Below are 42,987 nucleotides of genomic sequence, written 5' to 3' on the forward strand. Positions count from 1 at the left end.
GAGGCAAAGAAAGCCAGCGTCCGCCTGGATTAAAGGCCTCAACGACCGCCGGGAGACCATCTGTCCGGGAGGGTACGGACGCGACGGGATTTCACTCGCCCGGGCTCGGGAGAAGTGCGTCGACGCGAGGCGCGCCGTTGGCGAAGGACAATCACCAGCGATCGAGAAGCGTCGCCTGAAGGAAGCCAAGAGTTTTGGCGAATTCGTCTGCTAACGCCGTGTTCGGCCACCGGGTATCGTGTGGACTCAGTCGCGATGGCGGAACGCCGGAAATTGCCATTGCTGTCAGTTGCCCTATTGCGCTGGGCTACTCTTTGACCGCCCCTGTCATTGACGACACATAGTGCTCGACGAAGAAGGAATAAAGGATCACCACCGGCAGCGACCCGATCAGGGCGCCGGCCATTAGCGAACCCCATTCGTAGACGTCGGAGCGGACGAGTTCGGTCAGCACGCCCACCGGCACGGTCTTGTTTTCAGACGACTGAATGAAGGTCAGAGCGTAGATGAACTCGTTCCACGACAGCGTGAAGGCGAAGATACCGGCGGAGATCAGCCCCGGCACCGACAGCGGCAGCACAATCTTGGTCAGCACCTGCCAGCGGCTGGCGCCATCGATGAGCGCGCACTCCTCTAGTTCGAAGGGAATGGAACGAAAATAGCCCATCAGCAACCACGTGCAGAAAGGCACCAGGAAAGTCGGATAAGTCAGGATCAGGGCAAAAGGCGTGTCGTAGAGCCCGAGATTGAAGACCATGACCGACAGCGGAATGAACAGGATGGACGGCGGCACCAGGTAGGCGAGAAAGACGGCGAGCCCGACCTGGCGCGACCCGGAAAAGCGCAGCCGCTCGATCGCATAGGCAGCCAACACCGCGGCGATGAGCGAAAGCACGGTAGCGGCGACCGAGATGATCGTCGTGTTGAGCAGCCAGCCCGGATAGGAGGTCTCGAACAGCAGGTAACGGATGTTCTGCAACGTCGGGTGGACCACCCAGAACGGGCTCGATGTATCGTAGCTGGTCATCTCCGCGTTGGGTTTGATGGCGGTGATCGTCATCCAGTAGAAGGGAAAGAGCAGCACGATGACGAAAGTCGCCAACGGAAGGTAGACCGTCACCACGCGCCGCGGCATGCTTTGCAAATAGGTCATGCCACCGTCGTCGCCGCCGGCGGGGTTCGGTTTAGCGTTGATTAGAGCCATCTCAATCTCCGCCGCCTTGCTGCCATCTGCGCCGCTGCAGGCCGAAATAGCTGAACAGGATCGCGCCTAGCAGGAAGGGGATCATCGCTACCGCGATCGCCGCGCCTTCACCGAGTTGCCCGCCCGAAATGCCGCGTTGGAAAGAAAGCGTCGCCATGAGATGTGTGGCGTTCACCGGGCCGCCACGCGTCAGCACATAGATGAGCTGGAAATCGGTGAAGGTGAACAGAACCGAAAAGGTCATGGTGATGGCGATGATCGGCGTCAGCAGCGGCAGGGTGACATAGCGAAACAGCTGCCAGCGACCGGCGCCGTCCAGCGTGGCGGCTTCGTAAAGCGATTGCGGGATCGTCTGCAGGCCGGCGAGCAGGGTTATGGCGACGAAGGGAATGCCGCGCCAGACGTTGGCGGCGATCACCGAAGCGCGGGCGTTCTGCGGATCGCCAAGGAAATTGATGTTGTGATCGATGAGGCCCATCTGCTTGAGAGCCCAGGAGATGATCGAGAACTGCGAATCGTAGATCCACCAGAAAGCGATCGCCGACAACACCGTCGGTACCACCCAGGGAAGAAGCACCACCGCGCGGAAAAAGGATTTGAACGGCAGGTTCTCGTTGAGCAGCAACGCCAGCCACAGGCCGAGGGCGAACTTCAGGATCGACGCGCTCACCGTGTAGAGAAGCGTGTTGAACACGGACAGCCAGAACACGCTGTCGTCCCAGAGATATTCATAGTTTTCCAGGCCGATGAAGACGCCTGGCCTGCCGATGCGGGCGTCGGTGAAGCCGAGCCAGACGCCGAGCCCCAGCGGATAGGTCAGGAAGACCAGCAGCAGCACCACTGTCGGCAGCATAAAGCCAAAGCTAAGCAGCCCGCGGCTTTCCGCAATGCGCGACAAGAAGGAGGGGCGGGGCGGGGCGGCGGCGGTTGTCACGGCCATGAAAAGGCTCCTCTGGTGGATATCGAGTGGCTCCGGAGCCAGCAGTCCTTCCGCCTTCGTGGAGAAGACTGCTGGCGCGCGGATCTCACGGCCCCGCGCTCTCCTCATAGGGCGCCTGCATTTCGGCGGCACGTCTCGACCCACGCTGCGGCCGACCCGAAAAATACAAGCGTCTTCTTCCATGAACGGAAGAAGACGTGCGGACTACACCCGGTAATACCGGTTGGCGCGCTTCTCGGCCTCTTCCATTGCTTCCTGTGGCGTCGCCCGACCGGTCACCGCCTTGGCGAACATGTCGACCAGCACATAGTCGGCCATGGTGGCGGCCGAAGCGTAGCCGAGCGGCCCGGCGTAGCCGTTGTTGCGCAGGGTTGCGGACGCTTTGGCATAGGGCGCATAGTTCGGATCGGCCTTCCAGATCGGATTGTCGTCGTAGGCCTTCAAGGTTTGGCAGCAATAGCCGGAAGAGCCCTTGATCCATTCCGACATCTGCGGTTCCTCGAACATGAACTGCAGATAGGCCTTGGCCGCGTTCGGATAGGGCGTGTAGTTGAAGATCACCGCCGAGGTGACCTGGTAAAGCTCCACTGCCTTGCCGATCGGACCGATCGGCAAGCTAGCGGTGCGGATGTCCTTGGCCATTTCAGTCAGCTTAGGATCCTTGTCCTTGTTGATCCTGGCGGTTTCATAGGCCGAGATACCGTTGGCGATGACGGACAACTCGCCGGCCAGGAAGGCGCGGTTGTTGTTCACGTCGAGCCAGCTTTCCGTGCCGGGGATGAAGGTCTTGTAGAGCGCCTGAGCATATTCGATCGCCTTCATCGTCTCGGGACTGTTGATCACCACCTTGCTGTTCTCGTCGACCATCTTGCCACCATGGCTCCACAACAGCCAATGAGCGTAGTTGTTGCCGTCACCGACGCCATGCCCATGGGTGAAGCCGGCCGGATGGCCTTTAGCCTGCACGGCCTTGCACAATTCGAGGAAGCTGTCGGTGTCTTTCGGGAACTCGGAGAAACCGGCCTCCTTGACCCAGCTCTCGCGGTAGACGATGGCGTTGCCTATGGTGGCCAGCGGCAAGCCGATGAACTTGCCGCCCTTGGTGGCGTAGCTCTTCGGGCCCTCGTGCCAGCCGCCATATTTCTTGCCCAGATGATCTCCGAGATCGGTCACATCGAGGAGCTTGTCGGGATATTGGAAGGGATCGTCGAACCAGACGAACATCAGGTCGGGGCCCGAGCCGACATTGGCCGCGACCGCCGCCTTGGGACGAATGTCCTCCCAGCTCTCCTTGTCGACGCGCACCTCGACACCGGTGGCATCGGTGAATTTCTTCGTCAGCGCCAGCCAGGCGGTCTCATCGCCCTGAACAAACGGCGACCAGCGAAGGAGCCTGAGCTTGGCGCCTTTTTCGGGCGTGTATTTCGGCGCATCCTGGGCAAAGGCTGGCGTGCCAAGCAGGCGGTTGCCGATTGCTCCGGCAGCCGCCGCACCGGCGCTGGTTCGTATTACGTCGCGTCTGGTGAATCTCATTGCCATTTCCTCCTGTTTTGATTGGCTGAGACCTCGGCATGTTCAAAGCCGGCGGCCCGTATCCGCGTCAAAGAGATGGATCAGGCTCGGCTCGGCGGCAAGCTTGACGGTTTCGCCGGGCTGGAACGGGTGTCGCTCCCGGAAATTCGCGACGATCTCTTCACCGCCAGGCGCGCGGCCGATGATCTGCAACTCCGACCCGGTCGGTTCGACGACCGAAACGGTGATGGGGAAGCCGTGGTCGGAAAGGCGCAGATGCTCGGGCCGTATGCCAAGCACCACCGGACCGTTATTCAGGTTTTGCGGCGTACGCGGCAAATCTATGGCGACGCCGCCGCTGCCTTCGAAGCCGCCGGCGCCAATACGGCCTGTCAGCATGTTCATTGCCGGGGAGCCGATGAACATCGCCACGAAAAGATTGTCCGGCCGGTCATAAAGATCGAGCGGTCGCCCGATCTGCTCCACATTGCCGTCATGCATGACGACGATCTTGTCGGCCATCGTCATCGCCTCGATCTGATCGTGAGTGACATAGACGGTCGTGGTCTTCAGGCGCTGATGCAGTTCCTTGATCTCTGCGCGCATCTGCACGCGCAGTTTGGCATCGAGATTGGAGAGCGGCTCGTCAAACAAAAAGACCTGTGGGTCGCGCACGATCGCCCGGCCCATGGCCACGCGCTGCCGCTGCCCGCCCGAAAGCTGCCGGGGATAGCGCGACAGCAGCGGCGTGAGGTTGAGAATTTCCGCGGCACGCTCGACCTTGCCATCGCTCTCCTGCTTCGAGACACGCTTCAACATCAAGGAGAACGCCATGTTCTCGCGCACCGTCATATGTGGGTAAAGCGCGTAATTCTGGAACACCATGGCAATGTCGCGTTCCTTGGGGGCGACCGTGTTGACTATGCGCCCGCCAATGGCGATCTCGCCGCGCGTGATGCTTTCGAGGCCCGCGATCATGCGCAACAGTGTCGACTTCCCACAGCCCGACGGGCCGACCAGCGTTACGAACTCGCCGTCTTCTATATCGATCCCGACGCCATGGAGAATTTCGGCGGCGCCGAAGGATTTGTAGACATCGCGGATCGCAACGGATGCCATCGATTCCCTCCCGAGCGATGCGACGCCTGCGAGGGAGACGTCCACTCCATACATACGCAGCTTGCAGTCTTGCCACGTCCTCCATATGAATTGGTAGCGCTACCAGCAGCGCATGTAAAGCACGGCCGGAAGGCTGGCGGATTTCCGAATGGCACGCCTTGCCACCCCTTTCTGCGACCATTCGATATCATGGCTTCTCTCATCTCTCGCACGAGCACATCTTGCGAAACATGGACCAAGATTGTGATCTCGGAAGCCTTGAAGAAGACCATGCACCATCCGGACTGCTTTGTTCCGCGGCAGTACGGCACACCCCTATTCTTGACCCGCAGCAAGCGCCACCCCCAATGTGATGAAAATCCCACGAACCGGTCCTGCGCCAAGTGGCTGACAGAGCGATTCTGCGCCTTGCAAGCGCTCTCGCGCGCCAAGCTGCGCGCGAGACCACGCGCAGGCCAGGAAAATCCATCGTGAATCGAGCCGCGATCTACCCATGCCTCTCAACCGATCTGCAGAATGAACGACCGATAGACGATCAACTCGCGTTGTGTCGAACGTACGCCGAACGTGAGGGTTTGGACGTTGTCGCAACCTTTCAGACGGCGCGGCCGAAGCGATCGACCCTGAAATCATCGAGCGGCGTTTCGCATCGGTCGGTCAAGATGAGTTCGGCCATTGCGTCGCCGACGCCTGGGCCGAGCTGGAAGCCGTGTCCGCTGAAGCCGAAGGCGTGGAACAGGCCTGGCGTCGTCGCCGAGCGTCCCATGACCGGCAGCATGTCCCTGACATAGCCCTCGCAGCCTGACCAGGTGCGGATGACGGTGGCCCGCGCGATTGCCGGCAGCAGCCGCACGACGGCACGCAATTGCGTGGGCAGGCGCATGGGGTCGGCGGCCGCATGGCCTGGGTCGAGATCCACCGACACTCTTTCGGCGGCGCCGCCGAAGACGATGTTGCCCCGCTCGACCTGACGCAGATAGGCGCCATGGTTCTTGTCACGCGTCCAGATGCCGACCACCGGCAGGATCCGGTGCGGCAGTGGTTCGGTCACGCCCATTTGGGGGCCACGCGCGTCGAGCGGAACCTGTTCGCCGAACTGTGCGGCGATGCGTGCACCCCAAGCTCCGGCGGTGTTGAGCAGGCACTCGGCGGCGAATGTACCTTTTGAACTGGTGACAAGAAAGCTGGAGCCGGTGTGCCTGACAGTCTCGACCTCCGCTTCCTCGACGATTTCGGTGCCCAGCTGGCGGGCTGCCTCGGCAAACGCGGGTGCAATCAGCCGCGGATTGCCGCTGCCATCATGCGGCGAGAACGACGCCGCGATCGCATCGGGACCGAGGCCGGGAAAGCGGGTGTGTATCTCTCGCGGGCTGAGTTCCTCCAGCTCAAGTCCCCAGGGCCGCGCCGTCTGGGCGTAAGTTCGCATGTCGGCGAGACTGGCTTCATCGAAGATCAGCCGGATATGGCCGGTTGCGCGGAATTCGACGTCGCGGCCAAGCATTTTCTCGGCCTCGCCCCAGAGCCTGAGCGAGCGATCGGCCAATGGAAGCTGGGACAGATGACGCCCTGTGCGCCGGATGTTGCCGAAGGAGGCGACCGTTGCCCCGCTTCCGATCCGGTTCCGCTCGATCAGCATCACGCGCGCGCCGCGCCGGGCGAGGAAATAGGCCGAAGCCGTCCCCATCAGTCCGCCGCCCAGCACGACTACATCCATAGCGCCCTCTAACAATCAATCCCAGCCGATCTTGTCCGCGCCGCGCTATTGCGTCAAAGATGGGTTTGGACAGAAGCCATAAGTTTTACCTATGGAGTAGCCATGCGGGCCCGGCAGCTCGAAGTGTTCATCGCCGTGATGCGCGCGGGTACCGTGACCGCCGCGGCGCGGATGCTGAACATCTCCCAGCCTGCGCTCAGCCAGATCCTGCTCCACGCCGAGGACGAACTCGGCTTCACCCTGTTCGAGCGGGTGAAGGGCCGTCTGCGACCAACCCCGGAGGCGTTAGAGATCTTCCCCGATGCCGAGAGGTTGTCGGCGGGGCTTGAGGGCTTGCGCCGCAAGACAACCGACCTGCGCCTGGGTCGGGCAGGGCTGGTGAGGGTTGCGGCATCGCCGCCGCCGGCAATGGCGATATTGCCGCGTGCGTTCACCAGATTCCGGGCGCAGCATCCCAACGTAATGCTGCGCGCCCATAGCGCGCCGATCTCGGCAATCGTCGACATGCTGCGTGCGGGCGATGTCAGCCTCGGCGTTGCCATGGACGACCGGCTGCCTCCGGATATCGAGGCGGAGGTGGTCGGCAGCCTCGGCTTCGTATGCCTGCTGCCCGCCGGGCACGCGCTGCGAACGAAAACCGAGCTGACGCTCGCCGACCTTGTCGGAGAAGCGTTGATATCCTATCGCGGCAACACCCGCCCTGCCGATGAACTGGCCCGCGCGGCCCAGGCGCAAGGCGTGGCGCTTTCGCCGTCGCTGGAGATCGACGTCTCCATCTCCGCAGTCGGCTTCGTCCAGGCCGGCCTGGGCATCGGCTTGGTCGATGCGCTGCTGCCGTGGCATCATTTTGCTGGGCTCGCGGTCAGGCCACTCGCGGCCGGGCCGGAATTCCCGATCGCGCTTCTCATCTCGCGCACGCGAGCCCTTTCGCGGGCCGATGAGATGATGCGCGATGAAATCCGCGCGGCCTGTTCCATCGTCCTGGATGAACATCGCGCTAAGGCATAAGCAGGACTTATATCCTTGCCCGTCATACGTCTTGGACCCGCACCATCCGCTCGTGCCAGCTTTGGTCGTCAGACAGGAAGGAACGCATCATGGATGGCGCCATCGCGGCGAACTGGGCAGGGAACGAGGCCGACTGGAAGGTCGGCGTCGATATCGGCGGGACTTTCATCGATTTCTGTGCGCTTGAAGTAAACTCCGGACGCGTCGCCTCGCTGAAGGTGCTGACGACACCGGAAGATCCGGGCGCCGAGCTGATGACCGGCCTCGCCCTTCTGGCCGAGCGCGAGGGCTTTGATCCCACCCATATGACGCGCTTCGTGCACGGCACGACGGTCGGCATCAACACGATCATCCAGCGCAAGGGCGCGCCGCTCGCGCTGTTCACCAATGCCGGCTTCGAGGACGTGATCGAGCTCGCACGGCTTCGAATGCCGGACATGTATTCGCTGTTCTGCTCTCGGCCGGACCCGCTGATCTCGCGCGACATGGTGTTCGGCATTCCGGCCCGCATGCGCGCCGATGGCAGCGAGACCAAGGCACCTGATGTGGCAACCGTTGAAAGCGCGGTCGCGGCGGCGAAGGCGAACGGGGCGCAAGGTATCATCGTGGCCTTCCTTCATTCCTGGCGCAACGCCGCGCAGGAGGCCTCGGTTAAGTCTACTATTGCGCGCCTCGCACCCGACCTCTTCGTCTTCACCTCGGCCGAGGTCTGGCCGGTCATTCGCGAATACGAGCGCAGCTCCATCGCCATCCTCAACGGCTATGTCCATCCGCGTGTCTCGGGCTACCTGACGGCGCTGGAAGAGCGGTTGAAGAGCCGCGGCGTGCCGGCCCGTCCGATGCTGACGAAGTCGAACGGTGGGCTGATGAACGCTGCCGAAGGCAAGCAGGCCTGTGTCAACATGCTGCTTTCGGGTACGGCTTCAGGGGTCATCGGCGCCGCGTGGCTGGCGCGTCAGGCCGGCGAGGACAGGATACTTACCCTCGACATCGGCGGCACCTCGGCCGACTTCGCACTCATCATCGACGGTAGGCCACAGTTCGGCACCGGCGAACTGATCGGCGAGTTTCCGCTCCATATCCCTTCCGTGTCGGTGAATTCGATAGGCGTCGGCGGCGGCTCGATCGCCAGCGTCGACGCTCAAGGGGTGTTGCGGGTCGGGCCCGAGTCGGCCGGCTCGACGCCGGGACCGGCTTGCTACGGCCGCGGCGGCGAGCGGGTGACCGTGACGGATGCCATGGTGGTATGCGGATGGCTCGGCCACAGCGAGATGGCCTATGGACAACTCAGCATCGATACCGGGCTGGCGCATCGCGCGGTCGGCGAGCTTGCGAGGCGATTCGGCCGCCCGGTCGAGCAGACCGCGCAAGCGATCCTCGACATCGCGGTGTCGGAGATGTTCGTCGAGGTCGAGAAACTCGCATCGCGCGCCGGCGTCGACTTGCGCGATTTCACGCTGATGCCCTTTGGCGGCGGCGGCCCCATGCTTGGCGCCTTTCTCGCCCGCGAACTCGGCATGAAGCGCGTCATGGCGCCACGACGCCCCGGCGTGGTGTCGGCACTGGGCGGACTGGTGGCGGATCTGCGCGGAGATTTCATTCGCACCATTTTCTCGCCGCTGTCGGCCGCCTCGCTCCCAATTATCCGCGCGGCTTTCGAGGCGCTCGCAAGCGAGGGTCGCGACTGGCTCGCGGCGCAGGGGCATGACGCGGCCGCTGAGCCCAATTTCTCCTGCGATATGCGCTATCTCGGTCAGAGCTATGAGATCGAGGTCGTCCTTTCGCCGGAATGGCTCGAGGAGAGTGACGCAGAGGCCATCGAGCAGGCCTTTCACCGCACCCATGAGCGGCTCTACGATTTCCACGACCCGGACGGCGAGATCGAGCTTGTGAACATCAGGCTGTCCGCCGTCGGCGCGGGTCCGGCGCTCTCCTTTCCAGAGATCGACGAGATCGACGTCTCCGCCAGTCCGGCGCGCCAGCTTCCGGTCTATACAGGCCTGGGCGTCGAGACCGTCGACCTCCACGACCGGCAGACTCTTGTGCCTGGCAGTAGCTTCCAAGGGCCTGCCGTGGTCGTTCAGGAAGACACCACCCTTGCCATTCCCGCCGGAGTGCAGGCGCGGGTCGATCGCCACCTCAATCTTCTTCTGACCTTCGCGGAGTGACGCCTTTGTTTGACCGGACAAACCTTCAGGTTCTGGCGAACCATGCCCGCGCGGCCGCCGAGAACATGGCCCATACGCTACACCGCACCGCGCATTCCGCCTTCGTCAAGGAAACGCAGGACTTCACGGTGATGCTGATGGACCGCTCGGGCGCGACCTTCGCCGTCCCCATGGAACTCGGCGCCACCTGGTATCCCGGGCTTTCGTATCGCCGTGCGATCGCAATGGTGGACGACTACCGGCCTGGCGACGTTGCCTTCACCAACGATCCTTATTCAGGCTATGTCGCCACCCATGCACCCGACACCCATCTGTGGAAGCCGGTCTTTGTCGGTGGCGAGATCGTCGCCTGGACCGGAGGCCACATCCACAACACCGACATGGGTGGGGCGGTGCCGGCTTCGCTCAGCCGGGCGCTGACCGAAATCCATCAGGAAGGCATCCGCTTTCCGCCGATGAAGCTCGTGAATGAGGGCGTATTCGACGAAATGATCCTGCGCATCATGAGCACCAATGTGCGCAAGCCGGATCTCAACATCGGCGACATCAAGGCACTCGTCGGCGCGCTCAACACCGGCGAGCGCAAGATCCAGGCAATGGTGCGGAAGTTCGGCAAGATAGGCTTCATCGAAGGCGTTGCCGCTCTTCTTGACCACGCGGAGGCGCAGGCGCGCGACGTGCTGCGCTCCATGCCTGACGGCACATGGGAATTCGCGGATTATGCCGACGAGGATTCGGTCGAGGCCAATCCCTGCCGGCTGAAGCTGACGCTGACGATCAAAGGCGGGGAGGCGGTGCTCGACTTCACCGGCTCCGATCCGCAACTCGGCTCCTCGCTCAACGTGCCCTCGGGCGGCGACCCGCGCCACACCATGCTGCTGGTGGGCGTCTATTACGTTCTCTACACGCTCAACCCGAAAATCCTGCTCAACACCGGCCTCACCAGGCCTTTCACCTGCATCACCCCTGAAGGTTCGGTGCTGAACCCGGTCCACCCCGCCGCCGTCGGCATGCGCTCGCTCACGTGCGCCCGGCTGCGCTCGGTCATCTTCGGCGCCTTTTCGCAGGCAGTGCCGGAGCGCCTGCCTGCGGCTCCGGCCGGCAACAATTGCATCATCAACGTCATGACGACGGATGAGCGTACCAGCCGGAGCGTCATCGCGGCGGTGAACCCCGTGGTGGGCGGCGGCGGCGCCATGCCGCATCGCGATGGCACCAACGGATCGGGTGCCGATGCCGCCTATCTCAAGAACACGCCGATAGAGATCACCGAGACCGAGACCCCGGTCGAATTCGTGAAATACGGGCTCGCCAGGGACAGCGGCGGGGCGGGCCGCTGGCGCGGCGGGCTGGCGACCGAAATGGCTTTCCGCGTCTTTGCTCCGGACTCCAGGATCACGGCCCGCAACCGCGACCGCAGCTTCTTCCGACCCTGGGGCGTGCTGGGCGGCAAGGCGGCTGGCCTGTCCGATATGGTCGTCAATCCGGGGGGCGAGCACGAGCGGCGGCTGGGCAATATCGACACGGCGGTCCTGCAGCCCGGCGACAAGCTCGAGATCCGTTCCGCCGGCGGCGGCGGACGCGGTGATCCGTTTCAGCGCGAGCCCTGGCGGGTCGCGCAGGACGTGCGGCGCGGCTATGTCTCGCCGACAGCCGCCGAGCGTGACTATGGCGTCGTCATCCGCGGCGGCGAACTCGATGAGGAGGCGACGGAGCGACTGCGGGCAGGGCACAAGCCATCCGTCACTCCTTTCCATTTCGGTCCGGAGCGCGATGATTACGAAGCGCAGTGGACGCCGGCGGCCTATGACCAGCTTCATGTGGTTCTGGATGCTTTGCCGATCCATTGGCGCTTCTTCGCCAAGACGGAGATCTTCCGCCGTATGAAAGGACGCTCCGGGCCGGAGGGCGTTCAGGCAGCCTTCGATGCGGTCTGCGAACGCTTCCCCGAATTGCCGCATCCTCACCAGATACAAGAGGCCGCGGAATGAGCACGGCCGGCCGTATCGTCCGGCTGGCCGAACGCGATCGGGTACAGGTGCACTTCTTTCTCGACGGTGAGATGCGTCACGCGCTGGCCGGCGACACCGTGCTGACCGCCGTGCTGGCTTCTGAACACGCCTTGCGAAAATCCGAGTTCGGACCCGAGCCGCGCGCAGGGTTCTGCCTGATGGGAGCGTGCCAGGATTGCTGGATATGGCAGGAGGAGGAGGAGAAGCCGCGTCTGCGCGCGTGCACAACCCTTGTCGCTGAGGGTCTCCGTTTGCGCACGACGCCGCCGGAGAGCTGGCCTTGAACGGGGCCTCACCGCCACGGATTGTGATCGTGGGTGCCGGTCCCGCCGGCATCAGGGCCGCCGCCATGTTGGTCGAGGCCGGACTCCATCCGATGGTGATCGACGAAGGGCATCGCGCGGGCGGGCAGATTTATCGCCGTCCGCCTGCCGGGTTCCTCCGCACGCCAAAGCAGCTCTACGGGTCGGAAGCGGCGAAGGCGCGCGCGCTGCATGTGCTCTTCGACCGGCTGGCCAAAAATGGGCAACTCACCCATTGCGCGGGCAGCTCTGTCATTGCCGCGCATGGAGGCCAGTTGCATGTGCTGGGGGAGGGCGGCGTGCAGGTGGTCGGCTATGAGCGTCTGATCCTTGCCACCGGCGCGTCCGATCGCGTCGCTCCGATCCCCGGTTGGCAGAATGCCGGCGTCTACAGTCTTGGCGCGGCGCAAATCGCGCTCAAGGCGCAAGGTGTGGCGCTTGGGCGGCGGATCGTCCTGGCAGGATCGGGGCCTTTGCTGACGCTGGTCGGCGCCCAGCTCGTCGAGGCTGGAGCGGATGTGGCCGCGGTGCTTGATACGTCTCCCTGGCATCAACAGGTGCAGGGATTCTCAGGCTTTGCCGCCCGGCCGGTCGTTGCGTTGCGCGGCCTGGCCCTGCGGGCGCGGCTCGGCCGCCGCTATCATGCGGGTGTGACACTGGAGCGGATCGAGGCCGACCAGCAGGGCGTCGCAGCCTTGCGCTGGCGCGATGCCAGCGGACGGCAGCAGCTCACTTCCTGCGACATGATCGGCATGGGCTGGCACCTGCGGGCCGAAACCCATCTGGCCGATCTGGCGGGGTGCGCCTTCACCTATGACGAGCAGTGGCGGCAGTGGCTGCCAAAGACCGACGAAATGGGTCGGGCCGGCAACGGCGTCTACCTTGCGGGCGATGGGGTTCGCCTGCTCGGTGCCGATGGCGCCGAGATTGCGGGGCGCCTTGCAGCGGCGGCGTGCCTTGCCGACATCGGGTATCAGGCGCCCTCGGTCAGTGCCGATCTGCGCAAGCTCGTGCGCCTCGAGCGCTTTGCCCGCGGTCTGGCTCGCGCCTTTCCCTGGCCGGCGGCCATGGTACGGGCGCTGCCCGATGAGGCGATCGTCTGCCGTTGCGAGAACGTCACTGCCGCAGCCGTGCGCGAGGGGACGGATTTCGGAAGCGGCGAGGCCAACAGGGTGAAGTCACTTTCACGCGCCGGCATGGGGCGCTGCCAGGGGCGCTATTGCCAGTTGGCTGCCGTTGAACTCGTCGCCGCGCAAACCGGCTGTATGCCCGAAGCCGTCGGCAGGTTTCGCGCGCAAGCCCCTGTCCGGCCAGCACCCATCGGCGTCTTCCTCCGGGAAGACTGATACGGTTTCGTCGGACCTAGAAGTCGGCGACCTTGCCCCATACCGAAGCGTCGAAGCGGCGCGGGTCATAGGATGTCGGATCGACGATCGGTTCCGACCCGGTCACCAGATCGGCAACGAGGTACCCGGCGCCTGGTCCGATGCCGAAGCCGTGCCCCGAAAACCCGGCGGCCAGGAAGAAACCCGGAACGGTATGGATCTCGCCGATGGCGGGCACGCCGTCCGGCGTGCTGTCGATGTAGCCGGCCCAGGCCGCGCTGATCCTGGTCTGGCGAAGTGCAGGCAGGAGCTCGAGCGCCCGGGCGTGGGTCAGCCGGATGGTGCCCTGATCCGGAACCGGGTCGAGGATGCGCATCCGCTCCATCGGCGTCTGTTGGTCGAGCCCCCAGCGTTGCAGGGTTTCGTGGCCCGAACGCATGCCTTGCAGCCCGCCAGGCCCGATGCTGCGCCAGCGCTTCAGGAACATGGGAAAGAACTGCGACGAGAAACGCAGCTGCTGCGGGGTCACGTCCACGCGTCCGCGTCCGCTTATGGCGAGCGTATAGCCGCCGTCGCCACGGCGCGTGGCCGAAATCTTCGCGGTGTGCAGCGCATCCGGCAGGCCCTTCGCACCGGGCGAGACGGACAGGATGGACGAGCGTACCGACGCCTGCGGGAAGCGGAAACCGAACTGGTGGCAAAATGAGGAGGCCCAGGCGCCACCGGCTATGACCGCGGCTTTGGTCCGGATCGTTCCACTTTCCGTGACCACGCCGCTCAGTCGCCCGGCCTCGGTTTCGATACCGCGCGCCGCGCAATTCTGGTGGACGGTGCTGCCAAGCTTGAGGATGGCGCGGGCGACCGCGGGCGCCGCCCGCGACGGATCGGCAGTGCCGTCGGTCGGCGAGAAGACGCCGCCCCTCCAGCTCCCGCCGGTGGCGCGGCCCCGCTCGGTGGCCTCGGCGCTGTCGAGCATGTGCGTGGTAACACCGGCGGTTCTGGCGAAATCACGCCAACGCGCCCAGCCGGCAAGTTCCGCCTCGTCATTGCTGAGATAAAGCAGCCCGCAACGGCGAAAGCCGGTGTCTTCGCCGGTCTCCGCCGCAAAGCTGTCCCACAGGTCGAGGCTTCGGGTTGCCATCGGCAGCTCGCGGGCGTCGCGGTTCTGCTGGCGGCACCATCCCCAGTTTCTGCTGGACTGCTCGGCGCCAATGCGTCCCTTTTCGACAAGCGCGACCTTCAGGCCGCGCCGGGCGAGATAGTAGGCCGCGAAGACACCTACGATGCCCGCGCCGATCACCACCACATCAGCGGATTGCGGTACTTCGCCAGACGTTTCGATTTGCTGCAGCGGCGTGCGCATGATTCCCTCTGCCTTGAAGCTCCAATCTAGCGTGTTGCGCAGGCAGCCGCTGCTGCAGTTGTGGCCGGAGCAGAATTTTATTCCGGCAGTCATATTGAAATCGGGAGTCCCTGCGTTTCAAGTGGCATCCGCTCCGATGGACAGCCCAGCGGGCTGTGGTAGTCTCGACGGTCACCAGCAAGGCAGCATTTTGTGCTGCGGCACTCTTCCTCGGAGACAACCCGTGAAACTCGATCGGATCGATATCAAGATTCTTCACGAACTGCAGAAGAACGGCCGCATCACCAACGTGGAATTGGCGGAAGTGGTGCATCTGTCGCCGAGCCCATGCCTGATGCGGGTCAAGAGGCTGCAATCAGAGGGCTACATCGAGGGCTATTCCGCGCAGGTCAATATTGGCAAGCTCGGCCAGACATTGACCGTCTTCACCGAAATCACCTTGAAGAACCACCGCCAGGTGGACTTCGCTCGTTTTCTCGCCGTCGTGGACAAGATCGAGCAGGTCATTGAATGTCACCTTGTGTCGGGTGGCTACGACTACCTGATGAAATTTGTGACCTCCGGCATCGCTGAATACCAGACGATCATGGAGCGGCTGACCGACATGGATATCGGCATCGACAAGTATTTCAGCTTCGTCGTGCTGAAGTCTCCCATCGTCAAGGCGCACATGCCGCTGCCCAGTCTGTTCCCGAGGTAGTCAGTGGTCGCCGGCGCCGCGCGTTGCAGTTGTCCCCGCAGCCCGCTACAAAATGTCCAGCCGCAGTATCGCGTGCAATGCTTTCAATTCGGCTTGCATCTCGGCGATCATCCAGGCGCTGATGTCAGAGACGACAGGCCGTACCGGCTTTGAGCGCGGTGCAATCAGCTGATGAATCCGGCCCGTCTTGATCTGCCTGTCCGAGGCCGGAACAAGCGTTCCCTGAAGCAGCGCCCTTGAAACATTGCTGAGCCAGCCGAGCGCCACGCCTTCCCCGTTCATCGCTGCCTGAAGGACGACCGCGTAGTCCGAGAACTCGAGCCACTTCGCCCTGCTGGTCTTGCGGTCCGCTACACCGCCCCAGGCGTCCAGCCACTGCTCCTTGGCGTCTGTAAGATGAAGCAGGACGTGACCGTCCCCGGTTCCGGCATGTATCAACCGACCGTGGGCCGACAGATAGGATGGACTGCATACGGGAACGATGATTTCCGGCGAAAACGCCCAGCGGTGATACTGCGTATCGTCATCGGTCAAGATTCTCGTGGCAAGGTCTACATTCTCGGCAGGCCCTCGTAGAACGCCGGCGATCAATTCGAACCTCAGGTCCACATCAGGAAATCTGTTGTTGAACGCCCCTAATCTGGGAACAAACCAGTGTGTTGCCAGAGAACTCGAAAGGGAAAGGGTAACCAGCGGCTTTGCAGCGCGGTTCTGCCTGATCTCCCGGATCACCTGCGCGATGCCTTCAAATCCCTCCCGTACAGCCGAATAAAGGGCGCGCCCTTCCGGGGTCGCGGCCAATCCCGTTGGCTCCCGGGTGAACAGAGCGGCGCCAAAATCGGCTTCGAGCTGGGCGATGCTGCGGCTAACGGATGGTTGAGTGACGTTGAACTCCCGCGCGGCGGCCGTGAAGCTGCCCAGCCGGACAGCAGCCTCGAAAACGAGAAGTCCGCGCGCGGAAGGAACGAGTTTTGCAAAACCAGCCATACGTCCAGCGTATATCCACCCCAACAATTTTCAAGCTTTCTGAAGTCCCGTAAAGGGCAGACTATAACTCTCAGGAATGGCACGGAGCAGGACGTGAACGTAGCGGCATCTCAAGCAGACAGCACATCCGGCGATCCTCTGCTTCAGCCGTTCCGGCTCAAGGGTCTGACGCTGCGCAACCGCGTCGTCAGCACCAGCCATGCCTCGATGCTGGACGAGGGCGGCCTGCCGCTCGAGCGCTACCAGCTCTACCATGAAGAGAAAGCGCGCGGCGGCCTGGCGATGACCATGGCGGGCGGCTCGGCGATGACCTCGCCCGACTCGAGCTGGGGCGGCGGCCAGCTGGACCTTTCGAGCGATCGCATCGTCCCCCATCTTCAGTCTCTGTCGCAGCGAATCCATCGCCATGGCGCGGCCGTCATGTGCCAGGTCTCACATCTTGGCAGGCGCGCCACCGCCTATGCCGGGAACTGGCTCCCGCCGGTGGCGCCGTCACGCGTTCGCGAGACGCGAAACCGGAATTTTCCGAAGGCGATGGACGCAGCCGACATCGACAGGATCGTCAGGGATTACGCAAGCGCCGCCAAGCGTTGCCGTGACGGTGGGCTGGACGGCATCGAGACCGTCACCGGCGGCCATCTCATCGGCCAATTCCTGTCGCGCAGAACCAACAGACGCATGGATGGATTTGGCGGCTCGCTCGAAAATCGCGCGCGCTTCGGCCTGATGGTTCATGAGGCGATTCGCCAGGCGGTTGGCGACGATTTCGCGGTCGGCATTCGATTCGTCATCGACGAGGCGGTCGATGACGGATCGGATTTCGAGGAATGCCTCGCTTTCGCCCGGTTGTTCGAGCGGGAAGGCCATATCGATTTCTTCAATTGCATCTTTGGCCGCATGGACACCGACCTGTCCCTGGCCGAGCAGAACATGCCTGGCATGTTCACCCGCAGCGCGCCGTTTCTGCCGCTGGTTGGGCAGTTCAAGCGAGAGACCCGATTGCCTGTCATCCACGCCGCCGCCATCAGGGATGTAGCCACGGCCAGGCATGCCATCCGCGAGAACCTTGTCGACCTGGTTGGCATGACGCGGGCGCATATTGCCGACCCGCATATCGTCAACAAGGTGATGCGGGGAGAAGAAGACCGCATTCGCCCGTGCGTTGGCGCTTCCTACTGCCTCTACAAGAAGGTGCAGTGCGTTCACAATCCGGCCAGCGGCCATGAAACCATCATCAGCCATGCCATCGCCGGGGCCGAAACGCAGAAACGTGTAGTCGTGGTCGGCGGGGGTCCGGGTGGAATGGAAGCGGCAAGGGTCGCCGCCGAGCGCGGGCACAAAGTCTGCTTGCTTGAAGCCGGAGCGCGGCTCGGCGGGCAGGTGCTCGTTGCGGCCTCCGCCGTCGACCGCAAGAATCTCATAGGCATAGTCGATTGGCGCGTCGATGAACTCGCCCGCCTCGGCGTGGACGTCCGTCTCAACACCTATGCGGACGCGGAGATCGTCCTGGCCGAGAAGCCGGACGCGGTGATCGTTGCCACCGGCGGCGTTCCGGACATGGAATGGCTGGAGGGCGCCGAACATTGCGACAGCGTCTGGGATGTCTTGACCGGCGTCGTGCCGGCGAAGGACGATGTTCTCATCTACGACGAGACTGGACGCCAGGCCGCTATTTCCTGCGCCCTGCATCTTGCCCGCCTGGGGCGCGTGGTCAGCCTGGCCATCGCAGACGACACCGTGGCGATCGAGACACCCTATCCGGACAGGGTAAGTTTCCGCAAACTTGCCTCGGAACTCGGCATCCGGGTTGTCTGCGACATGCGACTGGTCAAGGCGGCGGGCCAAGACAACGGAATCGCCGCCAGATTCCGGCATGAGCTCACCGGTGCGGAAACGGAAATGACGGCAGCCCAACTCATTGTCGAGCGCGGCACGGCGCCCATGGAAGATACCTACCAGGAATTGCGTGCGCGCTCCGCCAACGACGGCGTCACCGACATCGCACTCATGACGGGAACAAAGACAAAGAGGGGTCCCCACGCTGCTGGATCGTTCGTCTTGCACCGCATTGGAGACGCAGTTGCCAGCCGGGATATCTACTCGTCGATCTATGAAGCCTACCGGCTCTGCTCGCAATTGTAGAGCGGATGAAAGCCGGCATGCTGGCTGGCTTCGATGCCGCTGCTCAGCCCGTTCCCGAAGTGGTCAGCGGTGGCCGTATTGGCTGACGAGGTCGGGATCACGGACAAGGCCATCGAGCCAGGTGGGATCGAGCTTCGGCACTGAGGAGAACAGCAGCTTGGAATAGGGATGGGTGGCTGCCTTCACCTTGTCGGGCGTGATCTGCTCCACGCGCTGCCCATTATACATGACCATGATCTCGTCGCAGATGGCCCCGACGACCGACAGGTCATGGCTGATGAAGATGTACGAGAGCCCCAGCTCGCGCTGCAGCTCCTTGAGAAGCTCAATCACCGCGGCCGCCACCACCGTGTCGAGTGCGGAGGTGATTTCATCGCAGATGATCAGCTTGGGGTCGGCCGCCAGCGCGCGCGCGAAATTCACCCGCTGCTTCTGGCCGCCGGAGAGTTCGGATGGATGGCGGTAGCGCAGTGTCTTGGGCAGGCGCACCATGTCGAGCAGTTCGTCGACGCGCTTCGACCGCGTCCGCCTGTCGAGCCCGTGATAGAACGCCAGCGGCCGGGCGATGATGTCTTCCACCGGCTTGGCCGGATTGAGCGCCGTATCGGCATACTGGAACACGATCTGCATCTCGCGCAGCTGGTCCTGGCTGCGTTTCCCCGCCGCGCGCTGCAGTTCCCTGCCGTCGAAGACGATCTCGCCGGCGGCCGCCGGATGGATGCCGGCGATCACCCGCGCCAGCGTCGACTTTCCGCAGCCGGATTCGCCGATGATGCCGAGATTGCGCCCCTTCTCCACGGCCAGGCTGACGGAGTTGACGGCGCGGATGAGAGGCAGTCCGTCATCCCGAACCGCGCCGTAGCCGGCCGTCAAATTGTCGATGCGCAGCAGCTGTTTGGTTACCACATCCGCGTCCGCATGCGCTTGCCGTCGCTTCGGTTCGAACGCGGCCAACAGTTCGCGCGTGTAGGGATGCTGGGCAGCCGAAAGAATTTGAGCCGTGGTGCCGGTCTCCTGCACTTCGCCCCCCTTGAGCACAACGATGTGGTCGGCGATCTGGGCGACGACCGCGAGGTCGTGCGAAACGTAGACACCCGCTATGCCGCCCGCCCGCATGACCGACTTGAACGCCTTCAGCACGTCGATTTGTGTCGTCACGTCGAGTGCCGTCGTCGGCTCGTCGAAGATGACCAGCTTGGGATCACCGATGAGCGCCATGGCCGCCGACAGCCGCTGCAATTGTCCGCCTGAAACCTGATGTGGATAGCGGGCGCCGATCCCATCGGGATCGGGCAGCGACAAGGCCTTGAACAACTTGACCGCGCGCTTTCGAGCTTGTTCGGGAGGCATCAGCTTGTGGATCCGCGTAACCTCGATCACCTGCTCCATGATCGTGGACGAGGGGTTGAAGGACGCGGCGGCACTTTGCGGAACATAGGTGATATCGGTGCCGCGTAGTTTGGCACGCTCCTTTTCGGAAAGTGCCGCCATGTTCTTGCCGTTGACGTTGATCTCGCCGCCGGTGATCCGGCAGCCTGGCCGTGCGTGCCCCATGAGCGAGAGCGCCACTGTCGTCTTGCCGGAGCCGCTCTCACCGATGAGGGCGACGATCTCGCCGTCGGCTATATCGAGGCTGACGCCCTTGATGATTTCGACAATCCGCCCGGCGTCGGTCGTCGCCTCGATCCTCAGGTTCCTGACCTCGACGAGATTGGTCATGCGTCCCGGTCCCTGATCTTCTTCGGCAAATTGTCGATCAGCAGGTTGACGCTGATGGTGAGGCTGGCGATCGCCAACGAGGGCACGATGACGGCGGGCGCCGCGAAAGGCAGGCCGCCGATATTCTCGCGCACCAGCGCGCCCCAGTCGGCGAGCGGCGGCTGCAGCCCAAGCCCAAGGAAGGACAGGCCGGAGAGCAACAGCACGATGAAGACGAAGCGCAGGCCGAAATCGGCCAGCACCGGGCGGATGATGTTGGGCAGGATCTCGGAGCCGATGAGATAGATGGTGCTTTCGCCACGGACACGGGCGACGGTCATGAAGTCCATGGTGTTGATGTTGACGGCGAGCGCCCGCGCGAAGCGGTATGCGCCCGGGGTGTAGATGACGGCGAGCGTCAGGATCAGCACTGGGATCGATGAGCCGACCGCTGCAACGACCACAAGGCCGAACAGCTTGCTGGGGATCGAGTTCATGGCGTCCAGGAAGCGGCTGAGGCAGGTGTCGAGCCAGCCGCCGGTGACGGCCGCGATCATGCCGAGCACGACACCGGAAAAGCAGGCGATGACGACGGCGGCGAGCGATATGCCGACGGTATAGCGTGCACCCATCAGAACCCGCGAGAGCATATCGCGCCCCAGATAGTCCGAGCCGAGCCACAGCCCCTGGCGCATCGGGCCGAAATAGTCGTCGTCGACGATGTCGCCAATCGAATGGGGGATGATGTAGGGCGCGAAGATGGCGATGAGTGTCCACGCCAGGATGACCAGCGCGGCGACGACGCCCACGAGATTGTAGCTGTGGCCGAAGAAGGACCGGCGGGAGGCTGCCGCGCGCGCCACCATCATCTGAGCCTCGGATTGGACATGATGGCGATGATGTCGGCGGCGGTGATGAGCAGGAGATAGCCGAGGCAGAAGATCATCGCGCAGCTCTGGATCAGCGGCAGGTCACGGGTCGCCACCGCATCCACCATCAGCTTGGCGATGCCGGGATAGTTGAAGATCGTCTCGACGATGATGACGCCGCCGACCAGATAGGACAGCGAGAGCGCGACCGCGTTGACGATAGGGCCGAGCGCATTGGGAAGCGCGTGCTTCAGCACCATGCGGCTACGCGAAGCGCCCTTGAGAAGCGCCATCTCGACATAAGGCGTGGAGAGCGTTTCGATCACCGCGGCGCGAGTCATGCGGATCATCTGGGCGGAGATGACGAAAGTGAGCGTGATCACGGGCATGGCGTAGATGCGCAAGAGGTCAGTCGCCGAATGCGCCTCGTTGACCGAGGACAGCGCCGGGAGCCATTTGAGATAGACGGCGAACAGCAGCACCGCGAGAGTCGCGACCATGAACTCCGGTACGGAGATGATGCCGATCGAAAGGATGGTGACGGTGCGATCGTAAATGGAGCCCCGCAACATCGCGGCGGTGATGCCGAGCGTCAGTGCCAGCGGCACCGAGAGCAGCGTGGTGATGCCGGCGAGCTCCATCGTGTTGACAAGACGGCCGCCGATCAGCGTCGCGACCGGCATGTCGTTGGCATAGGAGGTGCCGAGTTCGCCGTGGAGCAAGCCTACCAGCCAGCGCAAGAAGCGCAGGATCGCCGGATCGTTGAGATGCATGGCCTCGCGCAGGCCGGCGACCGCTTCGGGGGTCGCCGCCTGGCCGAGCAAGATAGACGCAGTGTCGCCAGGCAGCATGCTGGTGGCGAAAAACACGGCGAACAGGACGATCAGAAGGGTGACGACCGCGACCGCCAGCCGCTTCAGCACGAGGTTGAGAACCCCAGACGTCATGGAAGCGCTCCTGCGGTTGCGTTCGGCCAAGCCATGTTGCGCAATAGGTGCCAGGGACCGGCTGTCCGGTCCCTGGCAGGACCCTCTTAGGCTTCGAGCCAGAGGTGTTCCGCCATTGCGTAGCCCATCATGCCACCAAGCGGGTTCGCTTCCAAACCCTTCACCTTGCTGGAAAGGGCATCGACGTTGGAAATGTAGGCCGGGATGATGGTGCCGGCCTCCTCGGAGACCATGACCTGCATCTGGTTGTAGATTTCCTTGCGCTTGGCCTGGTCGAGCGAGCCACGCGCCTCAACAAGCAACTTGTCGAACTTCTCGGACTTGTACTGGCTTTCGTTCCAGGGCGCGTTCGAGGCGTAGAGGAGCGAGAACAGGATGTCCGGCGTCGGACGCGGATTGATGTTGCCGAAGTGAATCGGCGCTTTCAGCCAGTAATTGTCCCAGTAGCCGTCGGAGGGGACCCGCTGGACGTCGAGCTTCATGCCGATATCCGCGCCGGCGGCCTGGATAATGACAGCCATGTCGATCGACGAGGTCGCGGCGTCGGAGGCGATCACGGGGATGGACTGGCCAAGCAGGCCCGCCTTCTGGAAGTGGAACTTCGCCTTGTCCGGGTCGAAAGCTTTCGGCTTGACGTCGGCGTTGTGGAAGATATTCGCCGGCGAGACAGGCTGGTCGTTGCCGACTTCACCGAGGCCGCGCAATGCCGATTTAACGATCTGCTCGCGGTTGACGAGATATTTCATGCCGGCCACGAAGTCGGACTTGCTGCCCGGATCCGTGTCGAGGCGGATGTTGAGATCCGTGTAGTTGCCCGAAGTCGTTTTCGAGAGTTCAAAGCCCGGCTGGCCCCCGATGAGCTTCATGGCGCGCGGATTGATCGAGGCCGCGAAATTGATGTCCCCTGACAAGAGCGCATTGACGCGGGCACTGTCGTCGCTGATGGCAATGAATTCGAACGAGTCCAAATAGGGCTTGCCCGACTTCCAGTAGTTCTTGTTCTTGGTGACGACCGATCGCACGCCCGGTTCGAACGTCTGGAGGACGAAGGCGCCCGTGCCGTTGCCCTTGGAAAAGTCGGTGGTGCCGTCCGCGACGATCATGAAGTGATGCAGGGCCAGGATGGTCGGAAGATCTGCATTCGGATCGGCGAGCGTGATTTCGACGGTCGATTTGTCGACCGCCTTGAAGCCGGCCATCTGCGCGGCGATCTTGGCGACCTTGGAGCCGACCGCTTTGTCGAGATGGCGCTTCAGCGAGAAGATGACGTCTTCGGCGGTGAGGTCCTTGCCGTCGTGGAAGGTGACGCCCTTGCGCAGCTTCACGGTCCAGGTCTTGGCGTCCTTGCTGTCGAAACTCTCGGCCAACTCCATCTGCGTCTTGCCATCCTTGTCGAGGAAGGTCAGGCGGTTATAGAGCGAGCAGCAGCGGACATAGTCGGTGGAGAGCGACGCCTTTGCCGGGTCGAGCGTGTCGGCGGTCGAGGACGACCAGCCGGCCGCCTTCAAATTTCCGCCGGAAACGGGCGTGGCGGCGACGGCTTGGGTCGCTCGGCCGAGCACCACGCTGCCCGCGGCAACAGCGGCGCCGCCGGCCAGCAGCATCTTGAGGAGTTCGCGGCGGTTCGCGCCCCGCCGAATGGCGCTTTCGACCATGGCATCGTCTGCGCTGGTCCAGTTGGTGATCTTGTCGGTCATGTCATTCCCCTTTCTGTTGGTTTCTCGGTCCAGATGCCCGTCTTGCTGCGAGCTTTCCGGCTTGACTCAGGTTCGTTCCTTCAGGCTTTCCCGCACGGCCGCCGCCAAGGTGACCATCGAGGTGAAGTGGTAGTCCGGCTTGGTGAAGCGTTCGGGCTCGATCGTGCCGCCATAGCCCTTCTGGGCGTACCGGCGCTCGATCCAGCAATTGGTCATGCCAAGCGCCCGGGATATGCCGATGTCGTGGTGCTGGCTTTGCGCGACATGCAGGATGTCATCCTTGCTGTCGCTGCGGGACGCCACGAAATCGAAAACTTTCTGGAAGAAGGCCGGGTCCGGTTTCTCGGTGCCTGTATCGTCGGCGGTGAAGGTGGCGAAGAAGGGCGATCCGAGCTGCTTCTCGAAATGCTCCAGCGCCCAGCGCCGGGCATTGGTCATGGCAATCAGCTTGTGCGACTTCGCAAGGTCGGCCAATGCCGCCGCGCTGTCGGGGAAGCCTTTCCAGACACTGGCTGAATCCCGCAGGCGGACACCATATTTCTCTTCGGCCGGCAGGCCGAGCCGCGGCGCGATGATCATGTAGACGCGCACGAGATCGTCCGGGAACGACCCCACCCCAGGCATGTAACGGGCCTGCCGATAGAGGGCGAGAGCCTCTTCGCCGTCGATCGAAACACCGGCCTCGGCGGCAATGCCAGCCAGGCAGGTCGTTATGCCGCCTTCGAAGTCGATCAGCGTGCCGACCACATCGAAGGTCATGTATTTGAATTCGCTAAAGCCCCTGGCCAAGACTGGCTCTCCTTTGCGCGCTGCCGAATTGCATGTGCTGAACAGAACAAAATTCCGTGCTGTCCGGGGCGTCGGCCGTTTCCGAAGGCCCGGAAAACCGGGCTTTCTGGCCTTGTCTTAACTGCAGTCTGGCACTTCCCCCGCGCTGGATTCGCCGAAAAGGCGCAAGTGCGCGGCACAAAATTGCGAAATCGTCTGCCCCGGCGATATTTCGAGACCCGACATATTTCGCGCCTCTCATGCCAGAGCTTGGCGGATATCGGGATCGTTCAGCGTCTGGTCGAGTGTTCGGTGCGTGCGGTCGATGATCGCATCGATATCGCTGTCGGTACAGCAGAGCGGCGGCGCATAGCCGAGGACCCCTTGCGCGAAGGCACGGATGATGAGGCCATTGTCCCACGCCCTGTCGAAGACCCGCCGCGCCGGCATGGCCGACGCGGGAAGCGGTGTTTTCTTCTGCTTGTCGGTCACCAGTTCTACCGCTGCAAGCATGCCGCGGCCGCGCACCTCGCCGACGAGCGGATGGTCGCTCAGGCTGTTCAATCCCGCCATCAGGCGTGCGCCGGCCCTGATGCCGTTCTCCAAAAGCCCATTTTCATAGAGCCTCAATACTTCGAGCGCGACGGCGGCGCTGACGGGATGGGCGGAGTAGGTGTAGCCGTGGCCGACCGCCGAAGCGCCCGCGCCGTCGGCGATCACGTCGTAGACATGATCGGCCATGAACACCGCGCCCATCGGAACATAGCCCGAGGTCAGGCCCTTCGCCGTCGTCATGAAATCGGGAACGATGTCCTCCTCCGTGCAGGCGAACAGTGGTCCCGTGCGGCCAAATCCGGTGATCACCTCGTCGGCGATGAACAGGATGCCGTATACCCGGCAAAGCTCGCGGATCGCCTTCATCCATCCTTTCGGGGGGACGATGACACCGCCCGAGCCCTGGATCGGCTCGGCATAGAAGGCAGCGACGCGCTCCGGCCCAATTTCCTCGATCTTGATCTTCAGCGCGGCGAGCGAGGCTGCGATAATCGCGTTTCCGTCTTCGCCGACTGGATTTCGATAGGGATAGGGGGACGGGATCTTATGCTGCCATTCGAAGGGGATGCCGAAGCCGGCGTGAAAACCAGGCAGCGCGGTCAGGCCGGCGCCGACCACCGACGATCCGTGATAGCCCTGCTCGATCGAAATGAACTGGTCGCGCTGCGGCTCGCCCTTGGCGTTCCAGTAGTAGCGGACGAAACGGATCGTGCTGTCTACCGCGTCCGATCCGCCGAGCGTGAAATAGACGTGATTGAGGTCCCCGGGCGCGCGCTCCGCCAGTTCCGAAGCAAGCCGGATGGCCGGCTCCGAACCCAGATCGAAATATGCGGTGGCGTAGGGAAGCTCGCGCATCTGCCGAGCCGCGGCCTCGACGATGCTGTCATGGCCGTAGCCTGCGTTGACGCACCACAATCCTGCGAAACCATCGACGAGTTGCTTGCCGGACGCATCGGTCACGGTCGCACCCTTCGCAGATTTCAGCACGCGCACGCCGAGCGCCTCGTGGCCGCGATAAGACGAAACCGGATGAATAAGATGGGCGCGGTCGAGTTCGATCAGGGAATTGGCGAGCATTGATACCTCCGGCTAGAGCATGATGCCGAAAAGTGTGAAGCGGTTTTCGGACGGCATCATGCTCTATCCCTTTGATTTAGAGCCGGATTCAGACTTCGGATCGACTCGATCCGAAATCATCCGGCTCTAGCCGAGCGCCTGGTTGGCGAGTGCGTAAACTCTTGGCCGTGCCCGTGCCGCATCCGGCCTGGACGGACGGTCCATGGTCACGCCGCCGCCGACATGGGCGAGGCCGATTTCCGTGAGCCAGTCGGCGATGCCGGTCCTGCTGTCGGTATCCATGCGCAGGAAGGCACCGGGGCGCGACGCGGCGAAAAAGCTGATCAGGCCCTTGGCGTCCTCGACATTCCCGGCGATCACGGGGCCGATCACCTCGCCGCCTCCGAACGGGCGGATCGCCGCATAGGCCTCGATGGCGCCGTTGCGGCGGACGACGGCGAATTCCCCGCGCTCGGCAAGCGCATCGATCAGAGCTTCACGGTCCGCGCCATAGGCGTCGCGGTCCATCGCCTTGATTTCCGGCAGGTCGACAATGGCCGCGGCCTCCATCCCGGCAGGCGCATCGAGCTCCGCGACCTGGCCCTGATGCTGCAGGACCGTGCCGGAGGGCACAAAGCCCAGTTTCTCATAGAGCGGCATGCCGTCCCGCGTCGCCACAAGTCGCAGCGGACGGTCTTCAGCAAGGGCGAAGGCCTTTTCCATCAGCCGGCGTCCCAGCCCCTTGCCTCGCACATTCCTGTCGACAATCACCATGTTGATCATGGCGCAATCATCGCCATAGGGCGTGACCAGGATGGTCCCGGTGACCTGGCCGTGGTCGCCGAGCGCGACCGCGCCGCTGGAGAGTTGCAACGCCATCTGCCAGTCCTGCGGGCGATGCGGCCAGTTCTCCTGACGCGAAAGCGCGACGGCGCCCTCGATATGGTCCGGCCCGAACGCTCGGAGTTCGATCTCTTCCAGCTGCATGAGGCATCCTTCCGTCTGCCGTAAGTCTCGACCATCGGCGCGCCGCAGATCGTCTGAAGGCGCTGGCTTCGGCGGTATCATTCGCCGTAGCGCAAGCCGTGCGCCGCATCTTGTGCTGGCGCCGCCCGTGGCGGATGCGTTTCAGGTCAAGGAAGCCAGGCTCATTGACCGTCGGGATGCTACAGCGTGCCAAACCAGCAGGCGGATACGAAACTTTCTGCTTTCGGGAAGGCTATTTCGGTCAGGTGGCTCGCCGCCCGCCGGCCTATGATGAAATACATCCCAACGCGGAAGTGCTTCCACTGGAGATCGACGGACATGGCTTCTTTCAGGCCCAAATACATCACCTTCGACTGCTATGGCACGTTGACCTTCTTCCAGATGGCGGAAGCGGCGCGCGACCTCTATGGCAGCCGGCTCGACGAGCCGCGCATGCAGGAGTTCATAAAGAATTTCGCGGCATATCGGCTCGACGAGATCCTGGGCGACTGGAAGCCCTATGCCGACGTCGTCCACAATGCGCTCGAGCGCACCTGCAACCGCAATGGCGTTGCGTTCAGCCCCGATGACGCCAAGATGGTCTACGAGCGAGTGCCGACCTGGGGGCCTCACGCGGATGTCCCGGCGGGCCTGGCAAAGGTCGCCAAGGAAATTCCGCTGGTTATCCTCTCCAACGCCATGAACGCGCAGATCATGTCCAACGTCGAGAAGCTCGGCGCGCCCTTCCATGCTGTCTATACGGCCGAGCAGGCGCAGGCCTACAAGCCCCGCTTCAAGGCCTTCGAATACATGTTCGATAGGCTGGACTGCGGCCCGGAGGACATTCTTCACTGCTCGTCCTCGTTCCGCTACGACCTGATGTCGGCGCACGATCTCGGCATCAAGAACAAGGTCTGGGTCAACCGCGGTCACGAACCGGCCAACCCCTATTACGGCTATGTCGAGATATCGGACATTTCGGGCCTTCCAGGCGTGGTCGGTCTCTAAAACAGGCGGATTGCCGATGAAGCTGGTCTCCTACTGGCACGACACAGCCCCCGTATTTTCCGGCGCGGCGCAAGGCCCGGTCGAGGGGCACTACGATGCCGCCATCATCGGCGGCGGCTTCACCGGTCTCGCCGCCGCGCGCCAATTGGCTAAGGCCGGCGCCAAGGTGGCGGTGCTGGAAGCGGAGCGCGTGGGCTGGGGGGCATCCGGGCGCAATGGCGGGCATCTGAACAACGGGCTTGCCCATAGCTACCTCTCGGCCAAGGCGGAGCTCGGCAAGGAACGCGCGATCGCGCTCTACCGGGCGCTGGACGACTCCGTCGACACGATCGAGGCGCTGGTCGCGCAGGAGGGCATCGACTGCAACTTCCGCCGCGCCGGCAAGCTCAAGCTAGCCTCCAAGCCGCAGCATTTCGAATCGATCGCCCGCAACTTCGAAGCCATCCATGCCGAGGTGGATCCGGACACGGCGCTGCTGTCGGTAGACGATCTGAAATCCGAAATCGGTTCGCCTTTCCATGGCGCGATGCTGTCGAAGAAGAGCGCCATGATGCATATGGGCCGCTATGTGGCCGGGCTGGCCACGGCAGCTGCCCGTCACGGCGCAATTATCCATGAGAACGCGGCGGTGACGGATCACAAGCAGGCCGGCAAGCGGCATGAGCTGACCACGTCGCGCGGCCGCATCAGTGCCGACAATGTGCTGGTGGCGACTGGCGCCTATACCACGCCTGACTTCGGCTACTTCCGCCGCAGGATCATCTCGGTCGGCAGCTTCATCATCGCCACGCGGCCGTTGAGCGACGCCGAGATCGCCGCGATCATGCCGGGCAACCGGACTTGCGTGACCTCGATGAACATCGGCAACTACTTCCGGCTTTCGCCCGACAATCGCCTGATCTTCGGCGGCCGCGCACGCTTCTCGGCCACATCGGACCAGCGCTCCGACGCCAGGAGCGGCCAGATATTGCAGGCAAGCCTGGCCACGATCTTCCCGCAACTCGCCAGGGTCGAGATCGACTATTGCTGGGGCGGGCTGGTCGACATGACCAAGGACCGCTTTCCGCGGGCCGGCTACCATGACGGGGTCTGGTATGCGATGGGCTATTCAGGCCACGGCGCGCAGCTCTCCACGCATCTCGGCATGGTCCTGGCCGATGCCATGCTCGGCCGCGACGACCGCAATCCGCTGAAAGGGCTCGAGTGGCCTGCCATTCCGGGCTATTCGGGCAAGCCCTGGTTCCTGCCTATTGTCGGCCTCTACTATAAGGCGCTCGACCGGATCCAGTGACCTCCGATCCAACCGGGTCGGCTTCAGCCCAGCCCGCCCATATGAAAGCTCTTCATCTCGAGATATTCCTCTATCCCGGCCTGCGCGCCCTCGCGCCCGAGGCCGGACTGCTTGACGCCGCCGAAGGGCGCGACCTCCATCGAGACCGAGCCGGTGTTGAGCCCAACCATGCCGAACTCCAGCGCTTCGCCGACGCGCCAGGCGCGTTTCAAATTTTCGGTGTAGAAGTAAGAGGCAAGCCCGTAAGGCGTGCCGTTGGCGAGAGCGATCGCTTCTTCTTCCGTTTCGAAGCGGAAAAGTGGTGCGACCGGGCCGAAGGTCTCCTCGTCGGCAAGCTGCATCTCGTTCGTTGCGCCGGTCAGCACCAGCGGCGCGACATATTGCAGGCCCTCCGGCAAAGCCGGCTTTTGCGTGATGATCTCGGCACCCTTGGCGAGCGCGTCCTCGACGTGGCGGTTGATCTTCTCGACCGCCGCCATGTTGATCATCGGCCCGATCGCGACGTCGGGCTGCGTGCCGGGCCCGACGGTCATGGCGTTGACGCGGGCTGTGAGCTTCGCGGCGAAGGTTTCGTAGACGCCGGCCTGGACAAGGATGCGGTTGGCGCAGACGCAGGTCTGGCCACCATTGCGGAACTTCGAGACGAGCGCGCCCTCGACGGCGAGATCGAGGTCGGCGTCGTCGAAGACGATGAAGGGTGCGTTGCCGCCGAGTTCTAGACTCAAGCGCTTCACGCTGTCGGCCGCGCCGCGCATCAGCAGTGAACCGACCCGCGTCGAGCCGGTGAAGGATATCTTGCGCACCGTCTCGTTGGCCATGATCTCGTTGCCGATCTCGGCCGGCATGCCGGTGACGATGTTGATGACGCCGGCGGGGATGCCGGCCCGCTCGGCAAGCACGCCGAGCGCCAGTGCCGAATAGGGCGTGAACTCGGACGGCTTGATGACTACCGTGCAGCCGGCGGCCAGCGCCGGCGCGACCTTGCGGGTGATCATCGCGTTGGGAAAGTTCCATGGCGTGATGATGCCGCAAACACCGACCGGCTCCTTCAGCACGATGATGCGGCGGTCGGATGTGGGCGAGGGGATGGTGTGGCCGTTGATACGGCGCGCTTCCTCGGCAAACCATTTGACGAAGGATGCGCCGTAGCGGATCTCGCCCTTGGCCTCGTCCAGGGGCTTGCCTTGTTCCGTCGTCAGGATCAGCGCCAGATCGTCAAGATGCGCCAGCATCAGGCCATGCCATGCTTCCAGGAGCGCCGCGCGTTCGGCATTGGTCTTCTTCCTCCAATCTCCATAGGCGGAAGCCGCGGCCTCTATCGCCGCACGGGTCTCCGTACCGGCCATGTCGGGTACTGTGCCGATCGCCAATTGAGTGGCTGGATTGAGCACATCGACCGTTTTGCCGGAGCCGGCGGCGACCCATCTGCCGCCGATCAGGCCGGCTTCGCGGAAGAGATCTTCGTCTTTCAGGTTTTTCATCGAAATTGCCTTGCAATCAGGTGAGTGCCGCGACGACGGCCGCTGTGATGGCTTCCGTCCTGTCCTTCCCGGGAGCGGTTCCAATGCCGCGCGCGGTTGTCGCTTCGACCGCCTTCATGACGCGGCCGGCCGCGGCCGTTTCGCCGAGATGTTCGAGCATCATCGCGCCGGACCATATGGTGGCGATCGGGTTGGCGATGCCCAAATGCGCGATGTCGGGCGCGGAGCCGTGCACCGGCTCGAACATGGACGGCCCCGAGCGGTCGGGGTTGATGTTGGCGGAGGCGGCGTAGCCGAGCCCACCCTGGATCGCCGCGCCGATGTCGGTGAGGATGTCGCCGAACAGGTTGGAGGCGACGACCACGTCGAGGCTCTCCGGCGCCATGATCATGCGCGCGGCCAGCGCGTCGACATGATAGCTGGTCACAACGACGTCAGAGTACTCCGCAGCCAGCTTTCGCGTGATCTCGTCCCAGAACACCATCGAGTACTTCTGCGCGTTGGACTTGGTGACGGAGACAAGCCTGCCGCGCCGTGTCCGCGCCTGCTCGAAGCCGAAGCGCAGGATGCGCTCGACGCCGGCGCGGGTGAAGATCGAGGTCTCCACGGCGACCTCGTCCAGAGTGCCTTGATGCACACGCCCGCCGGCGCCCGAATATTCGCCTTCAGTGTTCTCGCGGATGCACAATATGTCGAAGCTCTCGGCCCGCAGCGGGCCTGTCACGCCCGGCAGCAGGCGGTGCGGCCGGATGTTGGCATATTGCACGAACGCCTTGCGGATCGGCAGCAGCAGGCCGTGGAGCGAGACGGAATCCGGCACCTCCACCGGCCAGCCGACCGCGCCGAGAAGGATGGCGTCGAAGCCGCGCAAGGTTTCGATGCCGTCCTCCGGCATCATCCGGCCGGTTTCCTTGTAGAATTTGCAGGACCAGGGGAATTCGGTTCCGGTCAAGGTAAAGCCGCCGTACTTGGCCGCCGTATCCAGCACGGACCAGGCGGCGGCGGTCACATCGCGGCCGATGCCGTCACCGGGGATCAGGGCGATCGAATAGGACTTCATAGGCATCTCTCTAGAGGCTGATCAGGACGCTCTTGGTCCTGCGATTGGCGAGATAGGCCTCGCGGCCGAGGTCCTTGCCGATGCCGGAACGCTTGTAGCCGCCGGTCGGCAGGATATGGTCGCGCGAGCGGCTGTATCGGTTGACCCAGACGGTGCCCGCCTCAAGCTTGCGCGCGAAGCGGATGGTGCGGGACAGGTCGGAGGTGAACAGGCCGGAAGCCAGCCCGTAGGTCGAATGGCTGGACAGTGCCAGCGCCTCCTCCTCGGTCTCGAAGGTCTGCACCGTCAGGACCGGGCCGAAGATTTCCTCGACAATTGCAGGATTGGACTGGTCGACACCTGTAATCAGCGTCGGCTCGTAGAAATAGCCGGCGTGATCCATGGCATGGCCGCCGGTCAGGCATTCGCCGCCTGCCTCAACCGCGGCCCGCACTATGCCATCGATACGCGCCCGCTGCCCTTCGGAGATGATGGGGGAGTACTGTGTCGTCGCGTCCCAGGTCGGGCCGGGCCGCACCGCCTTCATCTTTCCCAGGATAGCGGCCGTCAGTCTTTCGGCCACGCTTTTCTCGACGATAAGGCGCGTGCCGGCCACGCAGGCCTGGCCGGCGTTGAAGGTGACGCTCCCGGCGATGGCCGTCGCCGCCTTGTCCAGATCGGCATCGGCAAAGACGATCTGCGGGCTCTTGCCACCGAGTTCAAGCGTCATCGGCTTGACGCCGGTGCGGGCGACATTCTCCATGATGGCCGATCCGGCGCGGGTCGAGCCGGTGAAGCTGACCTTGGCGATCTCGGGATGGCCGGTCAGCGCCGTGCCGGTCGTCGGACCATCGCCCAGAACCACGTTGACGAGCCCAGCCGGCAGGCCAGCCCTGACAGCGAGCTGCGCGATGTAGACGGTCGAGAACGGCGTCATCTCGGAGGGCTTCAGCACTACCGCGTTGCCCGCCGCCAATGCCGGGCCGAGCTTCCACCCGGCCATCGACAGGGGAAAATTCCAGGGCGTGATCGCACCGACCACGCCATAGGGCTCGCTCATGATCATGCCGAGAGTGGCGTCGTCGGTGGGCGCGAGCTCGCTACCTTCCTTGTCGGCGAATTCGGCAAAGAAACGGATCTGCTCGGCGGTAATGGCGATGTCGCCCGCGACAAGCTGGCCGACGGGCCGCGTCGAGGACAGCGCCTCGATCCTGGCCAGCGTTGCCGCTTCCGCTTCGATCAGATCGGCCCAGGCCTGGAGTGCCTTGGTGCGCTCGCGTGGCCGAACGCCGCCCCAGTTGCTGGCCTTCAGCGCGGTCTTGGCGCTCTCCACCGCACGGTCGACCATATCTATGCCGGCCACGGGACAGGCTACATATGACTTGCCGTCCGACGGGCGGCGCATCTCGATCCCGTCCTCAGCCGAGATCAACTCTCCGCCGATGAAATGGCCGAGGGGAAGGGGGATCGTATCGGGATCGAAGCTCAGGCTCATCGACAACCACTCTGCGGCATCGCCAGGAGCCTAGCGCGTGCCGGCACGCAGCATGCGCTGTTCGGCGTTCCGCCACCGACGAATGTTGTGTGCTGGGTGCGGGGGACGGCAAAATCTTCCGCGCGGGCCAGCACCTCGCGAGGATCGTGTCATCCCACGGCCACGTAGATCTTGCGCACCGTTTCGATCGTTTTCCAAATACCGGTGAAGCCAGGCTTCATCACGAAGCTGTCGCCGGCGCGGTAGGTCATCGTCGCGCCGGCATCGGGCGTGATTTCGATCACGCCGGAGAGGATGTGGCAGAACTCGAATGTCTCCCCCTTGATCGAGCGCGTCTCCCCTGGGGTCGCTTCCCAGACGCCTGTATGGACGAGGTCGTCCTTGGCGACGTCCTGCGCCCAGGTCTTGAAGGCAGGATCGCCGGCGATCAGCCGCTCAGGCAGCGCCTTGGATTCGCGGGGCGAAAAGTTTGGGTTGGTATCGACGGTCTTGAGCAGCGACATGAGGACGGCCTTTCTGGTTGGATTTCAATAGCCACGAGTTCGGTCGACGAGCCCGATCGGATCAAGCCCGATGCGATGGCGCCTGATGTTGTCGATGACGACGCGCGCGGCCGTGGCAGGCTCGGCGATGCTGGCGACATGCGGTGTCAGGATGATCTTCGGATGCGACCAGAACGGATGGCCCCCGGGCAGGGGTTCGGGATCGGTCACATCAATCATCGCCGCGGAGAGGTGATTGCTGTCGAGCGCGGCGACAAGCGCCTCGTGATCGAGCTGCGGTCCCCGGCCCGTGTGAACGAGCGCGGCATTCTTCGGCAGTTTCGCAAACAGGTCGGCATTGAGGAGACCGCGGGTGTGCTTGGTCAGCGGCAGCAGGCAGACCAATATGTCGCTAGCCGCGAGCATCTGCTCCAGTCCGGTCTCGCCATGATGGCAAGTCACACCTTCGATCCCTCTTGGGGATCGGCTCCAGCCAGCGAGGGGAAACCCGAAGGGTTTCAGCCGGTCGACGACGGCTTGGCCGAGCTGCCCAAGTCCGAGCACGCCGACCCGGCGCGACGCGGCCTGAAGCTGCGGGACATCGCGCCACTCGCCAGCGCGCTGCTGCGCCAAATAGATCGGCAGGTTGCGGTGCAAGGCGAGCACGGCCAGCGTCACGTATTCCTGTATCATCCGCACGATGCTTTCCTCGACCATGCGCACGATCTTCACCCTCGCGGGCACCGCCTCGAGGCGAAACTGGTCGACGCCGGCGCCGATTGAAAACAGGACTTCCAGGTTCCTGTAACGGGTGAGGTTCTCCGGCACCGTCCAGGTGATCAGGTAACGCACGGTGTCGGGATCGACTGTCCCAGCATCAATCGCGAAGGGGATGTCCGGCAATTCTTTGGCGAAAGCATCGGCGAAGACCGCGCCGCGCCGCGCATCGGAATTGAAAAGGAATGTCATTTCCGCTTCCCCTTCAAGCCGCGCAGCGGGCGCCCAGCGCTTCGATCATCCGCTGGCAGGCGGCGAGTTCACTGGCGAGAATGAATTCGTCCGGCTTATGGGCGCGGGCAATGTCGCCCGGTCCGCAGATGATCGCATCGAAGCCGGCAGCCTGGTAGAGCCCGGCCTCGGTGCCGTAGCTGACGGCGGCGAGCGCCGCTTCGCCGGTCAACTCGCCCAGCAGTGCCGCCAGGCTCGCGTCTTGCGGCAGCGATAGCGCCGGATAGGCGCTCATTGGCGCCCACTCTATCCGAAAGCCTCCGGCTGCAAGGGCCTCAGCCCGCGCCTTGACCGACGCGAGCAGGCTGGCAGGGTCGACACCGGGTATGGCACGCGCCTCGAGGTCCAGCGTGCAGCTGTCGGGGATGATGTTGACCGACTGTCCGCCCGCGATCACGCCGGCCTGCAGCGAGGAATAGGCTGGCTCGAAGGCAGGGTCGAAAGGACCATGCGTCAGCCGCTCGGCCTCACTCACGGCAGCGGCGAGCACTTCGGACATGGCATGGATGGCGTTGAGCCCTAGGTCAGGCCGTGAGGAATGGCCTGCACGTCCCTTGATGGTCACGCGGGCGGCCGCCTTGCCCTTGTGGCCGAGCACGGCGCGCATGCCGCTCGGCTCGCCGACGATGACGCCGAGCGGCTTTGCGCAAAGGTCGGGAAGCCGGGCGATGAGATGCGGCACGCCGCGGCACCCAATCTCCTCGTCGTAGGAGAAGGCGAGGTGGATCGGCCTGGCAAGGCGCAGCCGCGCCAACGCAGGCACCACCGCCAGCGAAGCGGCAAGAAAGCCCTTCATATCCGTGGTGCCGCGTCCGTAGAGGCGTTCGCCGTCCGGACGCAGCACGAAAGGGGATGAACTCCACTGCGGCTCGCCAGCGGGAACGACGTCCATGTGGCCAGACAGGATGTAGCCCGGCACATCGGCGGGGCCGATCGTTGCAAAAAGATTGGAGCGGTTACCCTCCGGCCCTGGAAGTAGGGTTACCTTCGCTCCCCTTTCCGCGAGATAGGCCTCGATCCAACCGGCGATGTCCCCGTTCGGCTTGCCGGCCACCGACGGAAAGGCGACGAGACGGTCAAGGATGTCAAAGACGTCCATTCCAGCCCTCAAGGCATTTGGGGTTCAGCATTCCGGGTTCGCCGGGCAGTACCCTCAAGGATGTGCGCCTTCTTTCGCGATTGCGTGCCGAAAGCGGAAGTGTTTCAGTTGAATCTTGCGTTGGTGCGCGGCTTTCTAGCAAATCGTATCGATGGTTTGTTTTAGCGTTGGCAGGAGCATGGGTGGCCTGTGTGTCACTCGTTACGCGGTCTTTCAGAGGCATGGAATTGAAGCCGTCCGGAAGCTTGAAAATCGATGCCTTCTCGATGCGGATCGGCGACATCGAAGGCGTCGAACTCGACCGGTTGCACGCGCACTCTCTATCCGTGGGATGGCCGCATCGCGCCGAGGATTGGCAATTCCTGCGCGAATCGGGACGGGGGTTCGTTGCGCTCGACGAGATCGGCCGGGTGCTCGGCTCGGCCATGTGGTTCCCGCATGGCGACGATTTCGCGACCGTAGGGATGGTCATCACCTCGCCGCGGCTGCAGACGCTGGGAGCCGGCCAGTGGCTGATGAAGCGGGTCTTCGACAACGTGGTCGGGCGCGACTTGCGCCTCAATGCGACCCGGGCGGCAAAGCGGCTCTACCTTTCGCTCGACTTCAAGCCGGAGAAGACCGTCTATCACTGCCATGGGATTGCCCGCGCCGCCACGGCGGCTGAAATAGACAGGGAGTGTGGCGAGGTGCGTCGGCTGGTGGCCGAGCACTTGCCGGCCATCATCGCGCTCGATGCGGTCGGTTTCGGAGTGCATAGAGCGGCACTTGTCGAAAAGCTGTTCGAACAATCTGTTGGCTACGGGCTCTTCGGCGAGGGCGCGCTCAAGGCCTTCGCTCTCTGCCGGCCCTTCGGCCGCGGCCATGTCATCGGTCCGGTCCTAGCGGAGCGAGATACCGATGCCATCGCAGTGGTCCGGCCGCACATCGCCGATCATTCGGGCAGTTTCCTCCGGGTGGACACGCATATCGGAAGCGGCGAATTCGCCGCCTTTCTGGCGCACAGCGGAATGCCGGTCTTCGACACGGTACTGACCATGTCGATGGGCAAACGCCTCGCCGATTTTGCGGCCGACGGTGCAGCTACACCGGTAACTTATGCTCTGGCCAGTCAAACTCTCGGATAGGCCAGCCGAGGATACGGGCCGTCGCGGCTGCCTAAGTTGACGGTACTTTGCAGGCGGCATCGGGGCGTAGCCAAACGTCCCGAGGTCTGGAAATCAACCGACCGTCTCCAAGCGGGGCGGCAATACTGCCGAGATTAACCATCGATTGCGACCCCTAAGCTTCGCATCGCCTGGGAATGCTACCGTGACAGGCATATGAAGAACAAAGGCCGAAGCGATGGGACAATCAAGAACTATCGTGGCCACGCCGGGCTTGGCCGACTGGCTTGACGAGCCGCTTTCCATCCGAAAGCTCACCAAACACTTCTGTAGAGAACTCGCCTGCAACAGTCACATACCTGTCCGGCCAGCCACCATCTATACCCTGGGGATAGGGTAACCTCTGCTTGATGTTCATAGACCGCGATCAGCGGATTGACGTATCATGGCGACAATCTCTGAGTGTCCGCATCGATGCCTAGGGCTGCAAGAAGATTTTGATGGCATCGATGGACGCTGGGTTGGACAAGAGCGTGAAATGCCTCGTTGGCCAAGAATCGACTGCGGATGGTCATCCTACAATCCCTAGTGAAGTACCAGGCCAACGGGAATCCTTCATGCAGATTTGCGCGTACCTGGCCAAACGATCCTTCAAACGTGGCGTCGTTGTGTGCGTGCTGGGACTCGTTCTCGGTTTGCTGGCTTCGATGGCGCCGGTTTGCGCTCAGGAGGTACTTCATGTCCCTTACGTCACCGATATTGGGACTTTCGATCCAGACAATGGGTTTGAGATCGGGGCGATGAGCGCTATCGACAACGTCTACGAAGGCTTGGTCGAATATCAGCCAGGATCCACGAAGATCGTCGGTCTGCTGGCCAGAAGTTGGGAGGTTTCGAAAGACGGGCTGACCTACACGTTCCACCTGGTCGACGGCGTCAAGTTCCACGACGGCACGCCTTTCAATGCCGCGGCTGTCGTGAGTTCCTTCCAGCGCCGCCGCAACCGTGGAATGAGCCTGAGCTATTCACTGAGCAACGTGACTGATGTGAGGGCGCGGGACGATCTCACGGTGGTGCTCACTCTCGGCCATCCTCAACCCTCCTTGTTGGACGGACTCTCCAGTCCGTGGGGACCCAAAGTCATCAGCCCGACCGCACTCGCCCAGCATGACAATGGCGATTTCGCAAAAACCTGGCTCAACGAGCATGCCGTGGGCACCGGGCCGTTCAAGCTCACGGAGTTCAATCGCGGGCAGCGTTACGTGCTCGAGCGCAACGACGACTATTGGGGTGATAAGCCCTTCTTTCGGGCTATCCAAATTTCGGTGGTGCCCGACATCAGCCAGCAAATTCTTCAACTTCAGGCCGGTCTGATCGATGCCGTGCCGATCAACTATCCGTTCGCGCAGCTCACGAACCTCCCAGCAGGTCTCGAGATAACCGCCGCTCCCAGCATGAACCAGTTCGATCTCTTCGTTAGGCCGGGTTCGCAACTAGATGACTTGGAAGTCCGTAAGGCCGTGATGACGGCAATCAACCCGGCCTTGTGGGTTAAGGATGCCTTTGGACAATTCGCGTCTCCTTCGAAATCGCTGTACTCAAAGGTTATGCTCGACGTCTCGCATCCGGTGGAGTTCCCTACCGACTTTGACGCGGCCAAGTCTGCGATCGCCAACCATGGCGAGGTCAATCTTGTTATCGGTCTCCACAGTGCAGCGCCGAGCTACGGCCGCATTGCTGATCTGATGATCGCGCAACTGGCTCTGATCGGGGTGAAGGCAAGCGCCTATGTGCTGCCGTCCGGCGCTGCCTATGCACTGAAGGACGATCCGAGTCCTCCCGACTTGCTGCTCACCATCTCAGGTCCTGATGCCGCACATCCAGAAAACCAGGCGAAGGTGTTCTTCACCAAGGACGCACCCCTCAACTTTTTCGGCCGTGTGCTGCCGGAGGCCGATACCATCGTCGATCGGGCTGGGCAGATGACGGAAATCGAAGAACGTGACGCGCTTTACGAGCAGGCGGGCCAATTGTATTTCGACGCTGGCTACGTCATTCCGCTGGTTGACGTCGATGATGTGGTAGTCCACGTCCACGGTTTGGAGGACCTGGGACTACGTCCTGTGTACCCGCCGGGCAACATAGATTTCGCCACCGTTCGACGGGGACAGTAAAACTGGCTAAGTCGCTGTTTCCGGTGGATCAGGTCGCAGTCGATGACTAGGCTCCCGCACCGAACGTTCGAACCGGCGACAAACAAGCCGGTTCTTGCCGTCAAAGACCTTTCGGTCATGCTCAGCCGCGAAGGTCGTCGCTCCCGTGTCCTCGATGGCATCAGCTTTGACTTGTTTCCCGGTGAGATCATTGCGCTGGTCGGAGAAAGTGGCTCAGGCAAATCAAGCATAGGGTTGACGATTCAGGGGCTTCTGCCGCGTGAGAGCCAACCGCATGTTACAGGCTCGATCCTGCTGACAGGCACCGAGTTAGTCGGAGCTGGAGCGCATACATTGCGGCACGCCCGCCGTCACCTCGTTCGTGCCATTTCGCAAGATCCGATGGGTGCGCTCAACCCCACCATGACCATCCGCCGCCAGATGAGGGAGTCCAATGGCGGGTCAAACGCATCAATCGTCGACTGGCTCAGCCGAACCGGCTTGCCCGATCCCGATCGCATCGCGGACGCCCTTCCGCATCGTCTCTCGGGGGGGCAGCGTCAACGCGTTTTGATTGCCATGGCGGTGATGGCAAAACCTAAATTGCTGATAGCCGACGAACCGAACACCGCGCTTGACGTCACCACCCAAAAGCAAATCCTCGATCTGTTGCGAGACCACGTCCGCGAGCACACCGCGATTGTGTTCGTAACGCACGATCTTGCCGTGGCGGCATCACTGGCGGATCGCGTACTGGTTCTCTACGCCGGACGCGTCGCCGAGATCGGCCATATCCGCGATGTCGTCCGCAATCCTGCACACCCCTATTCCGCTGGCCTCCTTGCCGCCCGCTTCGACTTCAACTCCGATCGGTTGCGGCCGCTCCCCACTCTCCCGCCGGAGCGCAGACACTCCGTCAATGTCGAAAGCGCCTGCGCTTATGCAACGCGTTGCCCACTCGTCCAGTCAGATTGCACGGCGATCCGGCCAGCACTGCGGCCTGTTTCTTCCCACCGCGGAACAGCGGCCTGCCTCCACGCCGAACAGACACCATTCCTCGCGAAACATAGCGCAGCCTCGAAGCCATGGCCGGCCCAGACGACCCAGGAAGGTATCGTTTTGAAGCTGTCGAATGTCGGAAAGAGCTATCGGACGGGCGCCCGATCGTTTTGGCGCGCCCGTCGACCGAAGCCCGTACTGAAATCGATCAGCCTCTCGATCAAGGTTGGGGAGTGCGTGGCTCTGGTAGGTGAGAGTGGCGCCGGCAAGTCCACCCTTCTGAGAATTGCCGCCGGGCTCCTGGCTTGCGACAGCGGGAAAGTTTCACGCTTCGACAACTTACTTCCGCAAGTGGTGTTTCAGGACCCGATATCGGCGCTCACGCCGTGGCTCTCGATCGGCGAACAAATCGGCGAGCGCCTGCGCGCGCTGTCGCGGGACAGTGATTACCGTCGGCGGCGCGTTGGAGAGGCGCTCAAGCTGGTTGGCCTCGACCCGGTACTGATGGACGCTTTGCCGGCCGAGCTTTCCGTCGGGCAATGCCAGCGTGCCGTTGTGGCGCGGGGTGTTATCGTCCGCCCAAAACTTCTCCTCTGCGACGAACCGATCAGCGCTATGGACGTCTCGCTCGCGGCCACGACATTGAACCTTCTCGGCGACCTCCGCCGGAGGCTCGGCATGGCGATGCTATTCGTTACCCACGATCTTGCGGCCGCGAGGATTATCGCTGATCGCATTGCAGTGCTGAAGGACGGCGAATTGGTGGAGGTTGCCGACCCAGATACGCTCCTTGCCGCGCCCCAGACCGCTTACACACGCTCGCTCATCGCGGCCGTGCCGGGTCTCGAGTCGGAACAAGGTCGATGACCGGCATGTCGGACCTGGATACACGGCCTGCCAGGCCCCGGTTCAACTGGCGCGATTTCTTCCGGCGTGCCGGATGGCTCGAAAGCATCGGCATTGTGGGCGTACCCGTTGTCACTGCAGTCGCCCTGCTAGCCCCCTGGATAACGCCGTTTGACCCACAACTGCGCGTCGCCGCGGCCTATCTGCCGCCATCGGGTGAGCATTGGTTCGGCACCGACGAGATCGGTCGCGATCTGTTCTCGCGTGTCATTCTCGGCGTTCAATACACGTGGCTGCCAGGGCTGATCTTGATCGGTTTCAGCCTCATCGTCGGTTCACTGCTCGGGCTGATCTCCGGCCTGATGGGCGATAGGGTCGATCTGGTTATCCAGCGCATCACCGACCTGTTCCTAGTACTCCCAGCGACGCTCATCGCACTCGCTGTTGTTGCCTCGCTCGGTCCTGGGCTGGTCGACACGATGATCGCGATTGCCATTTTCTGGTGGCCTTGGTACGCACGCATTTCCCGCGATGAAATTCGTCGCCTCAAAGCCCGCCCCCATGTCGAGGCGGCCCGCATCGCCGGAGTCCGTGGTCGGCGATTGCTTCTGCGCTATTTACTGCCGGGAGCCGCCCCCGCCTTGCTCATCGCTGCGTCGCTGGATCTCGCGAATGTCATCATGACCCTATCGTTGATGTCGTTCCTTGGCCTTGGGTTACCTGCACCGGCGCCTGAACTCGGAGCGATGACGGCGCGCGCGCTCGACAGCCTCACCGTCCACTGGTGGCTGCCAATCCTGCCGGCCGCGATCATCTTCTTTCTCTGCCTGCTCACCAATCTGGCCGGCGACGGCCTGCGTGCCGCACTGAGAGGCGCGTGACTATGCTGACTTACCTGATCAAGCGCATCGCCGGTGCTGCCGTCGTCCTCCTGGTTATGAGCTTCATCGTTTTCTGTCTTCAGAGCATTATTCCCGCCGATCCAGTGCGTGCTGTAGCTGGGCCGAGCGCTCCGCCCGAAACTATCAAAGCGATACGCGAGCAACTCGGCATCGACCAGCCGGTCGTTGTCCAGTACGGGCGCTTTCTCCTGCGCCTCGTTCAGGGGGATCTTGGCATCTCAGTGAGGACCCGGCGGCCAGTGGCTGTCGATATACGGCAATACTTGCCCGCCACGCTCGAGCTTGCGCTGGTATCGCTAACCTTGGGGGCGGCGCTTTCGGGCGCCATGGCGCTACTTCAGTTTATATTTACGGGATCGACCGGCATACGGCTCGCTATAATCGGTGCGGGCTCGACACCGGTCTTTCTGTCGGCTTTGCTTCTGGCTTACTTTTTCTGGTTCCGGCTCGGATGGCTTCCAGGAGCGGGTCGCCTTGATTTTAGCCGTTTTAGCGGGTTCACCGGCCCCACAGGGCTCAATCTCATCGATGGAATACTGACCGGCCGTCCCGAGGTCAGCGTAGATGCGCTGAAGCACATTTTCCTCCCCGCACTCGCACTGGCATTGCCCATCGGCGTTGCGGTTGGCCGAAGCCTGAACGGTGCGCTTCACGATGTCGTGAGCCAGGCATATGTCCGGACGGCCCGCGGCAAGGGCCTTAGCGAGACAAGTGTGTTGTTGCGCCATGGTTTGCGCAACGCCGCCTCGGCCCCGCTGTCTATGTTCAGCCTTCAAGTCCGCCTCCTCTTCGGCGGCCTTCTTGTTGTCGAGCGCGTATTCGGGTGGCCTGGGCTAGGCCTATATGCAGTTCAAGCTTTTGCCAGCGCCGACCTGCCAGCGGTGCTAGGCGTCGCCATGGTCTTTGGCATCCTATACATTTTGGTCAACACGTTCGTGGAAATCAGCCAGTCGCTAGCTGACCCTCGGATTGATCTGTGACCTGTAGAGCCTGCCCTCGATTCCGATGACAAATCGCATTGATTTTTGT

The 42,987-nt window shown here is 63.0% G+C and carries 35 protein-coding genes and 1 pseudogene; 15 read left to right on the forward strand and 21 right to left on the reverse strand.

All coding sequences use genetic code 11. The annotated features are described in order from the left end of the window. Nucleotides 1-205, forward strand: a pseudogene (locus O7B34_RS30995) (hypothetical protein); the annotation flags it as partial. Nucleotides 206-307: 102 nt separating this feature from the next. Here O7B34_RS30995 and O7B34_RS31000 read toward each other — a convergent pair. The 5 genes from O7B34_RS31000 to O7B34_RS31020 all read right to left on the reverse strand — a co-directional run bounded on the left by O7B34_RS31000 (nucleotide 308) and on the right by O7B34_RS31020 (nucleotide 6,489). After that, nucleotides 308-1,204, reverse strand: coding sequence for a carbohydrate ABC transporter permease (locus O7B34_RS31000; protein ID WP_337149516.1), 897 nt, complete (start codon nucleotides 1,202-1,204; stop codon nucleotides 308-310). A gap of 1 nt (nucleotide 1,205) precedes the next feature. Continuing rightward, a complete protein-coding gene (locus tag O7B34_RS31005) occupies nucleotides 1,206-2,057 on the reverse strand; it encodes a carbohydrate ABC transporter permease (protein ID WP_411908769.1) in 852 nt (283 codons plus the stop codon). Nucleotides 2,058-2,348: 291 nt separating this feature from the next. Next, complete coding sequence (locus tag O7B34_RS31010) at nucleotides 2,349-3,677, reverse strand: ABC transporter substrate-binding protein (protein ID WP_337149517.1); 1,329 nt, start codon at nucleotides 3,675-3,677, stop codon at nucleotides 2,349-2,351. 42 nt (nucleotides 3,678-3,719) lie between these two features. Next, nucleotides 3,720-4,775, reverse strand: a complete 1,056-nt coding sequence (locus tag O7B34_RS31015) for an ABC transporter ATP-binding protein (protein ID WP_337149518.1) — start codon at nucleotides 4,773-4,775, stop codon at nucleotides 3,720-3,722. 595 nt (nucleotides 4,776-5,370) lie between these two features. Beyond that, complete coding sequence (locus tag O7B34_RS31020; protein WP_337149519.1) at nucleotides 5,371-6,489, reverse strand: NAD(P)/FAD-dependent oxidoreductase; 1,119 nt, start codon at nucleotides 6,487-6,489, stop codon at nucleotides 5,371-5,373. A 102-nt stretch (nucleotides 6,490-6,591) separates the two neighbouring features. Here O7B34_RS31020 and O7B34_RS31025 point away from each other — a divergent pair, with 102 nt between their 5' ends. From O7B34_RS31025 to O7B34_RS31045, 5 genes are all read left to right on the forward strand, one after another. Then, nucleotides 6,592-7,497 carry a LysR family transcriptional regulator gene (locus tag O7B34_RS31025; protein ID WP_337149520.1) on the forward strand — a complete coding sequence of 302 codons (906 nt, stop codon included), beginning with the start codon at nucleotides 6,592-6,594 and terminating at the stop codon, nucleotides 7,495-7,497. Between the two features lie 89 nt (nucleotides 7,498-7,586). Next, nucleotides 7,587-9,665, forward strand: a complete 2,079-nt coding sequence (locus tag O7B34_RS31030) for a hydantoinase/oxoprolinase family protein (RefSeq protein WP_337149522.1) — start codon at nucleotides 7,587-7,589, stop codon at nucleotides 9,663-9,665. Nucleotides 9,666-9,670: 5 nt separating this feature from the next. Next, nucleotides 9,671-11,656 carry a hydantoinase B/oxoprolinase family protein gene (locus O7B34_RS31035; RefSeq protein WP_337149523.1) on the forward strand — a complete coding sequence of 662 codons (1,986 nt, stop codon included), beginning with the start codon at nucleotides 9,671-9,673 and terminating at the stop codon, nucleotides 11,654-11,656. Then, complete coding sequence (locus O7B34_RS31040; protein ID WP_337149524.1) at nucleotides 11,653-11,961, forward strand: (2Fe-2S)-binding protein; 309 nt, start codon at nucleotides 11,653-11,655, stop codon at nucleotides 11,959-11,961. The genes O7B34_RS31035 and O7B34_RS31040 overlap by 4 nt, the downstream gene beginning before the upstream one ends. Next, the gene (locus O7B34_RS31045; RefSeq protein ID WP_337149525.1) at nucleotides 11,958-13,325 is read left to right on the forward strand and encodes an FAD/NAD(P)-dependent oxidoreductase; all 1,368 of its coding nucleotides are present in this window, start codon (nucleotides 11,958-11,960) and stop codon (nucleotides 13,323-13,325) included. Before O7B34_RS31040 ends, O7B34_RS31045 begins: the two co-directional genes overlap by 4 nt. Nucleotides 13,326-13,341: 16 nt before the next feature. On the opposite strand, the gene O7B34_RS31050 is transcribed toward O7B34_RS31045, so the two are convergent. Beyond that, on the reverse strand, nucleotides 13,342-14,667 hold the full coding sequence (locus tag O7B34_RS31050) for an NAD(P)/FAD-dependent oxidoreductase (protein ID WP_337149526.1): 1,326 nt from the start codon (nucleotides 14,665-14,667) through the stop codon (nucleotides 13,342-13,344). 223 nt (nucleotides 14,668-14,890) lie between these two features. Here O7B34_RS31050 and O7B34_RS31055 point away from each other — a divergent pair, with 223 nt between their 5' ends. After that, on the forward strand, nucleotides 14,891-15,367 hold the full coding sequence (locus tag O7B34_RS31055) for an Lrp/AsnC family transcriptional regulator (RefSeq protein WP_320212843.1): 477 nt from the start codon (nucleotides 14,891-14,893) through the stop codon (nucleotides 15,365-15,367). 45 nt (nucleotides 15,368-15,412) lie between these two features. Here O7B34_RS31055 and O7B34_RS31060 read toward each other — a convergent pair whose 3' ends face one another. Beyond that, nucleotides 15,413-16,354 (reverse strand): LysR substrate-binding domain-containing protein, encoded by a 942-nt coding sequence (locus tag O7B34_RS31060; protein WP_337149527.1) that lies wholly within the window; start codon nucleotides 16,352-16,354, stop codon nucleotides 15,413-15,415. A gap of 93 nt (nucleotides 16,355-16,447) precedes the next feature. Here O7B34_RS31060 and O7B34_RS31065 point away from each other — a divergent pair, with 93 nt between their 5' ends. Next, nucleotides 16,448-18,496, forward strand: coding sequence for an NADH:flavin oxidoreductase (locus tag O7B34_RS31065; protein ID WP_337149528.1), 2,049 nt, complete (start codon nucleotides 16,448-16,450; stop codon nucleotides 18,494-18,496). A 63-nt stretch (nucleotides 18,497-18,559) separates the two neighbouring features. Here the strand turns inward: O7B34_RS31065 and O7B34_RS31070 are convergent, their stop codons facing one another. The 8 genes from O7B34_RS31070 to O7B34_RS31105 all read right to left on the reverse strand — a co-directional run bounded on the left by O7B34_RS31070 (nucleotide 18,560) and on the right by O7B34_RS31105 (nucleotide 27,393). Further along, nucleotides 18,560-20,215: an ABC transporter ATP-binding protein gene (locus tag O7B34_RS31070; protein WP_337149530.1), complete on the reverse strand. Its 1,656-nt coding sequence runs from the start codon at nucleotides 20,213-20,215 to the stop codon at nucleotides 18,560-18,562. Next, on the reverse strand, nucleotides 20,212-21,063 hold the full coding sequence (locus O7B34_RS31075) for an ABC transporter permease (RefSeq protein WP_337149531.1): 852 nt from the start codon (nucleotides 21,061-21,063) through the stop codon (nucleotides 20,212-20,214). Before O7B34_RS31075 ends, O7B34_RS31070 begins: the two co-directional genes overlap by 4 nt. After that, nucleotides 21,060-22,010, reverse strand: coding sequence for an ABC transporter permease (locus O7B34_RS31080; protein WP_337149533.1), 951 nt, complete (start codon nucleotides 22,008-22,010; stop codon nucleotides 21,060-21,062). Before O7B34_RS31080 ends, O7B34_RS31075 begins: the two co-directional genes overlap by 4 nt. An 86-nt stretch (nucleotides 22,011-22,096) precedes the next feature. Further along, nucleotides 22,097-23,707 (reverse strand): ABC transporter substrate-binding protein, encoded by a 1,611-nt coding sequence (locus O7B34_RS31085; RefSeq protein ID WP_337149535.1) that lies wholly within the window; start codon nucleotides 23,705-23,707, stop codon nucleotides 22,097-22,099. A gap of 66 nt (nucleotides 23,708-23,773) precedes the next feature. Continuing rightward, nucleotides 23,774-24,466: an HAD-IA family hydrolase gene (locus O7B34_RS31090; protein WP_442921025.1), complete on the reverse strand. Its 693-nt coding sequence runs from the start codon at nucleotides 24,464-24,466 to the stop codon at nucleotides 23,774-23,776. A gap of 267 nt (nucleotides 24,467-24,733) precedes the next feature. Then, nucleotides 24,734-26,107, reverse strand: coding sequence for an aspartate aminotransferase family protein (locus tag O7B34_RS31095; RefSeq protein ID WP_337149537.1), 1,374 nt, complete (start codon nucleotides 26,105-26,107; stop codon nucleotides 24,734-24,736). Between the two features lie 126 nt (nucleotides 26,108-26,233). After that, nucleotides 26,234-27,073, reverse strand: a complete 840-nt coding sequence (locus O7B34_RS31100) for a GNAT family N-acetyltransferase (protein WP_337149538.1) — start codon at nucleotides 27,071-27,073, stop codon at nucleotides 26,234-26,236. Nucleotides 27,074-27,252: 179 nt separating this feature from the next. Beyond that, nucleotides 27,253-27,393, reverse strand: coding sequence for a hypothetical protein (locus O7B34_RS31105; protein ID WP_198028847.1), 141 nt, complete (start codon nucleotides 27,391-27,393; stop codon nucleotides 27,253-27,255). Between O7B34_RS31105 and O7B34_RS31110 the strand changes: the two genes are divergently transcribed. After that, nucleotides 27,392-28,060 carry a haloacid dehalogenase type II gene (locus O7B34_RS31110; protein WP_337149539.1) on the forward strand — a complete coding sequence of 223 codons (669 nt, stop codon included), beginning with the start codon at nucleotides 27,392-27,394 and terminating at the stop codon, nucleotides 28,058-28,060. The genes O7B34_RS31105 and O7B34_RS31110 overlap by 2 nt on opposite strands. A 16-nt stretch (nucleotides 28,061-28,076) precedes the next feature. After that, entirely contained in the window at nucleotides 28,077-29,351 is a 1,275-nt protein-coding gene (locus O7B34_RS31115) for an NAD(P)/FAD-dependent oxidoreductase (RefSeq protein WP_337149540.1), read from the forward strand. Nucleotides 29,352-29,374: 23 nt separating this feature from the next. On the opposite strand, the gene O7B34_RS31120 is transcribed toward O7B34_RS31115, so the two are convergent. The 6 genes from O7B34_RS31120 to argE form a co-directional block, all read right to left on the reverse strand. Further along, on the reverse strand, nucleotides 29,375-30,832 hold the full coding sequence (locus O7B34_RS31120) for an NAD-dependent succinate-semialdehyde dehydrogenase (RefSeq protein ID WP_337149542.1): 1,458 nt from the start codon (nucleotides 30,830-30,832) through the stop codon (nucleotides 29,375-29,377). A 16-nt stretch (nucleotides 30,833-30,848) separates the two neighbouring features. Then, complete coding sequence (locus tag O7B34_RS31125) at nucleotides 30,849-31,892, reverse strand: tartrate dehydrogenase (protein WP_337143174.1); 1,044 nt, start codon at nucleotides 31,890-31,892, stop codon at nucleotides 30,849-30,851. Between the two features lie 10 nt (nucleotides 31,893-31,902). After that, nucleotides 31,903-33,366, reverse strand: a complete 1,464-nt coding sequence (locus O7B34_RS31130; protein WP_337149544.1) for an aldehyde dehydrogenase family protein — start codon at nucleotides 33,364-33,366, stop codon at nucleotides 31,903-31,905. A 149-nt stretch (nucleotides 33,367-33,515) separates the two neighbouring features. Next, nucleotides 33,516-33,869 carry a cupin domain-containing protein gene (locus tag O7B34_RS31135; RefSeq protein ID WP_337149545.1) on the reverse strand — a complete coding sequence of 118 codons (354 nt, stop codon included), beginning with the start codon at nucleotides 33,867-33,869 and terminating at the stop codon, nucleotides 33,516-33,518. A gap of 24 nt (nucleotides 33,870-33,893) precedes the next feature. Further along, complete coding sequence (locus O7B34_RS31140; RefSeq protein WP_337149546.1) at nucleotides 33,894-34,817, reverse strand: 2-hydroxyacid dehydrogenase; 924 nt, start codon at nucleotides 34,815-34,817, stop codon at nucleotides 33,894-33,896. Nucleotides 34,818-34,830: 13 nt separating this feature from the next. Next, nucleotides 34,831-35,955: an acetylornithine deacetylase gene (gene argE, locus O7B34_RS31145; protein ID WP_337149547.1), complete on the reverse strand. Its 1,125-nt coding sequence runs from the start codon at nucleotides 35,953-35,955 to the stop codon at nucleotides 34,831-34,833. Between the two features lie 221 nt (nucleotides 35,956-36,176). Between argE and O7B34_RS31150 the strand changes: the two genes are divergently transcribed. The 5 genes from O7B34_RS31150 to O7B34_RS31170 all read left to right on the forward strand — a co-directional run bounded on the left by O7B34_RS31150 (nucleotide 36,177) and on the right by O7B34_RS31170 (nucleotide 42,938). Next, nucleotides 36,177-37,079, forward strand: coding sequence for a GNAT family N-acetyltransferase (locus tag O7B34_RS31150; protein ID WP_337143230.1), 903 nt, complete (start codon nucleotides 36,177-36,179; stop codon nucleotides 37,077-37,079). Nucleotides 37,080-37,558: 479 nt separating this feature from the next. Then, entirely contained in the window at nucleotides 37,559-39,232 is a 1,674-nt protein-coding gene (locus O7B34_RS31155; protein WP_337149548.1) for an ABC transporter substrate-binding protein, read from the forward strand. A gap of 42 nt (nucleotides 39,233-39,274) precedes the next feature. Next, nucleotides 39,275-41,077 (forward strand): ABC transporter ATP-binding protein, encoded by a 1,803-nt coding sequence (locus O7B34_RS31160; RefSeq protein WP_337149550.1) that lies wholly within the window; start codon nucleotides 39,275-39,277, stop codon nucleotides 41,075-41,077. Beyond that, nucleotides 41,074-41,937 carry an ABC transporter permease gene (locus O7B34_RS31165; RefSeq protein WP_337143181.1) on the forward strand — a complete coding sequence of 288 codons (864 nt, stop codon included), beginning with the start codon at nucleotides 41,074-41,076 and terminating at the stop codon, nucleotides 41,935-41,937. The genes O7B34_RS31160 and O7B34_RS31165 overlap by 4 nt, the downstream gene beginning before the upstream one ends. Before the next feature lie 2 nt (nucleotides 41,938-41,939). Continuing rightward, complete coding sequence (locus O7B34_RS31170) at nucleotides 41,940-42,938, forward strand: ABC transporter permease (protein ID WP_337149552.1); 999 nt, start codon at nucleotides 41,940-41,942, stop codon at nucleotides 42,936-42,938. Nucleotides 42,939-42,987 lie beyond the last annotated feature (49 nt).

Source organism: Mesorhizobium sp. Cs1299R1N3 (assembly GCF_037179625.1).
Classification (GTDB): Bacteria; Pseudomonadota; Alphaproteobacteria; order Rhizobiales; family Rhizobiaceae; genus Mesorhizobium; species Mesorhizobium salmacidum.

Excerpts from the sequence above, each read along its gene's own strand:
- O7B34_RS31000 (WP_337149516.1), bottom strand. The coding sequence starts at position 1,204 with ATGGCTCTAATCAACGCTAAACCGAACCCCGCCGGCGGCGACGACGGT.
- O7B34_RS31005 (WP_411908769.1), bottom strand. The coding sequence starts at position 2,057 with ATGCTGCCGACAGTGGTGCTGCTGCTGGTCTTCCTGACCTATCCGCTG.
- O7B34_RS31010 (WP_337149517.1), bottom strand. The coding sequence starts at position 3,677 with ATGAGATTCACCAGACGCGACGTAATACGAACCAGCGCCGGTGCGGCG.
- O7B34_RS31015 (WP_337149518.1), bottom strand. The coding sequence starts at position 4,775 with ATGGCATCCGTTGCGATCCGCGATGTCTACAAATCCTTCGGCGCCGCC.
- O7B34_RS31020 (WP_337149519.1), bottom strand. The coding sequence starts at position 6,489 with ATGGATGTAGTCGTGCTGGGCGGCGGACTGATGGGGACGGCTTCGGCC.
- O7B34_RS31025 (WP_337149520.1), top strand. The coding sequence starts at position 6,592 with ATGCGGGCCCGGCAGCTCGAAGTGTTCATCGCCGTGATGCGCGCGGGT.
- O7B34_RS31030 (WP_337149522.1), top strand. The coding sequence starts at position 7,587 with ATGGATGGCGCCATCGCGGCGAACTGGGCAGGGAACGAGGCCGACTGG.
- O7B34_RS31040 (WP_337149524.1), top strand. The coding sequence starts at position 11,653 with ATGAGCACGGCCGGCCGTATCGTCCGGCTGGCCGAACGCGATCGGGTA.
- O7B34_RS31050 (WP_337149526.1), bottom strand. The coding sequence starts at position 14,667 with ATGCGCACGCCGCTGCAGCAAATCGAAACGTCTGGCGAAGTACCGCAA.
- O7B34_RS31060 (WP_337149527.1), bottom strand. The coding sequence starts at position 16,354 with ATGGCTGGTTTTGCAAAACTCGTTCCTTCCGCGCGCGGACTTCTCGTT.
- O7B34_RS31070 (WP_337149530.1), bottom strand. The coding sequence starts at position 20,215 with ATGACCAATCTCGTCGAGGTCAGGAACCTGAGGATCGAGGCGACGACC.
- O7B34_RS31075 (WP_337149531.1), bottom strand. The coding sequence starts at position 21,063 with ATGATGGTGGCGCGCGCGGCAGCCTCCCGCCGGTCCTTCTTCGGCCAC.
- O7B34_RS31080 (WP_337149533.1), bottom strand. The coding sequence starts at position 22,010 with ATGACGTCTGGGGTTCTCAACCTCGTGCTGAAGCGGCTGGCGGTCGCG.
- O7B34_RS31085 (WP_337149535.1), bottom strand. The coding sequence starts at position 23,707 with ATGACCGACAAGATCACCAACTGGACCAGCGCAGACGATGCCATGGTC.
- O7B34_RS31090 (WP_442921025.1), bottom strand. The coding sequence starts at position 24,466 with ATGACCTTCGATGTGGTCGGCACGCTGATCGACTTCGAAGGCGGCATA.
- O7B34_RS31095 (WP_337149537.1), bottom strand. The coding sequence starts at position 26,107 with ATGCTCGCCAATTCCCTGATCGAACTCGACCGCGCCCATCTTATTCAT.
- O7B34_RS31100 (WP_337149538.1), bottom strand. The coding sequence starts at position 27,073 with ATGCAGCTGGAAGAGATCGAACTCCGAGCGTTCGGGCCGGACCATATC.
- O7B34_RS31110 (WP_337149539.1), top strand. The coding sequence starts at position 27,392 with ATGGCTTCTTTCAGGCCCAAATACATCACCTTCGACTGCTATGGCACG.
- O7B34_RS31105 (WP_198028847.1), bottom strand. The coding sequence starts at position 27,393 with ATGTCCGTCGATCTCCAGTGGAAGCACTTCCGCGTTGGGATGTATTTC.
- O7B34_RS31115 (WP_337149540.1), top strand. The coding sequence starts at position 28,077 with ATGAAGCTGGTCTCCTACTGGCACGACACAGCCCCCGTATTTTCCGGC.
- O7B34_RS31120 (WP_337149542.1), bottom strand. The coding sequence starts at position 30,832 with ATGAAAAACCTGAAAGACGAAGATCTCTTCCGCGAAGCCGGCCTGATC.
- O7B34_RS31125 (WP_337143174.1), bottom strand. The coding sequence starts at position 31,892 with ATGAAGTCCTATTCGATCGCCCTGATCCCCGGTGACGGCATCGGCCGC.
- O7B34_RS31130 (WP_337149544.1), bottom strand. The coding sequence starts at position 33,366 with ATGAGCCTGAGCTTCGATCCCGATACGATCCCCCTTCCCCTCGGCCAT.
- O7B34_RS31135 (WP_337149545.1), bottom strand. The coding sequence starts at position 33,869 with ATGTCGCTGCTCAAGACCGTCGATACCAACCCAAACTTTTCGCCCCGC.
- O7B34_RS31140 (WP_337149546.1), bottom strand. The coding sequence starts at position 34,817 with ATGACATTCCTTTTCAATTCCGATGCGCGGCGCGGCGCGGTCTTCGCC.
- argE (WP_337149547.1), bottom strand. The coding sequence starts at position 35,955 with ATGGACGTCTTTGACATCCTTGACCGTCTCGTCGCCTTTCCGTCGGTG.
- O7B34_RS31150 (WP_337143230.1), top strand. The coding sequence starts at position 36,177 with ATGGAATTGAAGCCGTCCGGAAGCTTGAAAATCGATGCCTTCTCGATG.
- O7B34_RS31155 (WP_337149548.1), top strand. The coding sequence starts at position 37,559 with ATGGCATCGATGGACGCTGGGTTGGACAAGAGCGTGAAATGCCTCGTT.
- O7B34_RS31160 (WP_337149550.1), top strand. The coding sequence starts at position 39,275 with ATGACTAGGCTCCCGCACCGAACGTTCGAACCGGCGACAAACAAGCCG.
- O7B34_RS31165 (WP_337143181.1), top strand. The coding sequence starts at position 41,074 with ATGACCGGCATGTCGGACCTGGATACACGGCCTGCCAGGCCCCGGTTC.
- O7B34_RS31170 (WP_337149552.1), top strand. The coding sequence starts at position 41,940 with ATGCTGACTTACCTGATCAAGCGCATCGCCGGTGCTGCCGTCGTCCTC.